This is a genomic window from Nocardioides proteolyticus (genome assembly GCF_051280635.3).
GTDB lineage: Bacteria > Actinomycetota > Actinomycetes > Propionibacteriales > Nocardioidaceae > Nocardioides.
Map to the genome: position 1 here is coordinate 1 of NZ_JBNBPO030000024.1, position 55,621 is coordinate 55,621.

The following is a 55,621-nucleotide window of genomic DNA, read 5'->3' on the forward strand; positions in this document are numbered from 1 at the left end:
GGCCGTGAGTGACCGGGTCGAAGGAGCCGGGGCACACCGCGCGCGTCATCGCGCCACCGTAGTGGTCGCGAACCACAGGGTGGTCTCCCCGTACTTCTTCTGGCGGCGCTTCACGGGCAGCGGCTCGTTCTCCGCGGGGGTGGGGGGGGCGGGCGCGCCCCCCCCCCCCCCGCTGGGTCTCGACGTATCCGATGCCCGTCACGGGCGTCGAACCTATCGGTGCCTCACTTCGCGGCGGCCAGGGCCTGCTCCAGGTCGGCGAGGATGTCCTCGACGTTCTCGATGCCCACCGAGAGCCGCACCATGTCCTCGGGCACCCCGGCGGCCTCCAGCTCCTCGGCAGTCAGCTGGGAGTGCGTGGTCGTGGCGTTGTGGATGGCGAGCGACTTGGCGTCACCGATGTTGGCGAGGTGGCTGAACAGCTCCAGGCTCTCGATGAACCGCTTGCCGCCGTCGCGCCCCGACTTCACGCCGAAGGACACCAGGCCGCCGTAGCCGCGGCCGGTGCCGATCCGGTCGGCCACCGCCTTGTAGGGGCTGTCCGGCAGCCCCGGGTAGCTGACCCAGGAGACCGCCTCGTGGTTGCTGAGGAACTCGGCCACCTTGAGCGCGTTCTCGCTGTGCCGCTCCATCCGCAGGTGCAGCGTCTCGAGCCCCTGCAGGAACAGCCAGGAGTTGAGCGGGGCGATGGCGGCCCCGGTGTTGCGCAGCAGCACCGTGCGCGCCCGGATGATGTAGGCGAGGTTGCCGACCGCCTCGGTCCAGACGACCCCGTGGTAGGCCCCGTCGGGCCGGGTCAGGCCGGGGAACCGCTCGGAGTGGGCGGCCCAGTCGAAGTTGCCGGAGTCGATGATGACGCCTCCGATGGAGGTGCCGTGCCCGCCGATGTACTTGGTGGCGGCGTGCACGACGACGTCGGCGCCGTGGTCGAAGGGCCGGACGAGCAGCGGGGTCGGGGCGGTGTTGTCGATGACCAGCGGCAGGCCCTGCTCGTGGGCGGCGTCGGCCCAGGCGCGGATGTCGATGACGTTGACCTTCGGGTTGCCGAGCGTCTCGCCGAAGACCAGCCGGGTCCTGTCGTCGACGTGCTGCGCGAGCTCCTCGGGCTTCTCCGGGTCCACGAAGCGGACCTCGATGCCGAACTGCGGGAGGGTGTGCGCGAACAGCGCGTAGGTGCCGCCGTACAGGGTCGAGAGGGCGACGATGTTGTCGCCGGCGTAGCAGAGGTTCAGCACGGCGTACGTCGTCGCGGCCGAGCCCGAGGCGGTGGCCAGCGCACCCACGCCGCCCTCCAGCTGCGCGATCCGCTCCTCGAAGACCGACTGCGTCGGGTTCATGATCCGCGTGTAGATGTTGCCCGGCTCGGCCAGCGAGAACAGGTTCGCGGCGTGCTCGGTGTCGTTGAAGACGTACGACGTCGTCTGGTAGATCGGCACCGCCCGCGCGTTGGTGGCGGGGTCGGCCTGCTCCTGGCCGGCGTGCACGGCGAGGGTCTCCGGTCGGTAGGTCATGGTGGCTCCTGTGGTGGCCTCGGGAGGGGTGCGGACTTTCTACACCGAGTCTCGACCCTCGGCGCCTGATGCTGCCGCCGTCCCGGCTGCCGGACGGGTAGCCTCCGGCGACGTGAGGAACACCCGGGGCCGCGTGGTGGTGGTCGAGTCCCTGGCCGAGCTCGACCGGCGCTGGGCCGCCGGCGCCCGCCGGATGGTCGGGTGGCGCCTCGTGGGGCTCGACCTGTCCGACCGGTCGGCGCCGCTGACGCGGTGCGACGCGAGCCGCACCACCTTCGTCGGCTGCACCTTCGCCCCGGGGGACGAGGAGCAGGTGCTCGCCCAGGGGGCGCTCGTGCTGCCCGGCGTCGACCACGCACCCATCGACAGCGCGCGCTCGGCGCTCTACGCACCCGACGAGCTCTACGACGCCGTCCCCTACCAGCGCAGCCTGGACGCCCGCGCCTACGCGTGGCTCCAGGCGTGTGCGGGCCACGACGACGCCCTCGCACAGGTGCTCCACGACGAGGGCGTGGACCGGGCGCTGGCGGCATGGGTCACCGGCCGCAGCCTCGTCGGCGTGATGGGCGGCCACGCGGCGCTGCGCGGCAGCGCCGAGTACGCCGCCGCCGCCCGCCTCGGCTCGCTCCTCGGTCGCCACCACACCGTGGCCACCGGAGGCGGCCCGGGAGCCATGGAGGCGGCCAACCTGGGCGCACGCCTGGCCCGGTGCGGGGACGCGGTGCTGGGCGAGGCGCTCGACCGCCTGGCCCGCGTCCCGTCGTTCCACCCGTCGGTGGATGGCTGGGTGCGGGCGGCGCGCGACGCCCTGGCGCTGTGCTCCGAGCCCACGGCGTCGCTGGGGGTGCCCACCTGGCACTACGGTCACGAGCCACCGAACCTCTTCGCGACCTCGGTCGCGAAGTACGTCCACAACGCGCTCCGGGAGGCGATCCTGCTGCAGATCTGCGACGCCGGCATCGTCTTCCTGCCCGGTGCGGGCGGCACCGTGCAGGAGATCTTCCAGGACGCCTGCGAGAACTACTACGCGGCCGAGGGCTCGGTGGCACCGATGGTGCTGGTCGGGCGGCAGCACTGGACCGAGCGGCTCCCTGCCTGGCCTCTCCTCCAGGCCCTCTCCCGCGGCCGGCCGATGGAGGGGCACGTGCACCTGGTGGACACCGTCGAGGAGGCGGCGGGCCTCTTCAACCCGTCGTGACCGTCCTGCTCAGCCGGCGAGGAGCCCGACCCGGGCCTCGATCACGGCGCGGTAGTGGTCGACCAGCTGACTGCTGATCGCCTGCCACGACCGCTCCTGCACCGACCGCAACGCCGTCGCACCCATCGCCCGGCGCAACGCCGCGTCGTCGACCAGACGGCCGACGTGCGCGGCGAGGGCCGCCGCGTCGCCGGGCCGGTAGAGCAGCCCCGTGGCGCCGTCGGCGACGACGTCGAGCGGACCGCCCGCCGCGGGCGCGACGACCGGCACCCCGGACGCCAGCGCCTCCTGCGCGGACTGGCAGTACGTCTCGTACCGGCCGGTGTGCACGAAGACGTCGAGCGAGGCGTGGGCGCGACCGAGGTCGGCTCCGTGGAGGAGACCGAGGAACGTGGCGCGTCCGCCGAGCAGGGCACGCAGCCGCTGCTCCTCCGGACCGCCGCCGACCAGCACCAGCCGGTAGCGGTCGTCGTCGGCGAGGTGCTCGAGAAGGTCCAGCTCCTTCTCCGCGGCCAGCCGGCCGACGTAGCCGACGAGCAGCCGGCCGTCCGCGGCGATCGACCGGCGCAGCGCCTCGTCGCGGTGGCGCGGGTTGAACGCGGCCAGGTCCACCCCGCGGCCCCAGCGGTGCACGGCCGGCACGCCGAGGTCGCGCAGCTGCTCGATGCTCGCGGTCGACGGGGCGAGGGTCCGGTCGACGTGGTGGTGGATCCGGCGGGTCAGCCGCGCGGCGGCGCGGACCCCGCCCGGGACGTCGTACCGCTCGGCGAAGCCGACCAGGTCGGTCTGGTAGATCGCCACGGTCGGGATGCCGAGCTCGGCGGCCGCGCGGGACGCCTGGTAGCCGAGCGTGGCCGGCGAGGCGATGTGGACCACGTCGGGACGGAACCGGAGCATGACCTGGCGCAGCCGGCGCCGGGTCTCCAGCCCGAGCCGGAAGTCCGGGTAGAACGGCAGGTTCGCGCCCCGGGCGCGGGTGAGGCGGAAGCCGGCGTAGACGTCCGGCCCCGTCGGGGCGACCAGCTCGGCCTGGTGCCCCTCGACGGCGAGGTGCTCGAGCACCCGGCGCACGGAGTTGGTGACCCCGTTGACCTGGGGCAGGAACGACTCGGTGACCACGAGCACCCGGAGCTTGTCCATGGCCGGGACGCTAGGAAGCCGCGCCCAACGCTCCCCCACGGCCGGATGGGTGTCCGGCGACCGCCTCGTGAACTGCAGAAGACACGTGACCCGACTCACTCCCCCGTCGTTGTCCGGCCGTGAACCCCCTCTCCCGCCGCGCCCTGATCCGCAAGACCGCCGCCGCCGGCGGCCTCGCCGCCGCCGCCACGGTGGCGCCCGGCGTGCTGAGCCCCCGTCCCGCGACCGCCGCTCCGGCGAACGTCGCCACGCTGCGCACCCGCTACGCCACCGGCACCCCCGGCGTGGGCGGCTACCGGCCGGTCATCCAGGTCGCGGGCGAGCCGCACCTGACCCGCACCGACCTCGGCGTGGTCGGTGAGGCCGGCCGTCACGCCCGGCGCAACGGCATGCTCGCCTTCGTCCAGCTCAGCGACGTCCACATCATCGACGCACAGTCGCCGCTCCGGCTGGAGTGGACCGACCGGCTCGACGACCCGTCGCCGCTGCCGGCGACCGGGATCTTCACCTCCTCCTACCGGGCGCAGGAGATGCTGACCGGCCAGGTCGCCGACTCGATGGTGCGGGCGATCAACCGGATCGCCAACGGGCCGGTCACCGGCAAGCCGCTCGCGGTGGCCGTCCAGACCGGCGACAACTCCGACAACTCCCAGCTCAACGAGGTCCGGTGGAACATCGGCGTCCTCAACGGCGGGACGGTGCGGGTCGACTCCGGCAGCCCGCTGCGCTGGGAGGGCGTCGCCGACAGCACGCCGCTGAACTACGACACCGCCTACTGGCACCCCCACGGCACCCCGGCCGGCAAGGCCGACGACCTGCCGCGCAAGGACTACGGCTTCCCGGTGGTCCCGGGCCTGCTCGACGCCGCCCGCCGCGCGTTCACCGCCGAGGGCCTCGACATGCCGTGGTACTCGGTCTTCGGCAACCACGACGGGCTCGTGCAGGGCAACTTCCCCGCCAACACGCTGCAGCTGAACCTGATCGCCACCGGCGCGCTGAAGATCACCTCGCCCCCGGCCGGGGTCAACCCGGGTGCCCTCCTCGACGACCTGCTGAACGACCCCGCCACCGTGCTCACCAACCTCCTCGGCGGCGGCCTCAGCGCCGGCGTGCGGACCGTGACGCCCGACCTCAACCGCCGCCTGCTCAGCCGCAAGCAGGTCGTGGAGCAGCACTTCCTGCTGGGCGGCGCGCCCCACGGACACGGCTTCACCACCGCCAACCGCCAGCAGGGGACGGCCTACTACCACTTCGACCGCGACGTCTTCCGCTTCGTGGTGATGGACACCGTCAACCCCAACGGCTACTACGACGGGTCGCTCGACCAGGCGCAGTTCGCGTGGCTCTCCGACCTGCTGGCGCGGTCGACCGACAAGATCGTGATGGTGTTCAGCCACCACCCCTCCGGCTCCATGTCCAACCCGCTGGTCGGCACCGGCGGCGACCTCCAGCCGCGGGTGGACGGCGCGGCCGTGCTCGACGAGCTGCTGGCCCACCAGCAGGTGGTGGCCTGGGTCAACGGCCACACCCACCGCAACACCATCACCCCCCGGCCGCGCACCGGTGGTGGCGGGCTCTGGGAGATCACCACGGCCTCGCACGTGGACTGGCCGCAGCAGGCCCGCATCCTGGAGATCACCGACAACCAGGACGGCACCCTGTCGATCTTCACCACCATGGTCGACCACGCCGGCCCGGCGTCGTACGGCGGCGACCTGAGCAACCCGGTCGCGCTCGCCGGCCTGGCGCGGGAGCTGTCGGCGAACGACTGGCACGACCACAGCAGCGGCACCGGCACGCCGGCCGACCGCAACGTGGAGCTGCTGGTCGCCAACCCGCTGGCGTAGCCAGGGCGCAGCCGGTCAGGGGGCGGCGGCGAGCTGTCCGCAGGCGCCGTCGATCTCCTGACCGCGGGTGTCGCGGACCGTCGTGGGCACGCCCTTGGCCTCGAGCCTGCGGACGAACTCGCGCTCGTCCTCGGGGTCCGAGGCGGTCCACTTCGAGCCCGGCGTGGGGTTGAGCGGGATCAGGTTCACGTGCACCCAGCCCCGCCCGCGCTCGCCGAGCACGTCGGCCAGGAGGTCCGCGCGCCACGCCTGGTCGTTGATCCCGCGCATCATGGCGTACTCGATCGAGACCCGGCGGCCGGTGCGCTCGAAGTAGTGGTGGGCGGCGTCGACGGTCTCGGCCACCGAGAACCGGGTGTTGATCGGCACCAGCTCGTTGCGCAGCTCGTCGTCCGGGGCGTGCAGGCTCAGCGCCAGCGTCACCGGGATGCCCTCGTCGGCGAGCTGGCGGATCCGCGGCACGAGACCCACCGTCGACACGGTGATGCCACGCGCGGACATGCCGTAGCCGTCCGGCGCGGGGTCGGTGAGCCGGCGTACGGCGCCGAGCACCGCCTTGTAGTTGGCGAGCGGCTCGCCCATGCCCATGAACACGATGTTGTTGACCCGACCGCCGCCGCCGGGCACCTCGCCGCGGTCGAGCGCACGAGCACCGGCGAGCACCTGCTCGACGATCTCCGCGGTGGACATGTTGCGCTGCAGGCCGGCCTGGCCGGTGGCGCAGAACGGGCAGGCCATCCCGCAGCCTGCCTGGCTGGAGACGCACATCGTCACCCGACCCGGGTAGCGCATCAGCACCGACTCGACGAGCGCGCCGTCGAAGAGCCTCCACAGCGTCTTGCGGGTCGCGCCCTTGTCGGCCTCCAGCGTCCGGAGCGGCGTCATCAGGTCGGGCAGCAGCGCCGCGACGAGGTCGGCGCGCTGCCCGGCCGGGAGGTCGGTCATCCGGTCCGGGTCGTCGACGAGCCGGGAGAAGTAGTGGGCCGAGACCTGGCGGGCGCGGAAGCCCGGAAGGCCCATCTCGACGAGCAGCTCCTTGCGCTCCTGCGGCGTGAGGTCGGCCAGGTGGCGGGGAGGCTTCTTGCGTCCCCGCGGCTCCGCGAGGACGAGGGGGAGCGGGCGGGGCCCGGTCTCCGGCTGCTCGGTCACCTGCCCGATTCTCCCACTCGCGGAGTCGCGGACCTAACTGTCGCGCTCGAGCAGGAACCAGATCACGGCTGTGGCCACGGCCAGCACGACGACGAGGGTGCCGACCATCCCCAGCAGCATGTACCGCGCGAACCGGCGGGTCCGGCGGGGCACCAGCAGGACCACCGGCACCGCCAGCAGCACCAGCACGAACGGGAAGAGCGTCTCGGCGCGCTCGTAGCCGGCGATCCACTTCAGCGTCGCGGCGTAGAGGCCCGGAACGACGATGATCGCCACCATCCCGGTGAAGAACCCGGCGAGCGGGAAGAAGACCGGGTGCTCCCGGTGGAACCAGTCCGGGCGGCGCGTGCGGGTGCTCGCCTCGTCCGGGTCCTCCACTGCCTGTGCCATGTCCGGGTGATCGTATCCGGCGAGGCTCACTGCTCCCCCATCAGCGCGCACCGGCGTCGATCAGCTCCCGGACGTGCGCGAGGGCGACGGCGACCTCCGTGAAGCCCGTGCTCAACGGCGACAGCCCGGCGCGGAGACCGCGCGGCGGGCGGAAGTCCGGGATCACGCCGCGCTCCCACAGCTGCTGGACCACCGACCGCATCGCGTCGTGCTCCAGGGTGACGTGGCCGCCGCGGACCGCCGGGTCGCGCGGCGACGCCACGGTGACGCCCCGGGGAGCCAGCGCCTCGTCGGCGACCCGTACGGCGAGGTCCGTGAGCCGCTGGGACTTCTCGCGGACCGCGGCCATGCCGGCCTCCTCGAGCAGGACCACCATGTCCTGGAGCGGGACCATGCCGAGGATCGGCGGCGTCCCGCTGATGAAGCGACGAATGCCGGTCGCCGGCTCGTAGGCCGGTCCCATCGCGAACGGGTCGGCGTGCCCCATCCACCCCGGGATGGGCTGGGTCAGCTGGTCCTGCAGCCGCGCCGCCACGTAGCCGAAGGCGGGCGCGCCCGGACCGCCGTTGAGGTACTTGTAGCCGCACCCGACGGCGAGGTCGACCCCGTCCCGGTCCAGGGCGAGCTCGACGGCACCCGCGGAGTGGCACAGGTCCCAGAGCACCAGGGCACCCTCCTCGTGTGCGGCGGCGGTGATGGCCGGCAGGTCGGCGATGAACGCCGACTTGTAGGCGATGTGGCTCAGCAGGACCAGCGCGGTGCGCTCGGTCACCGCGGCGCGGACCTGGTCGGGCAGCACACCCGTCGCCGGATCCGGCGAGATCCACCGCACCGAGAGGCCGGCCTCCGCCGCGACGGCGTCGACGACGAACCGGTCGGTCGGGAAGTTCTCGGTGTCCGCGACGATCTCGCTACGTCCCGGCCGAGCCGCGACGGCCGCCCGGACGAGCTTGTAGAGCATCACCGTCGTGGAGTCGGCGACCACCGTCTGGCCGGCGGCCGCGCCGAGCACCGCGCTGCCGAGGAGGTCGCCGAGCTCCGTCGGCCGGTCCATCCACTGCTCGTCCCAGGCGCGGATCAGCCGGTCGCCCCACTCGCCGTCGACGAACTCCGCCAGCCGGCTCCGGGTGGCCTGCAGCGGGCGGCCCAGGGAGTTGCCGTCGAGGTAGGCGATCACGCCGTCGGACCGGACGAACCGGTCGCGGTAGCGTCCCAGCGGGTCGGCGGCGTCGAGCCGTGCCGCCTCCTCCACCAGGTGGCGGGGCAGCAGCCGGAGCACGTCATCGGTGGGCACGGGTCTCCTCGCTGTCGGTGCGGTCGGTGCTGCGGGTGCGGTCGGCGCTGTCGGTGCGGTGGTGGCGCCGGGGCGCCGGCCGTCAGCCACCGATGCCGCTTCGCAGGGTGTAGAGCTCGGGGAAGAAGGTCAGGTCCAGCGCCCGCTTGAGGAAGTCGACGCCGGAGCTGCCGCCGGTGCCGGTCTTGAAGCCGATCGTGCGCTGCACGGTGCGCAGGTGCCGGAAGCGCCAGAACTGGAAGGCGTCCTCCAGGTCCACCAGGTCCTCGCAGGTGGCGTACGCCGGCCAGTGGGCGGCGGTGTCGTCGTAGATCCGCTCGAACACCGGCACCAGCTCCGGCACCTCCACCCACGGCGTGCGCACGTCGCGGTGCAGCACCGCCGACGGCACCGGGTGCCCCTGCCGCGACAGGTGGCGCAGGAACGCGTCGTACACGGTCGGCGTCTCGAGCAGCTCGGCCAGCTCGGCGTGCACCTCGGGTCTCGCCTCGAAGACCTCGAGCATGCCGGCGCTCTTGTTGCCGAGGATGAACTCCACGGCGCGGTACTGGTGCGACTGGAAGCCGGAGGAGGCGCCGAGGAACCCCCGGAACTCGGAGTACTCGGTCGGCGTCAGGGTGGCCAGCACCGACCACTGCTCGGCCAGCGTGCGGAAGATGTGCTTGACCCGGGCCAGCGCCTTGCGGGCCCGGCTGACGTTGTCGTCGTCGAGGTAGCGCCGGACGGCGCGGAGCTCGTGCAGCACGAGCTTGAACCACAGCTCAGTGGTCTGGTGCTGGACGATGAAGAGCAGCTCGTCGGGGTGCTCGGGTTCGCTCACCGGGTGCTGGGCCGACAGCAGCCGGTCCAGGTCGAGGTAGGCGCCGTAGTCCATCGCCGAGCGGAAGTCGGTCCGCACGCCTGGCTCGATGGGGCGCTCGCCGCGGTCTCCGGCCATGACGTTCCTCCGTGGGATCAGGTGAAGACGGCGTAGTGGAGGAGCAGCCACACCGGCGCGATGGTCGCCAGCAGGGAGTCGAGCCGGTCCAGCAGCCCGCCGTGCCCCGGGATGACCTGGCTCATGTCCTTGATGCCCAGGTCGCGCTTGATGACCGACTCGCAGAGGTCGCCGAGCGTGGCCATCACCACCGCGATCAGGCCGAGGCAGGCACCGATCCACCACTCACCGTGGAGGAGGTAGACCACCAGCGCCAGGCCGGCTCCCACGGTGGCGAGCACCGAGCCCGCGAAGCCCTCCCAGGACTTCTTGGGCGAGATCACCGGCGCCATCGGGTGCTTGCCGAAGAGCACACCCGCGGCGTACCCGCCGATGTCGGAGGCGATGGTGACGAGGATGAAGGTGATGATGCCCTTCACGCCGTCGTCGTCCAGCCCCCCGCCGCCGAGGCCGCCCTCCGCCAGCATCAGCGCCACGAACGAGCCGAGGAACGGCAGGTAGATCAGCGCGAAGACCGACGCCGTGGCGGTGCGGACGTAGCCGTCGACACCTCGCCGGAGCAGCCACAGCATCACGACGAGCGCGGTGACCGCGGTCGCCGTCACCAACGCCTCGGCGCCCCACACGTAGGCGACCACGACCATCACGACGCCACCCACCATGAGCGGCTGCTCGGGGAGGTCGATCCCCTTCGCGAGCAGTCCCCGGCGCAGCTCCCACACCGCGACGACCACGGCGACCGCGACGATCACCATGAACGCCGGCTTCCAGAAGACCAGCGAGGCCGCCACGGCGGCGAGCAGGACGACGGCGGACGCGACGGCGGCCTTCAGGTCCCGACCGGCGCGGCCGTGGTCCTTCTTCGCCGGCTGGCTCTGCGCAGCGTCGGTCGAGGGTGGGGTGTCGGTCATCGGTGGTCGCCCGGGGTCTCAGACCTCGAGCAGCTCCGATTCCTTGTGCTTCAGCATCTCGTCGATCGCGTCGGTGTGCTTCTTGGTCAGGCCGTCGAGGCGCTTCTCGGCCCCGGTCACGTCGTCCTTGCCGGCCTCGCCGTCCTTCTCCAGCTTCTCGAGGTTCTGCTTGGCCTTCTGGCGCACCTGGCGTACGGCGACCCGGCCGCCCTCGGCCTTCTCCTTGGCGAGCTTGATGAACTCCTTGCGGCGCTCCTCGGTGAGCTCGGGGAAGACGCAGCGCAGCTGCTTGCCGTCGCTCGCCGGGTTGACCCCCAGGTCGGAGTCACGGATGGCCTTCTCGACGTTGGGCAGCGCGCCCAGGTCGTAGGGCTGCACCAGGATGATCCGCGCCTCGGGCGCGGTGAAGGAGGCCAGCTGCTGCAGCGGGGTCGGCGTCCCGTAGTAGTCGACGAGGATCTTGCTGAACATGCTCGGGTGGGCACGCCCGGCGCGGATGGCGGCGAACTCCTCACGGGTCGCGTCGACCGACTTGCCCATCTTCTGGTCGGCCTCGTTGAGGATGTCGTTGATCACCGGGGGTCTCCTTCTGCGGTGGTGGGAGGGCTCGGCCGGTCAGCCGGCGCTCACCCGCGTGCCGATCTTCTCACCCTTCACGACGCGCAGGATGTTGCCCTCGGGCTCCATGCCGAAGACGATCATCGGGAGCTTGTTCTCCCCGCACAGCGCGAAGGCGGTCTGGTCCATGATCCGCAGGCCCTGCGCGATCGCGTCGTCGTAGGTGAGCTCGTCGTACTTGACGGCGTCGGGGTCGCGGTTCGGGTCGGCGCTGTAGACCCCGTCCACGCCGCTCTTCGCCACGAGGACGACGTCGCACTTGCTCTCGAGGGCGCGCTGCACGGCGACGGTGTCGGTGGAGAAGTAGGGCAGGCCCATGCCGGCGCCGAAGATCACGACACGGCCCTTCTCCATGTGCCGGATCGCGCGCCGCGGGATGTAGGGCTCGGCGACCTGCCCCATGGTGATGGCCGACTGCACCCGGGTCTCGACGCCCTGCTTCTCGAGGAAGTCCTGGAGCGCCAGGCAGTTCATCACGATGCCGAGCATGCCCATGTAGTCGGCACGGACGCGGTCCATGCCCCGCTGCTGGAGCTCGGCCCCGCGGAAGAAGTTGCCGCCGCCGGTGACCACGGCGATCTGGACGCCGGCGTCGACGACGGCCCTGATCTCGTGAGCGACCGCCTGGACGACGTCGGGGTCGACACCGACCTTCCCGCCACCGAAGACCTCACCCGAGAGCTTCAGGAGGACTCGCTTGTAGCCACCCACCAGGGTCCTTCCGTCGAATCGAACCGCCACGACCGAGGTTACCGAACCGGGTCCCACCCGCGACCGGGGCGGCGGCCGTGCCGGCCCCGGAGGTGGCGATCCTCACCACGGATCCTCACCAAAAGCGACAGCGTGAGCACGGGCAGCCCGTGCTCACGCTGTCGACCTGTGCTGGGTCAGGCGCCGACCTCGAAGCGGACGAACCGCTTGACGGTGGTGCCGGCCTCGTCGAGGACCGACTTCACCGACTTCTTGCTCTCGGTGACCGACTCCTGCTCGAGCAGGACGATCTCCTTGAAGAACCCGCCCAGGCGCCCCTCGACGATCTTCTCGATCGCCTGCTCGGGCTTGCCCTCCTCGCGGGTCTTCTTCTCGAGCACGTCCCGCTCGGCGGCGACCACGTCGGCGGGGACCTCGTCGCGGGTGAGGTACTGCGGCCGCAGGGCCGCGACCTGGCGAGCGGCGCCCTTCGCGGCGTCCTCGTCGCCGTCGTACTCCACCATCACGCCGATGGCGGGCGGCAGGTCCGCGGCCCGCTTGTGCAGGTAGACCGCGACCGGGCCGTCGAAGTACGCCACGCCGCCGAGCTCGATCTTCTCGCCGATCGTGATCGCGAGGCCCTCGACGACCTGACCGACGGTGCTGTCGCCGAGCGGCAGCGCCTTGGCGGCCTCCGCGTCGGTGGCCTTGCCCTCGTTGACCGCCTCGGCGATCTTCTGCGCGGTGGCGATGAACTCGTCGTTCTTCGCGACGAAGTCGGTCTCCGACTTCAGCTCCACCAGCGCGTTGCCGACGTTGGCGACGAGGCCGGCGGAGGTCTCGCGCTCGGCACCGCGGGCGGCGGCCTTGGCGGCACCCTTGACGCGGAGCAGCTCGACGGCCTTGTCGAAGTCGCCGTCGGTCTCGTCCAGCGCCTTCTTGCAGTCCATCATGCCCGCGCCGGTGAGCTCGCGGAGCTTCTTGACGTCAGCGGCAGTGAAAGCCATGGGTTCTCCCTGGGATCAGTCGTGCGGGCAGCGCGCCGCGGGTGCGGCGCGCTGCCCGGGGGTCGGACGGTGGCGGAGGCTCAGGCCTCGGCCGGGGCGTCGGCGGCCGGGGCCTCGGCCGACTCAGCAGCTTCGGCGGTCGGCTGCCCTGCCTCAGTTGCCTCGGCGGCCTCGGCGGCCTCGGCGGCCTCGGTGGCCTCGGTGGACGCGCCGGTGGCCTCGGACGCCGGGGCGTCGACGGCCGGCTCGCCACCGGTGGCCTCCACGGCGGCCTTCTCCGCGTCACCCTCGAGCAGCTCGCGCTCCCACTCGGCCAGCGGCTCCTCGGCGGCGGGGCTCGCGGACGAGCCGGCGCCGGAGCGGGCCATCAGGCCCTCGGCCGCGGCGTCCGCGACGACGCGGGTGAGCAGGCCGACCGCACGGATCGCGTCGTCGTTGCCCGGGATCGGGAAGTCGACGTCGTCGGGGTCGCAGTTGGAGTCGAGGATCGCGATGATCGGGATCCGCAGCTTGCGGGCCTCCTCGACCGCCAGGTGCTCCTTGTTGGTGTCGACGATCCAGACCGCGGACGGGGTCCGGGCCATGTCGCGGATGCCGCCGAGCGACTTGTTCAGCTTGTCGCGCTCGCGACGCATCTGCAGCAGCTCCTTCTTGGTGCGGCTGCTGCCCGCGACGTCGTCGAAGTCGATCTCGTCGAGCTCCTTGAGGCGGTTGATCCGCTGGTGCACGGTCGAGAAGTTGGTGAGCATGCCGCCCAGCCAGCGCTGGTTGACGTAGGGCATGCCGACGCGGGTCGCCTGCTCGGCGATCGCCTCCTGCGCCTGCTTCTTGGTGCCGACGAACATGATCGTCCCGCCCTTGGCCACCGTCTCCTTGACGAAGGCGTAGGCGCGGTCGATGTAGGCCAGCGACTGCTGCAGGTCGATGATGTAGATGCCGTTGCGGTCCGTGAGGATGAACCGCTTCATCTTCGGGTTCCAGCGACGGGTCTGGTGTCCGAAGTGGACGCCGCTCTCGAGGAGCTGGCGCATGGTCACGACAGCCATGATGGGTCTCCTGTTTGGTTTTCAGTTGGTCCTGTCGTCTGCGCGCGACCCGACCGTTCCCGGACTTGCTGGACACGGACTGAGGATCGGCGCCCACGGGCGATCGGGACCGGAGTGGACCCGTCGTGGTCTGCAGGCGAGCGAATTCCGGCCCAGGGCGGACCGGTAGGAGACAGCCTACGCCGTACGACGCCCGCCGGACCAATCGCGGACCGGGACGCCGGCAGCTCTCCACAGCGCCGCCCCGACGCACCGCTCCTCCCCAGGGTCGGCGCGGACCACGGCCGGCCGCCGGGGGCCACCGGCAGGCTGCTCGGATGACCCTCCCGACCCCGCTCCTGCTCCTGCTCCCGGTGACCCTCCTCGCGGCACTGCTGGCCTCCGGCCCGGCGCCCCCGGCGGCAGCGGGCGACGATCCGGTCGGCGTGTGGCCGCTGCGTCCCGAGCCGGACGTGGTGGTGCGCTTCGACCCGCCCGACTCCCCCTACGGCCCGGGGCACCGCGGCGTGGACCTCGCCGGCGCTCCGGGCCAGCGGGTGCACGCGGCACTGCCGGGACGCGTGGTCTATGCCGGGCGGCTCGCGGGCCGCGGGGTCGTGGTGGTGAGCCACGGCCCCACCCGCACGACCTACGAGCCGGTCACGGCGTCGGTCGCGGTCGGCGACGAGGTGCTCGGCGGCGCACCGATCGGGGCCCTGGAGCTGGCGGGCTCGCACTGCTTCCCCCGCGCGTGCCTGCACTGGGGCTGGCTCCGGGGCGAGACCTACCTCGATCCGCTGCGCCTCGTCGGCAGCGGCCCGGTGCGCCTGCTGCCCCTCTGGCGTGACCGGCCGGCGGGACGCCTGGTCCCGTGGCGGCCCCTCGGGGTGCGGGTGGGACTCCCCTGACGCGGTCAGGCGCGAGGATGCGCCTGGCGGTAGGCCCGTCGCAGCCGGTCGGTGGTGACATGGGTGTAGCGCTGCGTCGTCGCCAGGGAGGCGTGCCCGAGGAGCTCCTGGACCGACCGGAGGTCGGCACCGCCCTCGAGCAGGTGCGTCGCCGCGGTGTGGCGCAGGCCGTGCGGGCCGAGGTCCGGCGCTCCCGGCACGTCGGCGATCCGGCGGTGCACCAGCGTGCGCACCGCCCGCTGGTCGATCCGCCCACCGCGGGAGCCGAGGAAGAGCGCGGCACCAGAGCCCTCCCGGCGCAGCTGCGGCCGACCGCGGACCAGCCAGGCGTCGAGCGCCTCGGCCGCGGGCCGGCCGAAGGGGACGGTGCGCTCCTTGCGTCCCTTGCCGAGCACGCGGAGCAGGTTGCGGTCGCGGTCGACGTCGTCGACATCGAGCCCGCACAGCTCGCCGACGCGCACGCCGGTCGCGTAGAGCAGCTCGAGCATCGCCACGTCGCGCAGGCCCACGGCACTGCCGTCGTCGGCCAGGGCCGTGGCCGCGGCGATCAGGTCCCGGGCCTGGTCGACGCGCAGCACCTCGGGCAGCGTCCGGTGCGGCTTGGGCGAGCCCAGCGCCGAGCCGGCGTCGGTGGCCGCGCGACCGGTCCGGGCGAGCCACGCCGTGAACACCCGGGCGGACGTGGCCCGACGAGCGATCGTGGTGCGCGAGAGACCCAAGGTCTGCTGCTTGGCGAGCCAGCTGCGCAGCGTCCGCAGGTCGATCTCCGCCACGTCGGTGAGGCCGAGCCGGGAGACGTGGTCGAGCAGACCGCCGACGTCACCGACGTAGGCCTTCACCGTGTGCGGCGCCAGGTCGCGCTCGGCGGCGAGGTGGCGCTCGTAGTCCGCCAGGGTCCGGGCGAGCGGCTCTGGGAGCCCCGGGCAGGCAGGGTCCGGAGGAGGGACTGGTGCCTCACCTGCGGTCATGGCGCGATCCTAGGGACGGTCGTGCCGTCGTCGTCGGACCTCAGGCCAGAGCGAGGTCGGTGAGCCGCCACCCGGTGGGGAGCTGCTCGACCAGGCCCCGCTCGCACAGCCGCACCAGCGTCTTGTGCACCTCCACGACGCCGAGCCCCGCGACGACCGCGATCGAGTCGGTGGACGCTCCCACCGCGACCGGGACCGCGTCCAGCACCTGCTGCTGCCGGATGGTCAGCCGGTCGCGCGGTCGGTCGGGGCCGCGCGGCTCCTCGAGGAGGGCCTCCCCGGCGCCGCCCACCAGCTCGAGGACGTCGGCGCCGCCGGTCACGAGCGTGGCGGCACCGCTGCGCACGAGGTGGTGGACGCCTTCGGAGGCGACGCTGGTCACCGGCCCGGGCACCCCCATCACGACCCGGTGGAGGCGGTCGGCCCAGTTGCTCGTGCTCAGGGCGCCGCTCCGCACGGCGGCCTCCACGACCACCGTGCCGCGGGTGAGCGCCGCGATGAGCCGGTTGCGGGCGAGGAAGCGGACCCGGTGCGGCGCCTCGCCGGGCGGCGCCTCCGAGACGACGGCGTGGTGCTCGCCGAGATGTCGGATCAGGTCCCGGTGCGCAGCCGGGTAGACCCGGTCGGCGCCGCACGCGAGCACGGTCACGGTGCGCCCACGGGCGCTCAGGGCACCGCGATGGGCTGCGTAGTCGATGCCGAACGCCCCGCCGGAGACGACGACCCGTCCGGCGCCCGCGACGACGGCGGCGACCTCGGCGGCCACCCGGTCGCCGTACGTCGTCGAGGACCGGGAGCCGACGATCGCGACCGAGGCGGACAGCTCGTCGAGCCGCATCGGCCCCTTGACCCAGAGCCCGATCGGGACCCCGCCGCGTTCCTGGAGCGGGGGCGCGTGCGCGAGGTCGTCGAGCTGGGTGGGCCACTCGTCGTCGCCCGGCGCCACGAACCGGATCCCGAGGCGCGCGGCCCGCTGCAGCTCCCGCTCGGGATCCACCGTCGCCAGGCGGGCGGCGGCGGCGACCAGCTGGGCCCGGTGGTCGGGGTGCTCGCGCAGCGCGGCGAGGAAGCGCGCCGCGCCCAGCTCGTGGGTCAGTGCGGTGAAGACGTGGTCGCCCGGCTCGGCGACGAGGCTGAGGGTGACCCGCGCGAGACGCTCGTCGGCTTCGTCGGGTCCGCTGCCGGACACGGGGACCGTCTCGCTCATCCGGCGCGCTCTGCGTGGCCGGTGCGCTCGACCCGGTCACCGCGCACGGTCCGCAGGTCGAGCGGCTCGCCGTTGCGGAGCCGGAGCGCGACCTGCACGTCCTCGACCTCCGGCACGGCGTCCGGATCCCTGTCCGGCTCCACGTCCGATTCGGAGCCGCGGCCGGCGCGCACCGAGCGGAGGTCGGCGACCGTCCACGCCAGCCGGAGCACCCGCACCGCTCCGCGGGCGCTCAGCCGGCCCCGGTAGGTCTCGTCGTCGACCAGCGCCTGCGCCGCCGGGGTCACCGGCCAGCGGTCCTTGAGCCGGGGGCTGGGCACCTGGCTGTTCAGCCGCCACCCGCAGCCCCGGAATCGGCGTCGCTGCCGCTCGCGGGCCGCGCTCACCCGCCGGCGCACGGCGGCGGACGGCTCGGGGGCGGCGAACATGTCGTGCGCGGCGGGAGAGGCCGGGAGCACGTGGCGGGTGATGTCGATGCGGTCGGCGATCGGTCCCGACACCTTCAGCCGATAGTCGCGGCGCACGGGGTTGGAGCACCGGCACCGGTTGGCACCGGGATCGGTGCTGTACTCCCCGCAGGCGCAGGGGTTGCACGCGAGCACGAGCAGGCAGCCGGCCGGCAGGGTCACCGACTCGTCGCGCCGTGCCACGGTGATGTCGCCGCTCTCCAGCGGTTGGCGGAGCGCCTCGATCACGTCGGAGCGGAAGAGGGGGAACTCGTCGAGGAAGAGGACCCCGCAGTGGGCGCGGCTGATCTCGCCCGGCCGGACCTGGCCGTGTCCTCCGCCGATGACGCTGACCTTGCTGGCGTCGTGGTGGGGCGCGGCGAACGGGGGCCGGGTCACCATGCCGCCGCCGGGGTCGAGCACTCCCGCCAGGGAGTGGAGCGCGGTCAGCTCCAGCGACTCCTCCGCGGTGAGGTCGGGGAGGACGGTCGGGATCCGCTCGGCGAGGCTGGTCTTGCCGGCGCCCTTCGCACCGGACAGCAGCACGGCGTGCCCGCCCGCGGCGGCCACCTCCACGGCGTACTTCTCGTCCTCCATCCCGCGCAGGTCGGCGAGGTCGAGCTCGTCGAGACGCTCGTCGCCGCGCCAGGTGATCAGCCGGGCACCGGAAGCCGGCGCCACCGGAGGTGCGACCGGCACCTCCTCGCCCCGCAGCTCGGCCACGACCTGGGCGAGCGACCGCATGCCCAGCACGCTCACGCCGGGGACCATGGCCGCCTCGTCGGCCTGCGGCTCCGGGACGACCACCCGCCGGATGCCCCGCTCCGCGGCAGCGAGGGTCATCGGCAGGACCCCGACGGCCGGGCGCAGGCCGCCGGAGAGCGTGAGCTCGCCGACGAACGCCGTGCCGCCCAGCGCCGCCAGCGGCAGCTGGCCGTCGGCGCCGAGCACGCTCAGCGCGATGGCGAGGTCGAAGTGCGTGCCCGACTTCGGCAGGTCCGCCGGCGAGAGCAGGATGGTCGTGCGCTTGGTGACCGGCCACTCGAGGCCGCTGTTGACCACGGCCATCCGCACCCGCTCCTGACCCTCGCGGAGCGCCACGTCGGCACGTCCGACGACCGCCACGTTCGGCTGCCCCGGGGAGACGTCGGCCTGGACGTCGATCAGGTGGCCGAGCGCCCCGTTGAGCGCCACGGTGTGGGCGGTGGCGAACGGCATCAGGCCAACCCCCGGACGTGGTCGAGGACCGCGGGACCGCTCCGCGGCCGGAGCACCGCCACGAGGTCGACCCGGATACCCGCCGGCCGGACGCCCCGCTCGAGGGCCCACCGCTCCCCCAACCTCTTCAAGCGGGCCAGCTTGGCATCGGTGATCGCCTCGTGCGGACTGCCGGCCACCAGGCTGCTGCGGGTCTTCACCTCGCACACCACGAGGGTCGCGCCGTCGCGCAGCACGATGTCGACCTCGCCCTCGTCACACCGCCAGTTGCGCTCGAGCACCGCCATCCCGAGCCCGGCGAGGTGCCGCGCCGCCACCTCCTCGCCGTACGCCCCGATCGCCTGGCGCGCCGCTGCTGTCGTCCTCGTCATGCCGCCCAGCGTCCACGCTCCCCCTGACGTCGCGGCAGGACGTCGGCTCGGCGTTGTGGACGGCGACGGCCGTCCACAGGGTCCGCGCCGCCGGGCGGCGCGTCGGGTGACTCCTGTGACGCCTGGGATGGACGGCGGGGCGGGGAGCGGTCAGTCGACCAGCTTCGGCGCGTCGCACCTCGGGACTCGGTCGAGGTAGACGTCGGCGCCGCTCAGGTCGAGGCCGAGGGTCCTCAGCAGCGGGGTCAGCAGCGCGCTGTCGAGGCCCTGGACCAGCGGGTTGACGAGCCCGCTCACGAGGCCGTCCAGGATCGGTGACAGCACCACACCGAGGGGCAGGCCGATCAGCTTGACACCCGAGGTGCGGGTGGTCAGGTTCGGGAGCCCGCTGCTGTTGTTGTGCACGGTGACCGGACGGTCGTAGTCGGCGTCGGAGGTGATCTCGATGACGGCGTCGCCGCTGGAGTCGGACGCGCCGGTGATCCGGATCGGCCCGCCGACGACCGGGATCCCGAGTGCGTAGACGGTGACCTCGAGGGTGAGGTCGATGCTGAGCAGCCCGTCCGCCACCCGCACCGTCGCGCCTGCCGGGTCGCACCGGACGTCGGTGAGCTGACCGCTGGCGCTGGCCAGGCTCACCGAGCCGCTGAGCCGCACCCTCGTGCGGCCGACACCCAGGTTGAGGTCGAGCAGCGAGCTCGAGAGGGTGAGATCCACCTGAGACGACGTGGCCCGCGCGTCGGGGTGGTTCTTGCGGCCGCAGCCTCGCTTCGGCGGCTCGATGATCTCGAGCCCCACGGTCACGCCGGCGAGGGGTCCGAGGTTGACGTTGGCCTGCGGGATGCTGAGCCCCGCCTCACCGGTCGCCGCAGCGGCCGCCGCCGTGACCAGGTCGAGGAGGTTGAGGTCGGCGTCGAGGCCGTGTCCGGTGCCGGTGGCGATGCCGAGGATGTCGGAGACCCGGAGCTGCGCGGCCCCGACGCTCGCCGCGATCGACTCCAGCAGCGCGACGTTGGCGGTCGACTGCCCGTCCAGGGCGTCGGCGGCGGCGAGGTAGAAGTCGCCGAGCGACACCAGCCTCGACCCGGCGAGCACCTCCTCAGTCGTCAGCGCTCCGACCTCGGCGCCGAGCAGCTCGACCAGCTTCACCCGTGCGTTGGCCAGTCCGTTGTAGTCGACGGCGCTGAGCGTGATGTTGCTCCCGAGCGCGCCCAGCAGCGGTCCCAGGAGCGGTGAGGCGCCCGTGTCGAGACGTGCGGCATAGGAGCCGATCGCGAAGCACGCTCCGCCCACGGACTGCGCCACCGCGCTGCGGACGGCCTCGCCGCGCTCAACGCCGGTGAGGCCTCCGAAGACGAAGTCCACGCCGGAGTCGGCGACGACCCGTACCGCGTCGGGCACCCCGGCGTCGGGGACGGCGACGAAGGCGCCGTCGTCGTAGGTGCCGAGGTCGAAGCTCACGGTCGGTGGATCACCCGCGTTGTCGGTGTTGCGGGCGACGCTCTCGTCACGAGCCGCCGTCATCGGGCCCTGAAGGGCCCCGCGGGTGCGCCCGTCGAGCTGGCGGGCGAGGTCGAGCGCGACGAGGTCCGCGAGCGCCTGCATGTCGCGTCGTACGACGCGCTGCGAACCGAGGTCGACGGCGAAGGCGGCGGAGATCAGGAGCACGAAGGCGAGGAGGACGGCCATGAGGGCCGCGCTGACCCCGCGCTCGGTGCGCCTTCGGCCCCGCACTCAGCTCACCCGCGCCACGGCCGAGTAGCTCAACGTCTCCGGCAGGACGAGCCCGAACCCCGGGATGAGGGTCTCGTAGTCGATCACCACCTCGACGGTGGCGCACTCCGCACCCGAGGCGCACGCGCCGATGACGACCGAGCAGCCGTCGGCGCCGGTCACGCACTCCTCGCCGTGGGCGTCGAGGGCGTCGGCGACCGCGGCCTCCGCGGCCGCGATCTTCTCGGTGTTGCTTCCCGGGTGGACGGCAGCGGCACGTGCCCCCTCCGCCGCCGCCTGGCTGACCGACTGGCGCACGCTCAGCATGTCGCCGAAGTTGATGATGCCGAAGACCACGACCATCAGGAGCGGCAGGATGAGGGCGAACTCGACGGCGGCGGCTCCCCGCTCGCCCGGTCTCGCCGGACGCTCCCAGCGCACACGACGCCCCATCGCTGGCCTCCCCGCCATCGCTCCCCGTGACGCCTCCCCGGACGGCGTTGACCACACAGTAGTGCCGTGGTCGGTGCCGGGGAACCGATCCCGGGCCAAACTGCCCGGACGGCGTACCGTCCCTAGTTCATCCGGACTACGCATACCCGGGACCGGCCGTCGCCGCCCGCATCAGCCGACCAGGCGCGGGTCTCCGCAGCGGACACCGACCGCGTAGACGTCGGCGCCACCGATGCGGAGCCCGATCATCCGGGCAGCCGGACCGATGAACCTCTCGTTGATGTGGTTGATCAGCGGCGTGAGGGTCTTGTTGACGAAGCCGTTGTGGTCCGACCTCAGCTCGGCGACGATCAGCGAGGTCAGCGACCGCACCAGCCCGAGGTTGGCGACCACCTTGCCGCCGATCTTCACGTCGCTGATGGTCGGCACCACGGACGCGGGGTCCAGGTGCACGGACGACCCGACCTGGACCGGCGTGACGTCGTTCGGAGGGATGGAGAGCGTCACCAGGTCGCTCCCCGGCGCGTCGCCCGTGGCGACGGTGAGCCGCAGGTTCACCTCGATGTCGACCTTGCCGTTGCCGCCGAGCAGGCCACCGAGCAGCCCACTGAGGAGGCCGCCCAGCCCGAGGTCCTCCAGCGCGTCGACCTTGACGCTGCCGACGACCGACAGGTCCGCCGTCACCGAGTACGACGCCAGCTCGGTCCGCACGTCGACCGCGAAGGTCGACGGGTCGCCGGGTCCGCTGCCGCAGTGGACCTCCGGCGGCGCCACCAGCCGGCCCTCGCCGCCGCCCAGGTGCACGCCGATGTTGCCCGTGCCCTTGGCGGTCTGCACCGTGCCGAGGCCGGGCAGGTTGAGGCTGGGCAGGTTGATGAAGTCGACGGCGAGGTCGCCCGACAGCTGGGCGTTGTCGGCCACCGACCCCTCGGTGTTGGGCATGCCGCACGCCATCTTCGCCGCCGAGATCAGGTGGATGGCGCCGGTGAACTGGTTGCCCACTCCCGGCACCTGCGCCTGCAGGTTGGGGACCTCGAGGAAGTACTGCCCGTCCGAGAGCCGGGCGGAGCCGACGATGTCGAGCACGTTGAGGGCGACCTGCAGGGCGGCCCGGTCGGTGGGCGCGACGTTGAGGACGTTGGCGAGGGTGACCGGCGGGATGGTCGCCGCGACCGACGAGCTGGCCAGCCGGCGCAGCGCCGTGACGGCGAGCTCGTTGTTGCCGCCCGTCTCGCGGGCCAGGACGTCCGCGACGACGGTGAGCAGGTCGGCGTACCCGATGGGGCCCCGCAGGAGCGCCTCCGGACTGCCGATCCGCGGGTCGGCGGCGAGCTGTCCCAGCCGCACGTCGGCGTCGGCGAGGGCGCGATAGCTGACCAGGTCGAGCCTGACGCCGAGGAGGTCGTTGAGCGGACCGAGCACGGTGCTGTCGCCGGTCCGGACGGACGCCACGAAGGAGCCGAGCTTGAAGCAGGCGGTCGAGGAGCTCTCGGCCGCCGCGTCCCGCTGTGCGTCGCCGGACTCCTCGTCGGACCCGATCACCGAGGCGAAGGCGAAGTCGACGGCGGTGCGCGCGACGACGCTGACCGCCGTGGGCACGCCGGACGCCATGGCCTGGAACACGCCGTCGTCCATCACGCCCACCTCGTAGGAGAGGTCGGGGGCCTGGTCGCCGACGATGTCCTGGTTGCGGGCCAGGCTCTCAGCGGCCGCCGCGTCGAGCACCGCACCGAGCTGGGCGACGGTGCGGCCGTCCAGCTCGCGTGCCAGGTCGAGCGCGACCACGTCGGCGAGCGCCTGCATGTCGGCGCGCGCGACCTTCTGCATGCCGAGGTCGACGATGAAGGCGGTGGAGACCATCACGATGCCGAGCACCAGGGTCATCAGCAGGGCGACCGCGCCCCGCTCGTCGGCCCGGCGCCGACCCGAGCGGCGTCGCTGCGGCACGTGACCCACAGGCGACCTCCCGATGCCTTCGCACGTGGACAGCCCCCCGCTGCCCCTCTCGGGACAGTACGGCCGGCGGGCCGCCCCCCTGCGGGGTCGACCCCGAAATCGGGACCAACGTCCCAGGGGGTCGAGACGATCGGTCGACTAGCTCTTCGGGAGCTCCAGGTCGGAGGTGGCCAGCTCCTCCACGTTGACGTCCTTGAAGGTCAGCACCTTGACGTTCTTCGCGAAGCGCGCCGGGCGGTACATGTCCCAGACCCAGGCGTCGGCGATGGTGACCTCGAAGAAGACGTCCCCGCCCTCCGTGCGCGCCTTCACGTCGACGGAGTTGCAGAGGTAGAAGCGGCGGTCGGTCTCCACGACGTACTTGAAGATGCCGACGACGTCGCGGTACTCCCGGTAGAGGTTCAGCTCCTGCTCGGTCTCGTACTTCTCGAGCTCCTCGGCACTCACGCCTCCGACTCTAGCCCCGCGGTGTCCACCAGCGGCTCGAGTCCCGCCGCGCGCCGCACGTTGACGAAGCGCATCCGGTGGATCGGCGAGGGGCCGTGCTGGTCCAGCGCCGCGGCGTGCTCGGCGGTGATGTAGCCCTTGTGGGTCTTGAAGTCGTAGGCGGGCCACTGCTCGTCCAGCTCGGCCATGATCCGGTCGCGGGTGACCTTCGCAAGCACCGACGCGGCCGCGACGCAGGCGGCCACCCGGTCCCCCTTCCACACCGCCAGCCCCGGCGCACCCAGCCCGTCGACCGGGAAGCCGTCGGTCAGGACGTACGACGGCGGCACGGCGAGCTTGGCGACGGCCCTGCGCAGCGCCTCGACGTTGGCCACGTGCATGCCGAGCCGGTCGCACTCCTCGTGCGACACGACCACCACCGACCAGGCGACCGCACGACGGACCACCTGCTCGTAGCACCGCTCCCGCGCCGCCGCGGTGAGGAGCTTGGAGTCGGCCAGACCCGGGACGATCCCAGCGCGGCCGGGAGGCAGGATGGCGGCCCCGGCGACCAGGGGGCCCGCGCACGCACCGCGGCCCGCCTCGTCGACCCCGGCGACCGGCTCGAGACCGTGCCGCCTCAGGGCACGCTCGTAGCCGTAGATGCCGGCGTCACGCCGTACCGTCGCTCCCTTCGGCAGCGTCGACATCGGTACTCCCGCTCGGTCGTGTCCGGTTCAGTCCTGGCCGCCCGCTGCGGCCGGAGCGCGCTGGGCGAGCCGCTCCGCGCGCTCGACGAGGTCGGCGGGCGGGTCGGACGGCACGTCCGCGAAGGCCTCCGGGCGGCTGATCCAGCGCCACCGGTCGCGCGGCCAGATCAGGGTGAACACCTTGCCCACGACGAGGTCGGTGGCGACCCAGGGGCTCTCCGTGCAGGGGTCCTCCTCGGGACCGCACAGATGGGCCCGCGAGTCCGCCGAGTGACCCCGGTTGTCGCCGAGCACGAACAGCTTGCCCGGCGGGATCGGACCGACGGTCCACGAGCAGGGCCGTGCCAGCGCCGTGCCGCGCTCGGTGATCCAGTCGTCGACCGGCGCGTTGCACGCGCCCGGGTCGGGGCCGAGGTAGCCGGCCTCCTCGACGGCCTCGCCGTTGACCTCGAGGCGCCCCTCCTTGTCACAGCAGACCACGACGTCGCCCTCGGTGCCGATCACCCGCTTCACGAGGTGACCGCCGGTCGGGTAGAGCCCGACCTTCGAGAGCAGGTTGGCGAACCCGGTCGGGCCTGCGGTGTCGGTGGGCGTCAGCCACTGCCCGGGGTCCTCGAAGACGACCACGTCACCGCGCTGCGGCTGCTTGCCGAACCAGTAGGAGACCTTCTGCACCAGGATCCGGTCGTTCTTGACCAGGCCCGGCTCCATCGACTCCGACGGGATGTAGAAGGCCTGCACGAACACGGCCTTGATCAGCACGGCCAGCCCGAGCGCCACGGCCAGCAGCAGGATGGTCTCCTGCCAGACGGGGAGGTGCTTGCGGCCCCCGTCGTCGGAGCCACGGCCGCCGGTGTCCGACCCGGCGTGGTCAGGCCCGACCTCCGGCGGGTCCGACCCGGCGTCGGCTCCGCCGTCCTCGGGACGGCCGCCGCCGGAGCTCGGTGTGGTCACGGGGGTCGAGTCTAGGCAGACCGATGGGAACGACCGGTCCGGGGACCTCAGGCCTCCCGGCGCTCCTTGATCTTGGCAGCCTTGCCGCGCAGGTTGCGCAGGTAGTAGAGCTTCGAGCGACGCACGTCGCCGCGGGTGACGACCTCGATCTGCTCGAAGATCGGCGAGTGGAGCGGGAAGGTCCGCTCGACGCCGACGCCGAAGGACACCTTGCGCACCGTGAACGTCCGGCCGACGCCGGAGCCGTGCATGCGGATCACGACGCCCTGGAAGATCTGGACGCGGGAGCGGTTGCCCTCGACGACCTTCACGTGCACCTTGACGGTGTCGCCGGCGCGGAAGTCGGGCACGTCGTCGCGCTTGACGGCGTTGCCGAGCTCGGTCACGAGGGCGGGGGAAATCTTCGACATGGTTCTCCTCGCGAGTGCCACAGGTCAGCCGCGGTATAGGGGTGGAAACTGCGGGGGCGACACGGTCGACGGTTCCCCTGTGGCAGAAGCGTCCGTGTCACCGACCCAGAATCCTCCCACAGCCGTGGGAGGCGGAGAAATCGGCAGCCGGCTGGAAGAATGCCGCTATGGCGCACCCCGAGCTCCCCGTCGACTGGGTGCCGCACACCTTCGAACGGCGCCCGTGGGGACAGCGGGTGCCTCGCGGCCCGCGCGCGGAGCGCCGGCTGCGCGAGATCGAGGTGGCCCTGCCGCCCCGGATCCGCGACCTGGACCTGACGCTGCCCGACGACCTCGCGCGTCTGGTCACCGCCGCACTGGGCGAGCTGGGCGAGCTGGACCTCGTGCACGGCCGGACGCTCAGGGCGCTCAACCACCTCCACCTGCGGGTGGAGGCGATCGACTCCTCGCGGATCGAGGACATCGAGGCGGGGATCGCCGACTACGGACGCGCCCTGCTCGGGGTCGGCGCGAACGCCTCAGCGGTGTCGATGGCGTCGGCCACGTCCGCCCTCACCCGGCTGATCGGGGATACCGGGCTGACCCGGCGGGTGCGCGCCGAGGCGGTCCTGCAGGCGCACGAGGACCTGTTTCGCACCAACCCCGAGGAGGCGCACCGCGCCGGCACGTTCCGAACGACGCAGAACTGGGTGGGCGGAAGCGACTTCTCCCCGACCGGCGCGCTGCACGTGCCACCGCCGCCCGAGACGGTGCCGGCGTACCTCGACGACCTGTTCGCGTTCGCGAACCGCGACGACATCTCGCCGCTGGTCCAGGCAGCCGTCACGCACGCTCAGTTCGAGTCGATCCACCCGTTCATCGACGGCAACGGCCGGATCGGGCGGACCCTCATCCACGCGGTGCTGCGACGTCGCCGGGCCACCCGGCACCTGACGGTGCCCCTCGCGTCGGCCCTGGTGGCCGACCGGGCGAGCTACTTCGCCGCCCTCGACGACTACCGCGCCGGGCACGCCCGCACGATCGTCACGATGCTCGCCTCGGCCACCCGGGTGGCGACCGCCGAGGCGTGGCGCACCGCCCGCGACATCGACGCTGCGCGCGACCGGTGGGGTGCCGCCGTGGGCGGCACCAGGCCCGGCACGCCCCTGCACCGGGTGCTCGACCTGCTCACCGAGGAGCCCATCGTCAACCTGCCGCTCGTGGCGGGCCGGCTGCGGATCGAGGAGGAGGCGGCCGGCGAGGCCGTCCAGCGCCTGGTCGACGCCCAGGTCCTCTCCCAGGTCCGCGGGACGCGGCGCGCGCCGGTCTGGCTGGCCCAGGAGATCCTCGACGTCGTCCACGCGATGAGCAGCCGCGTCCAGGACAGCAGCATCCGGGTGCGCCAGGGCGTCGTCGCGGACGGCGCAGGCCCGCCCCGGTGAGCCGGGACGGGCCTGCTGGGTCGGCGGCGGTCAGTTGATCGCGTAGCCCTCGCCGTGGAAGACGAGGTCGATCCCGGCGATCTCGTCCTCCTCCTTGGCGCGGAACCCGATGGTCTTCTCGATCGCGAAGCCCACCACGTAGGCGACGACGAAGGAGTAGACCGCCACGGCCAGCGAGGAGACGATCTGGGTGACGAGCTGGTCCACGCCGCCGCCGTAGAACAGGCCCGTCTCCGGGAACGCGGCGATGAGACCGAGCGCCCAGCAGCCCACCAGGCCCGCGACGAGGTGGATGCCCACCACGTCGAGCGTGTCGTCGTAGCCCAGCTTGAACTTGAGGTCGATCGCGAAGGCGCAGATCGCACCCGCGACCAGGCCCAGCAGCATGGCGAAGACCGGCGTGACGTGGGCGCAGGCCGGGGTGATGGCGACGAGGCCGGCGACGACACCGGAGGCGGCGCCGACGGCGGTCGCCTTGCCCTCGCGGAAGTGCTCGACCGCGATCCAGCCGAGCATCGCCGCGGCGGGCGCGCCGACGGTGTTGAGGAAGATCAGGCCGGCCCCCGCCTCACCGGTGTTGAGGCCGGTGTTGAAGCCGAACCAGCCGAACCACAGGATGGCGGTGCCGATCAGGACCAGCGGCACGTTGTGCGGCTGCGCCTCCTCCTTGGAGAAGCCGACCTTCCGCTTGCCCAGCACGAGCGCGAGCGCCAGGGCCGCCGCGCCGGCGTTGATGTGGACCGCGGTGCCGCCGGCCCAGTCCAGCACGCCGCTCGCGGTGCCCTCGGGGAAGAGGTTGTAGATCCAGCCGTGGTCGGCGTTCCACACCCAGGCCTGCACGGGGAAGTACGACAGCGTGCCCCACACGCCGGCGAACAGCATCCAGGGCCAGAAGCGCGCGCGGTCGGCGATCGCCCCGGAGATCAGGGCGACGGTGATGATCGCGAACGACGCGCCGAAGGCGACGCCGGTCAGGGGCGAGCCCTCCGTCTCCCGTGCCAGGTCGGAGAGCCCGAAGTCGGAGAACGGGTTGCCGACCAGCTTGCCCAGGCCGTCACCGGTCAGGTTGCCCATGTTGAACCCGTACAGGATCCACAGGACGCTGATCAGGCCGAGCGAGCCGAAGCTCAGCATCATCATCGAGATGACGCTCTTGGACTTGACCAGGCCGCCGTAGAAGAAGGCCAGGCCCGGTGTCATGAACAGGACGAGGGCGGTGCACAGCAGCACCCACGCGGTCGAGTCGGTCATCGGTACCTCTCGGGTCTCGGGAACGAGCACGAGCCAGCAGCTCTGCGGGATCTCGCGTTGCGCCAGATCCTCGCGACGCCCCGTTTCGTCGGACTCCGACCGAGGTTTCGTGGTTGTTACAGGTTCGCCGACCCTGTGACGGGCCGGTGAACGGCGCTCACCGGCGGCGCTTGCTCAGCACCACGGCCCCCGGCGGCGCGGGCAGGTCGGTGCGCAGTCGGAAGCCCGCCTTCTTGTACATCCGCTGGTTGCGGGCGCTGGCGGTCCCCGTGAACAGCAGGTACGACGTCGCCTCGGGCGCGGCGACGGCCTGGATGTGGTCGAGCAGCGCCCGGCCCAGCCCGGCGCCCTGGATGTCGGGGGCGACCATGATCCGGCCGATGTCCCACACCTCGCCCTCCAGCCGGCCGCGGGCGGCCGCCACGAGCCGCCCGGCGCGGCGCACCACGTAGGTGTCCCACTCCTCCAGCCAGCGGCGGACGTCGTCGAGGCCCTCGTGCAGCGCCGGGATGTCGAGGCTGTCGTTGGCCAGTGCCTCCTGCACCCAGCAGGCACGCTGCAGCGTGAGGATCTCCCCCGCGTCCCCCGCCGTCGCGCGGACGATCGGCGTGCCGTCGGGCAGCACCGACGGCGACAGCAGGTCGGGACGGCGCTCGGCCGTGCGTCGTACCGCCTGCTCGCGGCGCCAGCGGACGATCGCGCCGTGGTCGCCGCTGAGCAGCACCTCGGGGACGTCCCGGCCGGACCAGGTGCGGGGCTTGGTGTAGACGGGGTACTCCAGCAACCCGCCCGCCTGCACCGCGTGGGACTCCTCGGTCAGCGACTCCGCGTTGCCCATGAACCCGGGCAGGAGCCGTACGACGGCCTCGGTCATCGCGAGCGCGGCGACCTCGCCGCCGTTGAGCACGTAGTCGCCGAGGCTGATCTCCCGCACGTCGGCGAGCTCGCGGGCGTGGTCGACGACCCGCTGGTCGATGCCCTCGTAGCGACCGCAGGCGAAGACGAGCCGCGGGCGGGTGGCGAGGTCCTCGGCGATGCGCTGGTCGAACGGCTCGCCGGACGGGGTGGTGAAGACGACGGTGGTGTCCGCGTCGAGCGCGAGGTCGGCGAACGCATCTCCCCACGGCTCGGGCTTCATGACCATGCCCGCGCCGCCGCCGTACGGCGTGTCGTCGACGGTGCGGTGCCGGTCGCGGGCCCAGTCGCGGAGGTCGTGCACCCGGAACTCCACCAGTCCGCTCGCCGCGGCCTTGCCCGGGAGCGAGAGGTCGAGCGGTGCGAAGAAGTCGGGGAAGATGGTGAGGTAGTCGAGCCTCACGACTCGTCCTCGTCGGCGAACGGCGAGACCAGGCCGGGCCGGTCCGCGACCACCACCCTTCCGCCGGCGACGTCCACCTCGGGGACGAGCGCGGCGACGAAGGGCACCAGGGCCTCTCGGTGGTCGGTGGTCCGGACCCGCAGGAGGTCCTGGGCCCCGTGGAAGAGCCCGACCACCTCGCCGAGGTGGCTGCCGTCGAGGTCGTGGACCTGTAGCCCGACGAGCTGGTGGTCGTAGAACTCCTCCGGGTCCTCGGGCACCTCGTCGGCCGGCACCTGCGCGGTGAGCACCACGCCGCGCGCGGCCTCGGCCGCCGAGCGGTCGGCGAGCTCCTCGAAGGTCACCAGCAGCACGCCCTGGTGCCACCGGGTCCGGCTCACCGTGAGCGCCCGGTGGCTGAAGGCCGACCCCTTCGGGGGCTCGACCGCAAGCACCGCGCCCACGGCATAGCGCCGCTCGGGCTCGTCGCTGCGGACGTCGACGGTGACCTCACCCCGGACGCCGTGCGGCTTGCCGATCCGCCCGACGACGACCTCGATGCTCTCCACGGGTCAGAGGTTAGGGCGCGGTCAGCGCGAACGACGAACGGGCGCCCTCCCGAAGGAGGACGCCCGCTCTGCGTCGGAGACGCGCTCGGCCCGAACAGCTCAGCGGCGGTCGGTGTCGACGAAGTCGATCCGGGTGCCGTTGTTGCCGGCCAGCGCGGCGATGACGGTGCGGAACGCGGTCGCGGTGCGCCCGGACCGGCCGATCACCTTGCCGAGGTCGTCGGGGTTGACCCGCACCTCGAGGATGGAGCCGCGGCGGAGCTGCTTGTCACGCACGACCACGTCGTCGGGGTGGTCGACCACTCCTCGCACCAGGTGCTCGAGCGCGTCGGCCAGCACCGTCAGCCCTCCTGCTTGTCGGCGTCGGGACGCTCGATGCTCTCGGGCTTCTCAGCAGCCTCGACGGCAGCGGCCTCGTCCTCGGCGCCCTCAGGGGTCTCGACGCCCGGGGTGCGGGCCTCGAGCTCCTCCAGCGGCGTCTGCTCGTCGGCCTTCTTCTCGGCCTTCTTCTTGGTGGTCACCGCGGCGCCCTTGGGCTCGTTGGCGGCCTCCTTGAGGGCCTCGTTGAAGATCTCGAGCTTGTCGCGCTTGGGCTCCTTGACCTTGAGGGTGCCCTCGGCGCCGTCGATGCCCTTGAACTTCTGCCAGTCGCCGGTGATCTCGAGGATCCGGGCCACGGCCTCGCTCGGCTGCGCGCCGACGCCCAGCCAGTACTGCGCCCGGTCGGAGACGACGTCGATGTACGACGGGTCCTCCTTCGGGTGGTACTTGCCGATCTCCTCGATGACCTTGCCGTCGCGCTTCTTGCGCGAGTCGACGACGACGATGCGGTACTGCGGCACCCGGACCTTGCCCAGGCGCTTCAAACGGATCTTGACGGCCACGTTTGTGGTGTCTCCTCAGACTTTGGTGGTGGGTGAGTCGTGGGCTGCCAGGTGGGGAACCGGGGCCACCGACTCGGGAGGCGCTGCGTCTTCCGGTTGAGAGGGTCCGGGCCACGCAGAACTCAGCGGCCAAGTCTGCCAGACGCCCCGGGACGGGGAGAAATCGCGCCACCGCACTCAGACCGGCGGCCGGCGGGCCGAACAGGTGTGCGAACCACTCGTGACATCCCAGGGGGGGACACACCGATGAACCGCATCCGCCGCACCGCCGCCGCGACCGTCGCCGCGACGGCGCTCGTGCTCGCGCCGACCACCGCCGGCATCGCCGACGCCGCGCCGAAGCACTCGAAGGCCGCCAAGGCCAGCAAGGCCAGCAAGGCCAGCAAGGCGAAGTCCCAGGTCAGGCAGGTGCTCCAGGACATCACGGTCAAGGACCGGGGGCTCGCCCGGATCGCGGTCTCCAGGACCGTGACCCGGCTCAGCGACGACTACGAGGCCGTGCTGGTCGACTCGATCTCGTTCGACCGCGACGACCTGGCCGTCCTGCGCGAGGAGGCGCTCGCCGCCGACAGCAGCTACGACGCCCGCGCGGTCCGTACCGAGATCCGGGCGTTCCGGGTCGAGATCTACACCCAGGCCGCCGGCATCGTCCGCGAGGGCGAGAAGCTCGCCGTCGAGGCCGCCGAGGACGCCGAGGCGCTCGCGCTGGTCGACCTCGCGATCGAGTCCGCGCTCGCGCTGAACAGCCACAGCCCGAAGTCGGACGTGGCGGCTGCCAAGCAGTACCTCGAGGACGCCGAGGCCGAGCTCCTCGACGTCGACGACCCGGTCGACCCGGAGGAGCCGCCGGTCGACTCCGAGGACCCCGTCGAGCCGACCGCCTGACAGGTCCTGACGTGCTGCGGGGTCAGGCCACGAGCCGGCCCCGCAGCACGACGTACGACGGCTCGGCGAGGACCGACAGGTCCTCGACGGGGTTGCGGGGGTAGACCACGAAGTCCGCCGGGTCTCCCTCACCCAGCCCGCCGTTCCAGCCCAGCCAGGCCCGGCCGCGCCACGACGCCGCGCCCAGGACGTAGTCGGCGGGCAGGCCCATCTGGGCCATGGCGAGGATCTCCTCGTGCAGCACGCCGTGCCGGGTCGTGCCGCCGCCGTCGCTGCCGACGTAGAGCTCGACGCCGGCCTCGTAGGCACTCATCAGCACGTCGCGTCGGCGCTGGTGCAGGCTCTCCATCGTCGCCGCGTAGGCGGGGAACTTGTCGCGCCCGGCGTCGGCGAAGCCGGGGAACTTGTCGGTCTGCAGGACGGTCGGCACCAGGGCGACCCGGTTGGCCGCCATCTGCTCGACCTGCGCCTCGGTGAGGCCGGTGCCGTGCTCGATGCAGTCGATCCCCGCGTCGAGCAGCGGCGCGAGCGACTCCTGCCCGAAGCAGTGCGCCGTCACCTTCGCCCCGGCGTCGTGGGCCGCGGCGATGGCGTCGGCGACCGCCCCTGGCGGGAACGAGGGGGCGAGGTCGCCCTCGTCCCGGGAGATCCAGTCGCCGACCAGCTTGACCCAGCCGTCACCGGCGGCGGCCTGCTCAGCGGCCGCGGCGGCCAGCCCGTCGGGCTCCACCTCCTCGGCGTAGTTGCGGAGATAGCGCCGCGTGCGCGCGATGTGCCGGCCGCAGCGGATCAGCCTCGGGAGGTCCGCGCGGTCCTGGACCCACCGGGTGTCGGCCGGGGAGCCGCAGTCGCGCAGCAGGAGCACGCCGTTGTCACGGTCGGCGAGGGCCTGGCGCTCCACCTCGTCGTCCGGCACCGCTCCGCCGTCCTCGAGCCCGAGGTGGTTGTGGGCGTCGACCAGACCGGGCACGATCCAGCCCTCTCCCGCGGTCTCCGACCCGGGCGGGCGGTCGTAGGTGACGCGCCCGTCCACCACGAAGACCTCGCGCGCCTCGCCGTCGGGGAGCACGGAACCGGCGAACCTGAGCGGGGTGATCATGCCGGGGACGTTACCGGCCCGGCGTCAGAGTCGATCGAGCAGCCAGGACGGGCTCAGGGTGGTCGCTCCGACACCCGCCACCCGAGCGTCCAGGGCCCGGTCCGCGGTCACCACGACGACACGGTCGCCCCGCTCCGCGGCGCGACGCGCCTCCGCCACGATGGTGGCGTCGCCGTCCTTGGGAGCGTGCACGGTGCGCACGTGGGCGTCGCGACCGGCCCGCACCCCGCCCTTGGCCTGTCCCTCGAGCACCAGCACGACGACGTCGTGCTCGATGTCGGCCACCAGGAGCTGCTCGTGCAGCCGCCGTGCGGCCCCGGCGCGGTCCTTCCACCAGCCGTCGGGCCGGGCGCCGACGACGTTGGCGCCGTCCACCACGAGGACCGAGGACACGCGTCAGCCGATCACTTCAAGAACTTCGAGAAGTCCTTGGGCAGCTCGAGGTTGGCCGCGGCGGCCTCGTAGTCGATGTCCTCGCCGATGCCGAACGGGTTCGGCCGGGCCTGGGCCGCCTTCTCCTTCTCGGCGGCGGCCTCCTGGGCTGCCTTCGCCGGGTTGCCGGAGCGGCGCGCGCCCTTGCCCTTGCCCTTCTTGGCCTTCTGCTTCGCGCTCGTGCGCTTGCCGCCACCCGGGCCCATGCCCGGCATCCCCGGCATGCCGGGCATCCCGGGCATCCCGCCGCCGCGCGCCATCTGCATCATCATCTTGCGGGCCTCGAAGAACCGGTCGACCAGGCCGTTGACGTCGGCCACCGTGCGCCCGGACCCCTTGGCGATCCGTGCGCGGCGGGACCCGTCGATGATCTTGGGGTTCGCCCGCTCGGCCGGCGTCATCGAGCGGATGATCGCCTCGACCCGGTCGATCTCGCGGTCGTCGAAGTTCTCCAGCTGCTCGCGGACCTGCCCCATGCCCGGCAGCATCTGCAGGATCTTCGACATCGACCCGAGCTTCTTCAGCTGCTGCATCTGGGCGAGGAAGTCGTCGAGGGTGAAGTCACCGCCGGTGAGCTTCTCGGCCGCCTTGAGCGCCTCCTCCTGGTCGAAGGCCTTCTCGGCCTGCTCGATCAGAGTGAGGACGTCGCCCATGTCGAGGATCCGGGAGGCCATCCGGTCGGGGTGGAAGACGTCGAAGTCGGTCATCTTCTCGCCGGACGAGGCGAACATGACCGGCTTGCCGGTGACCTGGCGGATGGACAGCGCCGCACCGCCCCTAGCGTCGCCGTCGAGCTTGGTGAGTACGACGCCGTCGTACCCGACGCCGTCGAGGAACGCCTGCGCCGTGGTGAGCGCGTCCTGGCCGATCATCGCGTCGACGACGAAGAGCACCTCGTCGGGCTGCACCGCGTCACGGATGCCGGCGGCCTGCTGCATCATCTCCGCGTCGACGCCCAGACGGCCCGCGGTGTCGACGATGACCACGTCGTGGAGCTTGCGCCTGGCCTCCTCGACCGAGGCCCGCGCCACCGACACCGGGTCGCCGACGCCGTTGCCCGGCTCGGGCGCGAAGACGGGGACGCCGACCTTCTCCCCGTTGACCTGGAGCTGCTGCACGGCGTTGGGGCGCTGCAGGTCGCAGGCGACCAGCATCGGCGTCTTGCCCTGCTCCTTGAGCCAGAGAGCCAGCTTGGCGGCCAGGGTCGTCTTGCCGGCGCCCTGGAGGCCGGCGAGCATGATGACGGTCGGACCGGACTTGGCGTAGCGGAGTCGACGGGTCTCGCCGCCGAGGATGGTGACCAGCTCGTCGTTGACGATCTTCACGACCTGCTGGGCGGGGTTCAGCGCCTGGCTGACCTCCTCGCTGCGGGCCCGCTCCTTGACGGCGGCGACGAACTCCTTGACGACCGGCAGCGCGACGTCCGCCTCGAGCAGCGCGATCCGGATCTCTCGGGCGGTGGCGTCGATGTCGGCGTCGGAGAGCCGCCCCTTGCCGCGGAGGTTCTTGAAGGTCGCGGTCAGGCGATCGGAGAGAGTGGCGAACAAGAGCGTTGCGTCCTTGCGGGATCGTCGTGCGGGGCAGGTCTCGGACACCCGATCGTAACCGGCAGTCCGGCCGCGACGTGTGTGGAGGGCGCTGCTGAGCAGGTCAGCCTGAGTGGTCGTCCCCGGTGAGCGCGGCGCGGACAGCATGCGCGGCCTGGGCCGCCCGGGTCTCCGACAACGCGCCCGCGGACGCCTCCTGCACGTAGAAGACGTCGACCGCCTGCGGCCCGAGCGTCGAGACGTGCGCGGACCGGACCGTGATGTCCAGCTCCGCCAGCGCTCGGCAGACGAGGAACACCACGCCGAGCCGGTCGCCGGCACGGACCTCGATGACCGTCGCCTGCGCGCTCGCCTCGGGGCGGAGCACGACCGTCGGGGCCAGCTCGCCGCGCGCGGGGGCCCGGGGCGCGAGCCGCACCGCGGGGTCCACCCGGCCGGCGGCGACGCCGTCGAACTGGTCGCGCAGTGCCCCGGCGACGACGTGGTGGTCGGCCACGTCCCACACCGAGACGCCGTACCGTCCCTGCGACCAGGCTCGCGCGGCGCGCACGGGCACCCGCCGGAGCGCGAAGGTCGCTGCCACGTCGGCGAGGAGGCCGACCCGGTCAGGGCACACGGCGGTCACCCGCGCGCCGTCGGCGGCGCGCTCGACGGTGAGCGCCAGCTCGCCGGCCGTCGCGGCCTCCGGGACGTCGACCTGGTCGGTGCCGACGGTCGGGAGGCCGGTCCCCTGCTCCAGCGCGGCCTCCGCCCGCCGGGCGAGGTCGCGGACCAGTCCGGCCCGCCACGACGTCCACGCCTTCGGTGAGGTGGCGCGGGCGTCGGCCTCGGTCAGCGCGGTCAGCAGCGTCAGCGCCTCCGCCGTCCCGATCCGCTCCGTCAGCGCCTCGATGGTCGCGGGGTCGTCGGGGTCACGGGTGGTGGCGACGTCGACCAGCAGGAGGTGCCAGCGCACCAGCAGCGCGACCAGATCGACCTCGTGCTCGCTGAACCCCATCCGGGTGCTGATCTCGCGGGCGATCGGCGCGCCGGCGACGCTGTGCTCGGTCAGCCCGCCCTTGCCGATGTCGTGGAGCAGCGCGGCCACGACGAGCACGTCGGGGCGCGACACCGAGCGGATCAGCGCCGACGCCTCCACGCAGGTCTCGACGAGGTGCCGGTCCACGGTGAAGCGGTGCACCGCCGACGCGTGCGGCAGCAGCCGGACCCGCTCCCACTCCGGCAGGATCCGCTCCAGCGCGCCGGTCTCCTCGAGCGTCTCCCACACCCCGAGGAGCCCCGGACCCGCGGCGAGGAGTCGGACCAGCTGCTGGCGGGCCTCCGCCGGCCAGGGCGACGGGAGCGGCGGACATTCGCGCACCAGGCGGGCCGCGGTGGCCGGCGCCAGCACGACGTCGCGCACGGCGGCCTCGGCCGCGGCGCGAAGCAGCAGGACCGGGTCCTCGCTGGGCCTCGCTCCCCGGTCGAGCACCACCTCGCCGTGGGCCAGGGCCACGCCGGGGGCGAGCGGCTCGAGCTCCGGCCGCCGCGGCTTCGCCGCCGGCGTACGACGCAGCGCGTCGTCGGTCCGCCGCCACGCGAGCCGGGAGAGGTGGGTGAGCCGGCGACCGAGCTCGCGGACGTGGCGCTGGGCGCGGTGCTCGTCGGGCAGGTCGAGCGCCGCTGCGATCGCGGCCCAGTGCTCCGGGCCGACCCGGTCGGTCGCCCGTCCGGTCGTCGCGTGCAGGACGTCGCGGACGTCGAGCAGCTGCGTGCGGCACCGGGCGAGGTCGGCCGCCGGCACGTCAACCAGCCACGTGGCGGTGAGGCTCTTGAGGATGGTCGCGTCACGCAGGCCGCCCTCGGCCTCCTTCAGGTCGGGGACCGACAGGTGGGCGAGCTCCCCGACCGCGCGGTGCCGGCTGCGGACGAGCTCGCGCAGCTCCGGCAGCCGCTCGCGCGCCTTCCGCCGCCACTCGGCGAGGACCGTGGTGCGCAGCCGCAGGGTCAGGCCGGGGTCGCCGGCGACGTGGCGCACGTCGAGCAGCCCGGAGGCGACCCGGACGTCGGCGTCGGCCGCGGCGAGCATCTCCGGCAGCGTGCGCACCGAGTGGTCGAGCTTCACGCCCGAGTCCCACAGCGGGTACCAGATCCGACTGCCCAGGTCGGCGAAGAGCGCGGGCTCCACGGACTCGTCGCCGACCAGGACCAGGTCGAGGTCGGAGCACGGCGCCAGGTCTCCCCTGCCGTAGCCGCCGACCGCGACCAGGGCGACCCCGGCGTCGGGGCCGCCGACGTCGTCGTACGCCCTCGCGCAGCGGGCGTCGGCCTGCTCGGTGCGGGCTGCGCGCTGGGCGGCGGTCATCGTCGGGCTACAGGGCCGCGGCGTCCTTGTCGCCCGTGCGGACCCGGATCACCGTCTCGACGGGGCTCACCCAGACCTTGCCGTCGCCGATCCGCCCGGTGTGGGCGGTCTTGGTGATGATGCCGACGACGTCCTCGGTGTCGGCGTCCTCGACCACGATCTCGATCCGGATCTTCGGCACCAGCGCGATGTCGTACTCGGCGCCGCGGTAGACCTCGGTGTGCCCCTTCTGCCGGCCGTAGCCGCTGACCTCGCTGACGGTCATGCCGGTCACCCCGAAGGCCTCGAGCGCCTCGCGGACGTCCTCCCACTTGTGCGGCTTGATGACGGCGGTGACGAGCTTCATGCCCTGCACCCTCGCCGGTGGAGGTTTCCGCGCTCCCCGGCAGTTGTTTCGGGCAGGTAACGGCTTCGCCGCCCCGGTTACGTGTGCGTCACGCGACCGGCGGGCTGCCTGGCTCGGCGGCTCAGTGGCTCGGCGGCTCAGGCGCCGCCGAGGAGCGCGTCGACGAAGGCGCCCGCGTCGAACGGCGCGAGGTCGTCGGGCCCCTCGCCGAGCCCGACCAGCTTGACCGGCACGCCGAGCTGGCGCTGGACGGCGACCACGATGCCGCCCTTGGCCGAGCCGTCGAGCTTGGTGAGCACGATCCCGGTGACGTCCACGACCTCCGAGAACACCTTGGCCTGGATGAGGCCGTTCTGGCCGGTCGTCGCGTCGAGCACCAAAAGCACCTCGGTGACCGGCGCCTGCTTCTCGATCACCCGCTTGACCTTGCCGAGCTCGTCCATCAGGCCCTGCTTGTTCTGGAGCCGCCCGGCCGTGTCGACCACGACGGTGTCGAGGTCGCGCTCGATGCCCTGCTTGACCGCCTCGAAGGCGACGCTGGCCGGGTCACCGCCCTCGGGCCCGCGGACCACCTCGACGCCGACCCGCTCGCCCCAGGTGGCCAGCTGCTCGGTGGCGGCGGCGCGGAAGGTGTCGGCGGCCGCCAGCAGCGCGGTGCGCTCCTCGGCGACGAGGATCCGGGCGAGCTTGCCGACGGTCGTGGTCTTGCCGGTGCCGTTGACCCCGACGACGAGTACGACGCCCGGCGCGTCGCCCTCGCCGCTGATCCGCAGCGCCCGGTCCATCGTCGGGTCCACCAGGTTGACCAGCTCCTCGCGGAGGACCGTGCGCGCGTCGGGCGCGGCGCCGCCCTCCACCCGCATCCGGGTGCGCAGCCGCTCCACGAGCTCCTGGGTGGGTCCCACGCCGATGTCGGCGGCGAGGAGCAGGTCCTCGATCGCCTCCCAGGTGTCCTCGTCGAGCTTGTCGCGGCTCAGCAGGCCGAGCAGGCCGCGGCCGAGAGTGCCGGACCCCGCGAGCCGCTGGCGCAGCCGGACCAGCCGTGAGGCCGGCTTCTCCGGCCGCTCGACGACGGGGGCCTCCGGCTCGGCCGGCGCGACGGGCGCCTCCTCGACCTCGAGCGGCGCGGTGGCGGTCTCCGCAGCCTCCGGCGTCGCCGGCGCGACGACGTCCGCGCGGGCGTCCTCGGGCAGCCGTCGGGGGCGGCGCGTCCGGCTGCCGACGAGCCCGATGACGACGAGCACAGCGACGGCCAGGAGGCCGATGACGAGGTAGAACCACTCCATGGCGTCCATCCAATCAGGCGGCCGGGCGCCTCCGCGGAGCGGTCGTCGTCTCGGGGAGACTGCCCGGCCGGGTGACGCTCAAGGGGTGCGCTGGAGGTCCCGCTCGTGCTCGTCGATCACCGGAGCGGAGCCGACGGCCCGCTGGAGGGCGTCGCCGAGCCAGGGCACGTAGGGCACCTGCATCCCGCGGTGGGGGTAGGCGACGTACACCACGACCAGGCCGGCGACGACCATGCTCGTCAGGACGGCCAGGACGACGAACAGCACGTTTCTCGACTCCTCCGAGTAGGGACCGATCTCGAGCGCCCATCCTGCCCTGCGGAACCCGTGGCCGGTGGCGCCACGCAGGGCCGGTCCGCCGAACGAGGCGGAGATCACACGGCGCGCCGCACCCGCGGCTACAGCAGCGGCTCGACCGCCTGCCGAATCAGCTCGGGCACGGGGGTGACGGGGCGTGCGGGGTCGGTGTTGTCGACGTAGACGTGGACGAACCGGCCCTCGGCGCACGCGGTGGCACCGTCGCCGTCGGGGTCGCCCTGGAAGAGGCCGATCCGGTAGATGATCGAAGACGTCCCGAGCCGCTCGACGGCGAGCCCGAGGTCGATCGGGCGGGGATAGCCGAGCTCGGCGAAGTAGCGGCACGACACCTCGGCGACGACGCCGATCTGCGGCAGCCGGCGGATGTCGGTGCCGGTGGCCTCGGCGAGGTGGGCGTTGACGGCGGTGTCGATCAGGTCGAAGTAGCGGGCGTTGTTGAGGTGCCCATAGACGTCGTCGTCGGACCAGCGCGTCGTCGCGGTGCGCCACACCCGGTAGGAGGAGCGCGCCGGGCGCTCAGCGGCCACTACGCCGACTCCTGCCGCAGCCGCTGGCTGATGACCGCCGACACCCCGTCGCCGCGCATGGTGACGCCGTACAGCGCGTCGCCGACCTCCATCGTGCGCTTCTGGTGGGTGATCACGAGCAGCTGGGAGTTCTCGCGCAGCTCCTCGTAGATCTCCAGCAGGCGGCCGAGGTTGGTGTCGTCGAGGGCGGCCTCCACCTCGTCGAGGATGTAGAACGGCGAGGGCCGGGCCTTGAAGAGCGCCACCAGGAAGGCCACCGCCACGAGCGAGCGCTCCCCGCCGGAGAGCAGGGACAGCCGCTTGACCTTCTTGCCCGGCGGCCGGGCCTCGACCTCGACCCCGGTGGCCAGCATGTCGGAGGGGTCGGTGAGCACGAGACGACCCTCGCCCCCGGGGAACAACCGGGCGAAGGTCTGGTCGAACGCCTTCGTCACGTCGGCGTAGGCCTCGGTGAACACCTGCTCCACCTTGGCGTCGACGTCCTTGACGATGTCGAGCAGGTCCTTGCGGGTGGCCCGGAGGTCCTCCAGCTGCTCGGAGAGGAACTGGTGACGCTCCTCCATCGCGGTGAACTCCTCCAAGGCGAGCGGGTTCACCTTGCCGAGCATCGTCAGCGCGCGCTCGGCCGAGCGCAGCCGCTTCACCTGCTCCTCGCGCACGTAGGGCACGGTGCGCTGCTCGGCCTCGCTCTGGTCCGCCGCCTGGTCGGATGCCTCCACCACGGCCTCTCGCGCACCGTCGTCCTCGGGAGGCGGCTGGTCCCACACCGGCACCGGCTGGTCCGGGCCGTAGTCGGCGACCAGCGCGTCCGCCTCGAGGCCGAGCTCCTCCAGGGCCCGGGTCTCGATCTGCTCGATGCGCATCCGCTGCTGGGCGCGCGCCATCTCGTCGCGGTGGACCGAGCTGACCAGCTCCTCGTGCTCCCGGCCGAGGTCGCGCAGCTGCTGGCGGACGGCGGTCAGCTGCTGCTCGCGGCCGCGGCGGGAGTCCTCGACGGCGCGACGCTGCTCGGTCGCCTGCTCGACCGAGGCCTCCAGGCGGGACAGGACGTAGCCGGCCGCAGCGGCGACGGCCTGGCCGGCACGGCCCTCGCGCAGCAGCCGCTCCCGCCGCTCGGCCGCGCGGGCGCGCGCCTGCCGCTCGGCCTCGGCGGCCTTGCGGATCTGCTCCACGCGCCCGTGCAGCGCACGGCCGCGCTCCTCGGAGGTGCGCAGCGCCAGCCGGGCCTCCATCTCGCCTTGGCGCGCCGCGCGGGTGGCCTCGACGAGCCGCTGCTGCTCGGTGGTGTCGGGCTCCTCCTCGCTGTCCTCCTCGGCGCTGGCCAGCCGCTGCTCGAGCTCGGCCAGTCCGACGAGCGCCTGCTCGCGGGCGGTCTCGGCCTGGCTGATCGCCTCGGCGAGGCGGTCGGCCTCCGCGCGGGCCGCGCGGGCCAGCGACCCGTGCTGGCCGAGCTCCTCGGCGACGGCCGCCAGGGTGGCGTCGGACTCGTGCAGCTTGGCGAGCGCGACGTCGACCCGCTGCCGGGCCTCCGCGCGCTCGTGCTCCAGCCGGGCCAGGTCGAACGAGAGCCGCTCGGACGCCGCGACCGCGTCGGTGAGCGCGGCGGCAGCCTCGTCGACGGCCGCCTGGATCTCGATCAGGCTCTGGGTGTGGCTGGAGCCGCCCGACGCGAAGTGCGCGCCGAGCAGGTCGCCGTCGCGGGTCACGGCCACGACGTCGGGCAGGTCGGCCACCAGGCGTCGCGCGGCGGCGAGGTCGTCGACCACGGCCACCTTGCGGAGCAGCCGGTTGAGCGCCGGGCGCACCTGCCCGGGGCAGTCCACCACGTCGACGGCGTACGACGCCCCGCCGGTCAGGGTCGGCCACTCGCTCGTGCGCTCGGGCTCTCCCCCGCCCAGCAGCAGTCCGGCGCGTCCGAGGTCGTCGCTCTTGAGGTGGTCGATCGCCGCCACGGCCGCGTCGGCGTCGGTGACCGCGACGGCGTCGGCCGCGGCCCCGAGCGCGGCGGCCACCGCCGCCTCGTGGCCCGAGCGCACCGAGACCAGGGCCGCGACGGAGCCGAGCAGGCCCGAGAGCCGGTCGCTAGCCGCCAGCAGCGCGCCGGCGCCGTCCTTGCGGGCGAGGCCGATCTCCAGGGCCTCCTTGCGGGCGGCGAGGCCGGCCTTGTCGCGGTCGGCCTGCTGGGCCTCCTCGCGCACCTTGACGAGCCGCTCCTCGATGTCCTCGAGCGCAGCCACGGCCGCCTCGTGCTCGGCGTCGAGGCCCTCCTCGCCGGCGTCGAGCCCGGCGACCCGGGTCTCCAGGGCGGTGAAGTCGCGCTGCGCGCGCTCGGCGCGGGCCAGCGCGTCGGTGCGGGCCGTCTCGAGCCGCCCGATCTCCTCCTCCGCGGCGGTCGCCCTGGACCTCAGCGTGTTGACCTGCCCGTGCAGCCGGGCCAGACCCTCACGGCGGTCGGCCGCTGCGCGCAGCAGCGCGGCGACCCGGCGCTCCTCGGTGGCGGCGGCCTCCTCGGCGTCGCGCCGGGCCTGGACCGCGGCCTCGAGCGCTGCCTGCTGCTCGGCCACCAGGGCGGCGATCTCCGCCTCCTGGGCGGCGAGCCGCTCGGCCTCTGCGTCGAGCTCGTCGGGGTCGCGGCCCTGCTCCACCTCCGCCTCGGAGACCCCGGCGGCGTTGCGCACGCGCTCCGCGGCGAGGCTCTGGGTGCCGCGGAACCGCTCCCGCAGCGCGTTGAGCGACGACAGCGTCTCCTGGGCGGCTGCGAGGGCCGGCAGGTCCTCGCGGAGAGCGGCCTCCAGGGCCGCCTCCTGCTCCCGGGCCTGCGCGATGGCCGCCTCCACGTGCTCCCTGCGGGCCACCAGCACGCTCTCGTCGGCGAGCTCCTGCTCGAGCGCCTGACGGGCGGTGGCCAGGTCGTCGGCGAGCAGCCGAGCCTTCGCGTCGCGGACGTCGGCCTGCACGGTGGCGGCGCGGCGCGCCACCTCGGCCTGGCGGCCCAGCGGCTTCAGCTGCCGCCGGATCTCGCTCAGCAGGTCGTTGAGCCGGGTGAGGTTGCCCTCGGTGGAGTCGAGCTTGCGGAGCGCCTTCTCCTTGCGCTTGCGGTGCTTGAGGACGCCCGCGGCCTCCTCGATGAAGCCGCGGCGGTCCTCCGGGGTGGCGTGCAGGATCGTGTCGAGCTGGCCCTGCCCGACGATGACGTGCATCTCCCGGCCGATGCCGGAGTCGCTGAGCAGCTCCTGGACGTCGAGCAGCCGGCACGGCGTGCCGTTGATGGCGTACTCCGAGCCGCCGGTGCGGAACATGGTCCGGCTGATGGTGACCTCGGAGTACTCGATCGGCAGCGCGCCGTCGGCGTTGTCGATGGTGAGCACCACCTCCGCGCGACCGAGCGGCGGCCGGCCGGACGTGCCGGCGAAGATGACGTCGTCCATCTTGCCGCCGCGCAGGCTCTTCGCGCTGGCCTCGCCCATCACCCACGCCAGGGCGTCGACCACGTTGGACTTGCCGGAGCCGTTGGGACCGACGATGCAGGTGATCCCCGGCTCGAGCTGCAGGGTCGTCGCGGAGGCGAAGGACTTGAACCCCTTGAGGGTCAGGCTCTTCAAGTACACGCAGGCTCCCTTGCTTCGCTCACACCGGTCGGGTGCCGGGGACGGACGGACGATCCTCTCAGTCGGCTGAGGAGGGTCCGTCGCGGGGGAAGCTCGGCGCCCTCACCCTACCTTCCGGCGGCGACGCCGGTACGACGTCTCCGGCGTGTCACCCGGTCCGGAAACGGCTCGGACCACCGTCGCCTGACGGCGAGGTGGTCCGGAGTTGGTGCACCTGGCGTCGGCCGCGGGCCGGCGTCGCGGAGTCCGCGGTCAGGCGGGCTGCATCTCCTGCGCGTCGTCGGCGAGGATCTCGGCAGCCCGGGCGGCCATCAGCTTGTCGTTCTCCTCCGAGAGGCGGAGGACGAGGGACTCCAGCTCGGCGACCCGGTTGCGCAGCCGTGCGTTCTCGACGGCGAGGCGGGGGTCGCGGAGGTCGCTGTTCAGGTGCCCGATCAGCGCCTTGGCCATGAAGTTGAGCCTTCCGGTTCAGAGGGGGTGTCGGCCCGGGACGGGCCGTCTACAAGAGTCCCACTTCGGCGCGCGTGGGTCAAACCACGCGGCGCCTGCGCGGCACCGGCTGGCACCGTGGACAGAAGTACGACGACCGGTTCATGAAGGCGACCCGCCGGATCGGCGTGCCGCACCGGTCGCAGGGCTCGTCGGCGCGGCCGTAGGCGTGCAGCGAGCGGTCGAAGTAGCCCGACTCGCCGTTGACGTTGACGTAGAGGGCGTCGAAGGAGGTGCCGCCCTGGGCCAGCGCCTCGAGCATCACCTCGCGGACGTGCCCGAGCAGCTCGACGGCCTGCTTGCGGGTCAACCGGTCCCCCGGACGGTCGCCGTGGAGTCCCGCCCGCCACAGCGCCTCGTCGGCGTAGATGTTGCCGACCCCGGAGATCAGCCCCTGGTCGAGCAGCAGCCTCTTCACACCGGAGGTACGGCGCCGCAGCCGGGTCACGAACGCGGCGTCGTCGAAGAGCGGGTCGAGCGGGTCGCGGGCGATGTGGGCGATCTCGGGCGGCAGCTCGGCGCCGCCGACCGAGACGGAGAGCCCGCCGAACATGCGCTGGTCGACGAAGCGGAGCTCGCGTGGCCGGTCGAGGCCGAACCGGACCCGCAGGTGTCGCTCGGGCGGCGCGTCGGCGGCCTGGACCAGCATCTGTCCGCTCATCCCGAGGTGGGCGAGGATCGCGTTCTGGTCGTCGAGCGGCAGCCAGAGGTACTTGCCGCGACGGCGCGCGGCGAGGATCCGCCGCCCGGTCAGCGCGGCGGTGAAGTCAGCTGCGCCGCCGGGGTGGCGGCGTACGGGGCGGTCGTGGAGGACGTCGACGGAGGCGATCGTGGCGCCGGCCACGTGGCGCTCGAGGCCGGCACGGACGACCTCGACCTCGGGCAGCTCGGGCATGGCGGTGTCCGGTCCAGGTCCCGCGTCAGGTCCGGCTCAGTCGCCCGAAGGCACGGCCTGGCCGTCGAGGCCGACGCCCAGGTCGGCGGCGATCTCGCCGTAGGCGGTCTCGGCGGCGCCCTGCTCGGCCTCCTTCTTGGAGCGGCCGGTGCCGTTGCCGTAGAGCTTCTCCCCCACCCGCACCTGGGCGGTGAAGGTCTTCATGTGGTCGGGGCCGTCGTCCTCGATGACGTACTCCGGGACGCCCAGCGAGCGCTCGGCGGCGAGCTCCTGCAGCGACGTCTTCCAGTCCAGGCCCGCGCCCATCGCGGACGCCGCCTCGATCAGCGGGTCGAAGAGCCGGTGCACGACCTCGGAGGAGACGGTGATGCCGCCACCGCTGAGGTGGACGGCGCCGATCACGGCCTCGACGGTGTCGGAGAGGATCGAGGCCTTGTCGCGGCCTCCGGTCGCCTCTTCGCCGCGGCCCAGCTTGATGTGCTGGCCGAGCCCGATCTCGCGGGCGACGCCGGCCAGCGCGCGGGCGTTGACCACGGCGGCCCGCAGCTTGGCGAGCCGGCCCTCGGAGAGGTCAGGGTGCTTGCGGTAGAGGGTCTCGGTCACCACCACGCCGAGCACCGCGTCGCCGAGGAACTCCAGCCGCTCGTTGGTCGGCAGTCCACCGTTCTCGTACGCGTAGGAGCGGTGCGTGAGGGCGCGGTCGAGCAGCTCGGGGTCCAGCTCCGGGTCCCCGAGCGCTCGCCGCAGCTCGTCGTAGGCGGTGATGCCGCTGGCCCTGTCAGGCGGTGCGGCGGTCAGAGCACCTGGCGGCGGTCCGAGCGCGCGCCGTACTGGCCGCAGGTGCCGCAGGCACGGTGCGGGAGGTGCTTGGCACCGCAGGCGGGGTTGGCGCAGGTCACCAGCTGCGGGGCGACGGCCTTCCACTGCGAGCGACGGTGCCGCGTGTTGCTGCGCGACATCTTCCGCTTCGGAACAGCCACTGTCTTCTCCTTGCTCGTACGGAAACCGCTGAGGGTCTAACGCTCTTCGTCCTGCTCGAGCTGCGCCAGCTTCGCCCAGCGGGGGTCGATCGCAGCCTCGTGCTGATGGCCGGGGTCGTCCTTCAGCCGTGCACCGCACTCGGCGCACAACCCCGGACAGTCGTCCTCGCACAGCGGCTGGAACGGCAGTGCGAGCACCACCGCGTCCCGCAGCAGCGGCTCCAGGTCGAGCAGGTCGTCCTGGAGCATGCTGACCTCGTCGTCCTCCTCGGCTCCCTCGGAGTCACGGATGTCGTCGTAGACGAACAGCTCCTGGAACGTCACCTCGACGTCGTCGCGGATCGGCTCCAGGCACCGCACGCACTCGCCCTCGAGCCCGGCCTTCGCCGTCCCGGTGACGAGCACGCCTTCCATGACCGCCTCCAGGCGCAGGTCGAGCTCGACCGGCGCGCCCTCGGGGACGGAGAGGACTTCGATGCCCAGATCTGCCGGAGCCGGCACTGTCAGCGGCACCTGACGCTGGGACCCCGGGCGGCGGCCGAGCTCGCGGGTGTCGAGCACGAGCGGCGCTCTCGGGTCCAGGTCGAACAGGTGATCACTTCCAGGTCCGGGCACAACAGATCGGATCAATCGTAGTGGCGGCGCCGACCGGCGGCAAAACGCGGTGCGTCAGCGGCCGAGCCGGGCGCTGAGCCGGTCCTGCACGGCCGGGGGCACGAACGCCGACACGTCACCACCGAGCGACGCGACCTCCTTGACCAGGCTCGACGAGACGTAGCCCAGCGAGGCCGTCGTCGGGATGAAGATCGTCTCCACACCGGTGAGGTGGGCGTTCATCTGCGCCATCGGCAGCTCGTACTCGTAGTCGTTGCCGCCGCGCAGGCCCTTCACGATCGCCGCTGCGCCGATCTCGCGGCAGAAGTCGACGATGAGCCCGGTGAAGCCCATCACCGTCACGTTGGGCAGGTCGGCGCAGGCCTCGCGCAGCATCTCCAGCCGCTCCTCGGGCTGGAACAGCCGCGACTTCGACGGGTTGGTGCCGGTCGCCACCACGAGCTCGTCGAAGAGACCCGCCGCCCGCCGGAAGATGTCGAGGTGGCCGTGAGTGACCGGGTCGAAGGAGCCGGGGCACACCGCGCGCGTCATGGCGCCACCGTAGTGGTCGCGAACCACAGGGTGGTCTCCCCGTACTTCTTCTGGCGGCGCTTCCCGGGCAGCGGCTCGATCTCCGCGGGCCATCTCGGCTCGGGGCTGCGCGAGGACCGCTCCACCACCACCAGCGCGTCCGCGGCGAGCCACCCGCCGGCGGCCAGGAGCGCGAGGTCGCCGGAGAGCGTCGCGTCGGGCAGGGGGTACGGCGGGTCCGCGAAGACCACGTCGTACGGCGCCGCGGGCGGCTCGGCGAGCACGACGGACACCGCGCGCGAGTGCACCACGGCCACGTCGCAGCCGATCTCGCGCGCGTTGGCGCGCACCAGGTCGGCGGTGCGCCGGTCGGACTCCACAAGGGTGACCGCCTCGGCTCCGCGCGACCACGCCTCGAGCCCGATGGCGCCCGAGCCGGCGTACAGGTCGAGGAACCGCAGCCCCTGCAGCGACCCCGCCCACGACTCGATGGCCGAGAACAGCGCCTCCCGCACCCGGTCGCTCGTGGGGCGGGTCGCGCCGCCCTTCGGCGTGGCCAGGCGGCGGCCCCCGGCCCGGCCGGCGATGATCCGGGTCATCAGCTCTTGTCCACGAAGTCGGCCTGCTGTGACCGCTCCAGGTCGGCGACGGCAGCGGCGAGGTCGGGGGTCTGGGCCAGCGCCGGGTCGGCGTCGAGCAGCGACTCGGCGGCCTGACGCGCAGCGACGATGGTGTCCTCGTCACGGAGCACGCGGAGGTTCTCGAGGCTCGAGCGCCGGCCGGCCTGCGAGGCGCCGAGCACGTCGCCCTCGCGCCGCTGCTCGAGGTCGACCCGGCTGAGCACGAACCCGTCGGTGGTCGAGGCCACCGCGTCCAGCCGCTCGCGCGCGGGCGTGCCCGGGACGGTCTGGGTGACGAGCAGGCACAGACCGGGGTGGCCGCCGCGGCCGACCCGGCCGCGCAGCTGGTGGAGCTGGGAGATGCCGAAGCGGTCGGCGTCGAGGATCACCATCGTGGTCGCGTTGCCGACGTCGACGCCGACCTCGATCACGGTCGTCGAGACCAGCACGTCGAGGTCGCCGGCGGCGAAGGCCCGCATGGTGGCGTCCTTCTCGTCGGCGGGGAGCCGGCCGTGGAGCCGGCCGAGCCGCAGGCCGGCGAGCGCGCCTGAGCCGAGGCGCTCGACCACCTCCTCCACCGCGGCAGCGGGCGGCAACGGCGCCGACGCGAGAATGTCGATGGCGGCCGGGCCGAGGTCCGGCCCGACGTCCCGGACGTCGATGCCGAGGTCGTCGGGGTCCCGGTCGGCCGGCAGGTCGACCAGCTCCACCTGCCCGGCTTCAGTCTCGTCGCCGGCGATCCGCGGACAGACGACGTAGACCTGGTGGCCCTTGCCGACCTCCTCGCGGACCCGCTCCCACACGCGGCCGAGCCAGGAGGGCTGTTCGGCGAGGGGCACGACGTTGGTCTGGATGGGCGCGCGGCCGGCCGGAAGCTCGGTGAGCGTCGACGTCTCGAGGTCGCCGAAGACGGTCATCGCGACCGTGCGCGGGATCGGCGTCGCGGTCATCACCAGCAGGTGGGGCGGGATCACCGCCTTGTCGGTGAGGGCCGCGCGCTGCTCGACCCCGAACCGGTGCTGCTCGTCGACCACCACCAGCCCCAGGTCGGCGAAGAAGACGTGCTCCTGGAGCAGGGCGTGGGTGCCGATCACGATGCCCGCCTCGCCGCTGGCGATGCGGGACATCGGCTCGGTGCGCTGGCCCTTGGTCATCGAGCCGGTGAGCAGCTCGACGCGCGTGCCGGCGCCCGACCCGAAGATGGTGCCGCCCATCGCGAGCTCACCGAGCATCGTCACGATCGAGCGGTAGTGCTGCTGGGCCAGCACCTCGGTGGGCGCCAGCAGCGCAGCCTGGCCACCCGAGTCGACCACCCGCAGCATCGCGCGCAGGGCGACCAGCGTCTTGCCGGAGCCGACCTCACCCTGGAGCAGGCGGTTCATCGGGTGCGGCTGGGCGAGGTCCTCCTCGATCTGCGCACCGATCTGCCGCTGGCCCGCCGTGAGCGCGAAGGGCAGCCGGTCGTCGAAGGCCTTGAGCAGGGCGCCGTCACCCCCGGTGCGGATGGTCGCACCGAGCTCGCGGATCGCACGGCGCCGCCTCCCGAGGACGAGCTGGGTGACCAGCGCCTCCTCGAAGCGGAACCGCTGGTGCGCACGGGCGACCTGCTCGCGCGACTCGGGCTGGTGCACCCACTCGTACGCCCGGTCGACGTCGAGGACGTCGTACTCCTCGCGCACGGCGGGCGGCAGCACCTCGGGGATCTCCTCCACCACCACGCGGGCGAACCGCACCGCGCGGGCGACGTCCCAGGACTGGACGCCCTTGGTGAGGGGGTAGATCGGGTAGAGCGCTCCGGGCTCGACGACGTCCTCGGTCAGCCCGCCCTCCGGACCCTCGCTGTCACCCATCCCGAAGATCGTCAGCTGCGGGTTGACCAGCTGCCACTGGTCACGGAACCGGTCGGCCTTGCCGAGAAACACCCCCCGGTTGCCGACGGCCAGCCGGGCGGCCTGCCACGAGGCCATCCTCTGGTTGCGCGCGAAGAACGTCATCTTGAGGGGCGGCCCGTCGGTGCGGAGCATCGCTTCCACGCGGAAGGCGGGACGGCCGGTGCGGCGGTCCTTGTAGGTGTGGGTGCGGCAGTCGGTGATCTCGCCGACCACCACGAGCATCTGACCCACGCGCAGGTCGGAGACCTTCGTCAGCGACCCCGTCTCGAGGTAGCGGCGCGGGAAGTGGCGCAGGAGGTCACCGACGGTGCGGATGCCCAGCCCGGAGACGAACTTGTTGCGCTTGGCCGGGCTGGTCGCGCCCAGGACGGTCGTCACGGACGAGTCGAGGGTGATCGCCACAGGCCACCTCCTCCGGACGGACGGGTCACTCGACGGACATCAGGAGCGGGTAGCGCTCCTGGCCACCGTCGTACACCACGACGTCGACATGGGGGTGGTGCCGCTCCACCCAGGCGCTCGCGCGACCGGCCAGCTCGTCCCCGTCCGCGCCGCGCACCAGGGTCACCAGCTCGCCACCGGCCGCGAGCAGCCGGTCGAGCACGATCTCGCAGACGGCACCCAGGTCGTCGCCGACCACCGCGAAGTCGCCGGCCACGACGCCCAGCGCGTCACCGGGCTCGCACGGCCCGGCGGTGGTCATCGCCTGGCGGGCCGCCACCGTGACGGCGCCGTGGCGCACGTGACGCGCGGTCGCGGTCATCTCGGTGACGTCGTGGTCGAAGGACCGCCCGGGCTCGTGCACCGCGAGCGCGGCCAGCCCCTGCACCTGGGTCTGGGTCGGGATCACCGCGACCCGCAGCCCGTGGGCGGCGTGGTCGACCTCGGCGGTGCTGGCCGCCGCCAGCGCCGCGCGCACCGAGTGCTCGTCGTTGGGCAGGACGACGACCTCCCGGCCGCCGCACCCGGTGATCGCCTCGAGCAGCTGGCCGGTGGACGGCCGGCGACCCGGGCCGCCGTCGACGACCACCGCTCCGGCCTGCGAGAAGAGCTCCGCCAGCCCGGGACCCGCGGCGACCGCGACCACGCGGCGACCCGCGAGGGTCCGCTGCTGGCTCGCGGCGGCCGCCTGCTCGGCGAAGTGGGTGACCCGGATCCGGTGCGGGCGGCCGATCTCCAGCCCCGCCTCGATGGCGGCCCCGACGTCGTCGGTGTGCACGTGCACGTTCCACAGCGCGTCGCCGCCGACGACCACCACCGAGTCGCCGAGCCCGCCGAGCCGGTCGCGCAGCGCCGGGACCGAGCGGTCGTCGGCGTCCAGGAGGTACATCACCTCGTAGGCGGGGCCGTCGGCGCACAGGTCGCCGGTCGTCGCCGCCTGCGGCACCGGGATCGCGTGGCTCCCCAGCGGCGCGGTCACCGGCATCGGCCGGCGGCCGGTCAGCACGGTCTCCGCGGCGTCGAGGACCACCGACAGGCCGCGGCCCCCGGCGTCGACCACGCCCGCCTGGGCCAGCACGTCGAGCTGCTCGGGCGTGCGGGCCAGCGCCTCCCGCGCGGCCGCCGCGGCGCCGGCCAGGACGTGGCTGCTGCGATTCGCGGGGTCCTTCGCCAGGTCGGCCGCCGCGTCCGCCGCGGCGCGGAGCACGGTGAGCATGGTGCCCTCCACCGGCTCCCCCACCGCCGCGTACGCCGCGTCCGCGGCCGAGCGGAGGGCGTCGGCGAAGACCTCGGCGTTGCGCTCGGTGGCCGACGACGACGCCAGCCGGCGGGCGACCGCGCCGAGCATCTCGCTGAGGATCACCCCCGAGTTGCCGCGGGCCCCGAGCAGCGCCCCGCGGGAGAGCGCGGCGAGCGGCCCCGCCAGGTCGTCGCCGGGCGCCTCGGCCAGCGACTCCCGGATCGCGTCGCGGGCGGCGACCACCGTCAGGTACATGTTGGTGCCGGTGTCGCCGTCCGGCACCGGGTAGACGTTGAGCGCGTCGACCTCCTCGCGCGCCCGGGCCAGGGCGTCGACGGCGATGTCGACGAACCGGAGCACGCCCTCGAGCGCGATGCCGCGCCCCGCGACCGCCGCCGGGCCCGGCGGCTGCTCCATCCCGTGCTCCATCCGGGTCACCCTATTGCGTCGGTGCGAGCGGCCGGCGATTTCGGTCCGGGACGCGCGCTCGGCTATTCTCTTCCGGTTGCCCGGAGCACCCTGTGCGCCGGTGCCCGACCAGACTTTGAAGCAACCGCAATCTCCTAGGAGTCACCCATGGCCGCCGTGTGCGACATCTGCGACAAGAAGCCGGCGTTCGGCAACAACCGGCCGTGGTCGCGCAAGATCACGAAGCGTCGCTTCAACCCCAACATCCAGCGCGTCCGCGCTGTCGTGAACGGCACCCCGAAGCGCCTCAACGTGTGCACCGGCTGCCTGAAGGCCGGCAAGGTCACCCGCTGACCCGCTGACCCGCTGAGCCGAGCGAAGGGCCGCCATCCTCCGGGATGGCGGCCTTCGACGTTTTGCTGCCTGGCCGGGCTCAGAAGTGCGACCAGCCGGCCGGGCCGTCCCAGGCCTGGCCGTCGACGGTGACCAGCGGCCCGTCGCCCGCGGGCCCGACGGTCCCGACGCGCGTCCACCCGTCCGGCAGCTCACCACCGGGCGGGAAGGTCGCGAGCAGGGCGTGGTCGTCGCCGCCGCCCAGGACGAACTGGAGCGGGTCCGCGCCGATCGCCGCGCCGACCGCGACCAGCGGCTCGGGCACCTCGAACGACGACGTGTCGACGTCGATGCTGACGCCCGAGGACTCCGCGAGGTGGCGGGCCTCGGCGACCAGGCCGTCCGAGACGTCGATCATCGAGGTGGCGCCCGCCTCCGCGGCCGCCGGCCCGGCGTCGTACGGCGGCTCCGGGCGGCGGTAGGCCTCGACGAGCACGCGGGGCGAGCGGAACCCGCGGCCGAGCACGGCCAGCCCGCCCGCGGCCCAGCCCTGACGGCCGCACAGCGCGAGGACGTCGCCCGGCTCGGCGCCCGAGCGCAGCACCGGCGCGACCGTGCACGCGCCGATCACGGTGACCGAGACGACCACCTGGTCGGCGCGGCTCAGGTCGCCGCCGACGAGGCCGGCGCCGACCGCGGCGCACTCCTCGGCGAAGCCGCGGGTGAAGTCCAGGGCCCACTGCGCCGGGAGGTCGCCGGGCGCGGCCAGGCCGACCGTCAGCCACTGCGCGCGCCCGCCCATCGCGTTGATGTCGGAGAGGTTCTGCGCGGCGGCCCGGTGGCCCACGTCGGCGGCCTCCGCCCAGTCGCGCCGGAAGTGCCGGCCCTCGACCATCACGTCGGTCGACACGACGACGTGCCCCTTGCGGACGCGGAGCACGGCGGCGTCGTCGCCGGGTCCCACCAGCACGTCCCGGCCGGGCGCCGTGCGGGCGACCAGGCCGCCGATCTCGCCGATCAGTCCGAACTCACCGAGATCGGACACCGTCGCGTCCGGGTCGATTGCGCCAGCCATGGCTCCATCCCACCAGAGCCACCGCTCGCCGGTTCTGCTGGCACGCCCGGTCGCGGTAGGTTGTGGCGATCGGTTTCACAGTCTCGACGGGAGCTCGACCCATGGTGGTGCAGGCCTACATCCTCATCCAGACCGACGTCGGAAAGGCTGCGGAGGTCGCCCGCGAGGTCGGCCAGATCAAGGGCGTCACGCTCGCCGAGGACGTCACCGGACCCTACGACGTGATCGTCCGCGCGGAGGCGCGCAACGTCGACGAGCTGGGCAAGCTCGTCGTCTCGAAGGTCCAGAACCTCGACGGCATCACCAGGACCCTCACCTGCCCCGTCGTCCACATCTGACGGTGCGAGGCGCCGGGCGCGCTCGGTCCGCCGCGCTGCTGGCTGTCCCGGTGCTCGCGGCCGCCGCGCTGCTCACCTCCTGCGGCGGACCCGTCGAGGTCGAGGTGCCCGAGCTCTCCGGCGACGAGCGGGCCGCCTGCGAGGACTTCGCGGCCGACCTGCCCGACACGCTCGCGGAGCAGGAGCGGGTCGAGATCGAGCCCGCCGACGCACCAGCGGCGGCCTACGGGGACCCGGCGATCGTCGTCCGCTGCGGCGTCGCCGAGCCGGCCGGGTTCGACCTCACCGCCTCCTGCGAGATCGCCAACGGCGTGGGGTGGTACCTGCCCGACGAGCAGTACGACGACCCCTCGCTCGACCAGACGCTGACCGCGGCGGGCTACCGGCCGCGCGTGGAGATCCGCGTGCCCGGCGAGCTCCGGCCCAACGCCGGCGCCGCGGCGATGGCCGCGCTCGCCGCGGCGGTCAAGGAGCACCTCACGCTCGTCGACGAGTGCGACTAGCGGGCAGCAGGAAGCGGCCGGGCTAGCGGAGGCCGGTGTCGCGCTGCAGGGCGAGCGTGAGCAGGCGGTCGACGAGCTCGCCGTACTCCAGGCCGGTCGCCGCCCACATCCGCGGGAACATCGACAGCGGCGTGAACCCCGGCATGGTGTTGAGCTCGTTGACCACGAGCGACCCGTCGGGCATGTAGAAGAAGTCGACCCGGGCGAGGCCCTCGCAGCCGGTCGCACGGAACGCAGCCGCCGCCACGTCCTGCATCCGCAGCACGACCTCCTCGTCGAGGTGCGCCGGAACGTCGAGCTGGGTCGCCTCCTCGGGGAGGTACTTGGCCTCGAAGTCGTAGAACTCGTGGTCACCGGTGATCCGGATCTCCGCCGGCACGCTGACGTCGAGGGTCCCGTCGACGTCCTCGAGCACGCCGCACTCGAGCTCGCGCGCGCCCTCCGCAGACACCTCGATCAGGACCTTCGGGTCGTGCACGAGGGCCCCGTCGATCGCGGCGGCGAGCTCGTCGTGCCCGTGCACCTTGGCGATGCCGATGCTCGACCCGCCCCGCGCCGGCTTGACGAACAGCGGATAGCCCAGCTGCTCGCAGCGCAGGTGCACGGCCGCCGCCTGGTCCGCCCACTCGCGCGCCGTCGTGGTCGTGCCGGGCATGACCGGCAGGCCCGCGGCCTGCAGGACGATCTTCATGTAGGCCTTGTCCATGCACACCGCCGACGCGAGCACGCCCGACCCGACGTAGCGCACGTCGGACATCTCGAGCAGGCCCTGGATGGTGCCGTCCTCGCCCCAGGGCCCGTGCAGCAGCGGGAAGACGACGTCGACGTCGCCCAGCTCGCGCGGCGGGGCGGACGCCTCGCTGACGAGGAGCCCGGCGCCGCCTGCCGTGCGCGTCAGCGTGACCGGGGCGCGGTCGGGGTCGACCGCCGGCAGCTCGCCCGCACCGGTGATCCGGTGGCGGGCGGGGTCGTCGGCCTCCAGCACCCAGCGGCCATCGGGGGCGATGCCGACCGGCACGACGTCGTACTTGTCGCGGTCGATGGCCTGCAGCACGCTGCCGGCGGTGACGCAGGAGATGGCGTGCTCGGTGGAGCGCCCGCCGAAGACGACTGCGACGCGGATCCGACGTCCGGTGGGAGAGCTCATCGCCGCCGACCCTACCGTTGGAGCATGCCCGGACCAGCCAGCGACCCGACCCACCGACCCGAGGCCGGAGCGAGCTCCGCGCTGCGTCCCGCGACGATCGCGGTGACCGCAGGGCGCCCGCCGCACGAGGCCGACCAGCCGCTGAACGCGCCGATCACCATGGCGTCGACGTACGTCGCGACGGGTGAGCTGGAGTACGGCCGCTACGGCAATCCCACGTGGTCGGCCTTCGAGGAGGCGCTCGGCGCGCTGGAGGGCGGCCGCGCCCTCGCGTTCTCCTCGGGCATGGCGGCCGTCACGACGCTGCTGGACCTCGTCGGCCACGGTGGCTCGGTGGTCGCGCCGCGGCACTCCTACAGCGGCACGATCATGGCGCTCGCGGACGCAGAGGCGCGCGGCCGGCTGCGGGCGACCCTGGTCGACATCGCCGACACCGATGCCGTCGTGCAGGCGATGCGCGACGACGAGGACTGCGCCCTGCTGTGGATCGAGTCGCCGACCAATCCCGCGCTCGAGGTCGCCGACATCGCGGCACTCGCCGCCGCGGCGCGCGAGCTCGGCATCCGCGTCGTGGTCGACAACACCTTCGCCACTCCCCTGCTGCAGCAGCCGCTCGCGCAGGGCGCCGACATCGTGGTGCACTCGGCCACCAAGTTCATCGCCGGCCACAGCGACGTGGTGATGGGCGCGCTGGTCGTGGCCCCGGACGCCGGGGACGAGGTCTTCGACGCGGTGAAGGCCCGTCGCGACCTGGCCGGTGCCGTTCCCGGACCGTTCGAGACCTGGCTCGCGCTGCGCGGACTGCGGACCCTGCACGTCCGGCTCGACCGCGCCGAGGCGAACGCCGGCGAGATCGCCCGCCGG

56 protein-coding genes and 1 pseudogene (1 of these 57 cut by a window edge) are annotated in these 55,621 nt (G+C 73.1%); 9 read left to right on the forward strand and 48 right to left on the reverse strand.

What is annotated here, in order from left to right; all coding sequences use genetic code 11:
- Positions 1 to 224: 224 nt before the first annotated feature.
- Positions 225 to 1,511 carry an O-acetylhomoserine aminocarboxypropyltransferase/cysteine synthase family protein gene (locus tag ACPOLA_RS14485; RefSeq protein WP_435771147.1) on the reverse strand — a complete coding sequence of 429 codons (1,287 nt, stop codon included), beginning with the start codon at positions 1,509 to 1,511 and terminating at the stop codon, positions 225 to 227.
- Between the two features lie 112 nt (positions 1,512 to 1,623).
- Here ACPOLA_RS14485 and ACPOLA_RS14490 point away from each other — a divergent pair, with 112 nt between their 5' ends.
- A complete protein-coding gene (locus ACPOLA_RS14490; protein ID WP_435771148.1) occupies positions 1,624 to 2,709 on the forward strand; it encodes an LOG family protein in 1,086 nt (361 codons plus the stop codon).
- A 9-nt stretch (positions 2,710 to 2,718) separates the two neighbouring features.
- On the opposite strand, the gene ACPOLA_RS14495 is transcribed toward ACPOLA_RS14490, so the two are convergent.
- The gene (locus ACPOLA_RS14495) at positions 2,719 to 3,849 is read right to left on the reverse strand and encodes a glycosyltransferase family 4 protein (RefSeq protein WP_435771149.1); all 1,131 of its coding nucleotides are present in this window, start codon (positions 3,847 to 3,849) and stop codon (positions 2,719 to 2,721) included.
- 119 nt (positions 3,850 to 3,968) lie between these two features.
- On the opposite strand from ACPOLA_RS14495, the gene ACPOLA_RS14500 reads away from it, so the two are divergent.
- On the forward strand, positions 3,969 to 5,696 hold the full coding sequence (locus ACPOLA_RS14500) for a TIGR03767 family metallophosphoesterase (RefSeq protein WP_435771150.1): 1,728 nt from the start codon (positions 3,969 to 3,971) through the stop codon (positions 5,694 to 5,696).
- 15 nt (positions 5,697 to 5,711) lie between these two features.
- On the opposite strand, the gene rlmN is transcribed toward ACPOLA_RS14500, so the two are convergent.
- The 9 genes from rlmN to rpsB all read right to left on the reverse strand — a co-directional run bounded on the left by rlmN (position 5,712) and on the right by rpsB (position 13,738).
- Positions 5,712 to 6,854 (reverse strand): dual-specificity RNA methyltransferase RlmN, encoded by a 1,143-nt coding sequence (gene rlmN / locus ACPOLA_RS14505; protein ID WP_435771211.1) that lies wholly within the window; start codon positions 6,852 to 6,854, stop codon positions 5,712 to 5,714.
- A 24-nt stretch (positions 6,855 to 6,878) separates the two neighbouring features.
- A complete protein-coding gene (locus ACPOLA_RS14510; RefSeq protein ID WP_435771151.1) occupies positions 6,879 to 7,235 on the reverse strand; it encodes a hypothetical protein in 357 nt (118 codons plus the stop codon).
- A gap of 40 nt (positions 7,236 to 7,275) precedes the next feature.
- A complete protein-coding gene (locus ACPOLA_RS14515) occupies positions 7,276 to 8,529 on the reverse strand; it encodes a kynureninase (protein WP_435771152.1) in 1,254 nt (417 codons plus the stop codon).
- An 82-nt stretch (positions 8,530 to 8,611) separates the two neighbouring features.
- Complete coding sequence (locus ACPOLA_RS14520; protein WP_435771153.1) at positions 8,612 to 9,466, reverse strand: tryptophan 2,3-dioxygenase; 855 nt, start codon at positions 9,464 to 9,466, stop codon at positions 8,612 to 8,614.
- Between the two features lie 17 nt (positions 9,467 to 9,483).
- Positions 9,484 to 10,377 (reverse strand): phosphatidate cytidylyltransferase, encoded by an 894-nt coding sequence (locus ACPOLA_RS14525; RefSeq protein ID WP_435771154.1) that lies wholly within the window; start codon positions 10,375 to 10,377, stop codon positions 9,484 to 9,486.
- Between the two features lie 18 nt (positions 10,378 to 10,395).
- Positions 10,396 to 10,950, reverse strand: coding sequence for a ribosome recycling factor (gene frr / locus ACPOLA_RS14530; RefSeq protein ID WP_435771212.1), 555 nt, complete (start codon positions 10,948 to 10,950; stop codon positions 10,396 to 10,398).
- A 42-nt stretch (positions 10,951 to 10,992) separates the two neighbouring features.
- Positions 10,993 to 11,706: a UMP kinase gene (pyrH, locus tag ACPOLA_RS14535; protein WP_435771213.1), complete on the reverse strand. Its 714-nt coding sequence runs from the start codon at positions 11,704 to 11,706 to the stop codon at positions 10,993 to 10,995.
- A gap of 176 nt (positions 11,707 to 11,882) precedes the next feature.
- The gene (gene tsf / locus ACPOLA_RS14540) at positions 11,883 to 12,692 is read right to left on the reverse strand and encodes a translation elongation factor Ts (RefSeq protein ID WP_435771155.1); all 810 of its coding nucleotides are present in this window, start codon (positions 12,690 to 12,692) and stop codon (positions 11,883 to 11,885) included.
- An 80-nt stretch (positions 12,693 to 12,772) separates the two neighbouring features.
- Positions 12,773 to 13,738 carry a 30S ribosomal protein S2 gene (gene rpsB, locus ACPOLA_RS14545; protein WP_435771156.1) on the reverse strand — a complete coding sequence of 322 codons (966 nt, stop codon included), beginning with the start codon at positions 13,736 to 13,738 and terminating at the stop codon, positions 12,773 to 12,775.
- 317 nt (positions 13,739 to 14,055) lie between these two features.
- On the opposite strand from rpsB, the gene ACPOLA_RS14550 reads away from it, so the two are divergent.
- Positions 14,056 to 14,625 (forward strand): murein hydrolase activator EnvC family protein, encoded by a 570-nt coding sequence (locus ACPOLA_RS14550; RefSeq protein ID WP_435771157.1) that lies wholly within the window; start codon positions 14,056 to 14,058, stop codon positions 14,623 to 14,625.
- A 5-nt stretch (positions 14,626 to 14,630) separates the two neighbouring features.
- Here ACPOLA_RS14550 and ACPOLA_RS14555 read toward each other — a convergent pair whose 3' ends face one another.
- The 11 genes from ACPOLA_RS14555 to rplS form a co-directional block, all read right to left on the reverse strand.
- Complete coding sequence (locus ACPOLA_RS14555) at positions 14,631 to 15,593, reverse strand: tyrosine recombinase XerC (RefSeq protein WP_435771158.1); 963 nt, start codon at positions 15,591 to 15,593, stop codon at positions 14,631 to 14,633.
- A gap of 40 nt (positions 15,594 to 15,633) precedes the next feature.
- Positions 15,634 to 16,800, reverse strand: a complete 1,167-nt coding sequence (gene dprA / locus ACPOLA_RS14560; protein WP_435771159.1) for a DNA-processing protein DprA — start codon at positions 16,798 to 16,800, stop codon at positions 15,634 to 15,636.
- Positions 16,797 to 18,464, reverse strand: coding sequence for a YifB family Mg chelatase-like AAA ATPase (locus tag ACPOLA_RS14565; protein WP_435771160.1), 1,668 nt, complete (start codon positions 18,462 to 18,464; stop codon positions 16,797 to 16,799). The genes dprA and ACPOLA_RS14565 overlap by 4 nt, the downstream gene beginning before the upstream one ends.
- Positions 18,464 to 18,835, reverse strand: a complete 372-nt coding sequence (locus ACPOLA_RS14570; RefSeq protein WP_435771161.1) for a YraN family protein — start codon at positions 18,833 to 18,835, stop codon at positions 18,464 to 18,466. The genes ACPOLA_RS14565 and ACPOLA_RS14570 overlap by 1 nt, the downstream gene beginning before the upstream one ends.
- 150 nt (positions 18,836 to 18,985) lie before the next feature.
- On the reverse strand, positions 18,986 to 20,524 hold the full coding sequence (locus tag ACPOLA_RS14575) for a Tad domain-containing protein (RefSeq protein WP_435771162.1): 1,539 nt from the start codon (positions 20,522 to 20,524) through the stop codon (positions 18,986 to 18,988).
- 45 nt (positions 20,525 to 20,569) lie between these two features.
- A complete protein-coding gene (locus tag ACPOLA_RS14580; protein WP_435771163.1) occupies positions 20,570 to 21,001 on the reverse strand; it encodes a TadE/TadG family type IV pilus assembly protein in 432 nt (143 codons plus the stop codon).
- 171 nt (positions 21,002 to 21,172) lie between these two features.
- Complete coding sequence (locus tag ACPOLA_RS14585) at positions 21,173 to 22,948, reverse strand: Tad domain-containing protein (protein ID WP_435771164.1); 1,776 nt, start codon at positions 22,946 to 22,948, stop codon at positions 21,173 to 21,175.
- Positions 22,949 to 23,095: 147 nt separating this feature from the next.
- Positions 23,096 to 23,404 (reverse strand): DUF2469 domain-containing protein, encoded by a 309-nt coding sequence (locus ACPOLA_RS14590; RefSeq protein WP_435771165.1) that lies wholly within the window; start codon positions 23,402 to 23,404, stop codon positions 23,096 to 23,098.
- Entirely contained in the window at positions 23,401 to 24,093 is a 693-nt protein-coding gene (locus ACPOLA_RS14595) for a ribonuclease HII (protein WP_435771166.1), read from the reverse strand. The genes ACPOLA_RS14590 and ACPOLA_RS14595 overlap by 4 nt, the downstream gene beginning before the upstream one ends.
- Positions 24,094 to 24,120: 27 nt before the next feature.
- Positions 24,121 to 25,047, reverse strand: a complete 927-nt coding sequence (gene lepB, locus ACPOLA_RS14600) for a signal peptidase I (RefSeq protein WP_435771167.1) — start codon at positions 25,045 to 25,047, stop codon at positions 24,121 to 24,123.
- Positions 25,048 to 25,094: 47 nt separating this feature from the next.
- Positions 25,095 to 25,457, reverse strand: coding sequence for a 50S ribosomal protein L19 (rplS, locus tag ACPOLA_RS14605; RefSeq protein ID WP_435771168.1), 363 nt, complete (start codon positions 25,455 to 25,457; stop codon positions 25,095 to 25,097).
- Positions 25,458 to 25,624: 167 nt separating this feature from the next.
- Between rplS and ACPOLA_RS14610 the strand changes: the two genes are divergently transcribed.
- Positions 25,625 to 26,878, forward strand: coding sequence for a Fic family protein (locus ACPOLA_RS14610; protein ID WP_435771169.1), 1,254 nt, complete (start codon positions 25,625 to 25,627; stop codon positions 26,876 to 26,878).
- 30 nt (positions 26,879 to 26,908) lie between these two features.
- Here ACPOLA_RS14610 and ACPOLA_RS14615 read toward each other — a convergent pair whose 3' ends face one another.
- The 6 genes and pseudogenes from ACPOLA_RS14615 to rpsP all read right to left on the reverse strand — a co-directional run bounded on the left by ACPOLA_RS14615 (position 26,909) and on the right by rpsP (position 30,879).
- Positions 26,909 to 28,129 carry an ammonium transporter gene (locus ACPOLA_RS14615; RefSeq protein WP_435771170.1) on the reverse strand — a complete coding sequence of 407 codons (1,221 nt, stop codon included), beginning with the start codon at positions 28,127 to 28,129 and terminating at the stop codon, positions 26,909 to 26,911.
- Positions 28,130 to 28,286: 157 nt separating this feature from the next.
- The gene (locus ACPOLA_RS14620; protein ID WP_435771214.1) at positions 28,287 to 28,754 is read right to left on the reverse strand and encodes a GNAT family N-acetyltransferase; all 468 of its coding nucleotides are present in this window, start codon (positions 28,752 to 28,754) and stop codon (positions 28,287 to 28,289) included.
- A gap of 12 nt (positions 28,755 to 28,766) precedes the next feature.
- Positions 28,767 to 29,447, reverse strand: a pseudogene (gene trmD / locus ACPOLA_RS14625) (tRNA (guanosine(37)-N1)-methyltransferase TrmD); the annotation flags it as partial.
- Positions 29,444 to 29,995 carry a ribosome maturation factor RimM gene (gene rimM, locus ACPOLA_RS14630; protein ID WP_435771171.1) on the reverse strand — a complete coding sequence of 184 codons (552 nt, stop codon included), beginning with the start codon at positions 29,993 to 29,995 and terminating at the stop codon, positions 29,444 to 29,446. The gene rimM and the pseudogene trmD, both read right to left, overlap by 4 nt.
- Positions 29,996 to 30,094: 99 nt before the next feature.
- A complete protein-coding gene (locus ACPOLA_RS14635; RefSeq protein ID WP_435771172.1) occupies positions 30,095 to 30,334 on the reverse strand; it encodes an RNA-binding protein in 240 nt (79 codons plus the stop codon).
- Positions 30,335 to 30,336: 2 nt separating this feature from the next.
- The gene (gene rpsP / locus ACPOLA_RS14640; protein WP_435771173.1) at positions 30,337 to 30,879 is read right to left on the reverse strand and encodes a 30S ribosomal protein S16; all 543 of its coding nucleotides are present in this window, start codon (positions 30,877 to 30,879) and stop codon (positions 30,337 to 30,339) included.
- 246 nt (positions 30,880 to 31,125) lie between these two features.
- Here rpsP and ACPOLA_RS14645 point away from each other — a divergent pair, with 246 nt between their 5' ends.
- Positions 31,126 to 31,764 carry a hypothetical protein gene (locus tag ACPOLA_RS14645; RefSeq protein WP_435771174.1) on the forward strand — a complete coding sequence of 213 codons (639 nt, stop codon included), beginning with the start codon at positions 31,126 to 31,128 and terminating at the stop codon, positions 31,762 to 31,764.
- 22 nt (positions 31,765 to 31,786) lie between these two features.
- Here ACPOLA_RS14645 and ACPOLA_RS14650 read toward each other — a convergent pair whose 3' ends face one another.
- The 18 genes from ACPOLA_RS14650 to ACPOLA_RS14735 all read right to left on the reverse strand — a co-directional run bounded on the left by ACPOLA_RS14650 (position 31,787) and on the right by ACPOLA_RS14735 (position 51,382).
- Positions 31,787 to 32,863 carry an amidohydrolase family protein gene (locus tag ACPOLA_RS14650; RefSeq protein ID WP_435771175.1) on the reverse strand — a complete coding sequence of 359 codons (1,077 nt, stop codon included), beginning with the start codon at positions 32,861 to 32,863 and terminating at the stop codon, positions 31,787 to 31,789.
- A 24-nt stretch (positions 32,864 to 32,887) separates the two neighbouring features.
- Positions 32,888 to 33,256: an NYN domain-containing protein gene (locus ACPOLA_RS14655; RefSeq protein ID WP_435771176.1), complete on the reverse strand. Its 369-nt coding sequence runs from the start codon at positions 33,254 to 33,256 to the stop codon at positions 32,888 to 32,890.
- Positions 33,257 to 33,267: 11 nt separating this feature from the next.
- On the reverse strand, positions 33,268 to 34,842 hold the full coding sequence (gene ffh / locus ACPOLA_RS14660; protein ID WP_435771177.1) for a signal recognition particle protein: 1,575 nt from the start codon (positions 34,840 to 34,842) through the stop codon (positions 33,268 to 33,270).
- 103 nt (positions 34,843 to 34,945) lie between these two features.
- The gene (locus ACPOLA_RS14665; protein WP_435771178.1) at positions 34,946 to 37,186 is read right to left on the reverse strand and encodes a [protein-PII] uridylyltransferase; all 2,241 of its coding nucleotides are present in this window, start codon (positions 37,184 to 37,186) and stop codon (positions 34,946 to 34,948) included.
- A 7-nt stretch (positions 37,187 to 37,193) separates the two neighbouring features.
- Complete coding sequence (locus tag ACPOLA_RS14670; RefSeq protein ID WP_435771179.1) at positions 37,194 to 37,532, reverse strand: P-II family nitrogen regulator; 339 nt, start codon at positions 37,530 to 37,532, stop codon at positions 37,194 to 37,196.
- 137 nt (positions 37,533 to 37,669) lie between these two features.
- Positions 37,670 to 38,827 (reverse strand): signal recognition particle-docking protein FtsY, encoded by a 1,158-nt coding sequence (gene ftsY, locus ACPOLA_RS14675; RefSeq protein ID WP_435771180.1) that lies wholly within the window; start codon positions 38,825 to 38,827, stop codon positions 37,670 to 37,672.
- A 69-nt stretch (positions 38,828 to 38,896) separates the two neighbouring features.
- On the reverse strand, positions 38,897 to 39,196 hold the full coding sequence (locus ACPOLA_RS14680; RefSeq protein WP_435771181.1) for a hypothetical protein: 300 nt from the start codon (positions 39,194 to 39,196) through the stop codon (positions 38,897 to 38,899).
- Positions 39,197 to 39,216: 20 nt separating this feature from the next.
- Positions 39,217 to 39,663, reverse strand: coding sequence for an acyl-CoA thioesterase (locus ACPOLA_RS14685; protein ID WP_435771182.1), 447 nt, complete (start codon positions 39,661 to 39,663; stop codon positions 39,217 to 39,219).
- Entirely contained in the window at positions 39,663 to 43,271 is a 3,609-nt protein-coding gene (smc, locus tag ACPOLA_RS14690; RefSeq protein ID WP_435771183.1) for a chromosome segregation protein SMC, read from the reverse strand. Before smc ends, ACPOLA_RS14685 begins: the two co-directional genes overlap by 1 nt.
- A 252-nt stretch (positions 43,272 to 43,523) precedes the next feature.
- Positions 43,524 to 43,721: a hypothetical protein gene (locus tag ACPOLA_RS14695; protein WP_435771184.1), complete on the reverse strand. Its 198-nt coding sequence runs from the start codon at positions 43,719 to 43,721 to the stop codon at positions 43,524 to 43,526.
- A 79-nt stretch (positions 43,722 to 43,800) separates the two neighbouring features.
- Entirely contained in the window at positions 43,801 to 44,655 is an 855-nt protein-coding gene (mutM, locus tag ACPOLA_RS14700) for a bifunctional DNA-formamidopyrimidine glycosylase/DNA-(apurinic or apyrimidinic site) lyase (RefSeq protein ID WP_435771185.1), read from the reverse strand.
- A gap of 36 nt (positions 44,656 to 44,691) precedes the next feature.
- On the reverse strand, positions 44,692 to 45,534 hold the full coding sequence (gene rnc / locus ACPOLA_RS14705; protein WP_435771215.1) for a ribonuclease III: 843 nt from the start codon (positions 45,532 to 45,534) through the stop codon (positions 44,692 to 44,694).
- A complete protein-coding gene (gene rpmF / locus ACPOLA_RS14710) occupies positions 45,450 to 45,635 on the reverse strand; it encodes a 50S ribosomal protein L32 (protein ID WP_136434353.1) in 186 nt (61 codons plus the stop codon). The genes rnc and rpmF overlap by 85 nt, the downstream gene beginning before the upstream one ends.
- 36 nt (positions 45,636 to 45,671) lie before the next feature.
- Positions 45,672 to 46,196: a YceD family protein gene (locus ACPOLA_RS14715; RefSeq protein ID WP_435771186.1), complete on the reverse strand. Its 525-nt coding sequence runs from the start codon at positions 46,194 to 46,196 to the stop codon at positions 45,672 to 45,674.
- 108 nt (positions 46,197 to 46,304) lie between these two features.
- Positions 46,305 to 46,781 (reverse strand): pantetheine-phosphate adenylyltransferase, encoded by a 477-nt coding sequence (coaD, locus tag ACPOLA_RS14720; protein ID WP_435771187.1) that lies wholly within the window; start codon positions 46,779 to 46,781, stop codon positions 46,305 to 46,307.
- On the reverse strand, positions 46,778 to 47,359 hold the full coding sequence (rsmD, locus tag ACPOLA_RS14725; protein WP_435771188.1) for a 16S rRNA (guanine(966)-N(2))-methyltransferase RsmD: 582 nt from the start codon (positions 47,357 to 47,359) through the stop codon (positions 46,778 to 46,780). The genes coaD and rsmD overlap by 4 nt, the downstream gene beginning before the upstream one ends.
- Positions 47,359 to 49,674 (reverse strand): ATP-dependent DNA helicase RecG, encoded by a 2,316-nt coding sequence (locus tag ACPOLA_RS14730; protein WP_435771189.1) that lies wholly within the window; start codon positions 49,672 to 49,674, stop codon positions 47,359 to 47,361. Before ACPOLA_RS14730 ends, rsmD begins: the two co-directional genes overlap by 1 nt.
- A 25-nt stretch (positions 49,675 to 49,699) precedes the next feature.
- Positions 49,700 to 51,382 (reverse strand): DAK2 domain-containing protein, encoded by a 1,683-nt coding sequence (locus ACPOLA_RS14735; protein WP_435771190.1) that lies wholly within the window; start codon positions 51,380 to 51,382, stop codon positions 49,700 to 49,702.
- A 147-nt stretch (positions 51,383 to 51,529) separates the two neighbouring features.
- Here ACPOLA_RS14735 and rpmB point away from each other — a divergent pair, with 147 nt between their 5' ends.
- Positions 51,530 to 51,715, forward strand: a complete 186-nt coding sequence (gene rpmB / locus ACPOLA_RS14740; protein ID WP_435771191.1) for a 50S ribosomal protein L28 — start codon at positions 51,530 to 51,532, stop codon at positions 51,713 to 51,715.
- A 79-nt stretch (positions 51,716 to 51,794) separates the two neighbouring features.
- On the opposite strand, the gene ACPOLA_RS14745 is transcribed toward rpmB, so the two are convergent.
- A complete protein-coding gene (locus ACPOLA_RS14745) occupies positions 51,795 to 52,769 on the reverse strand; it encodes a thiamine-phosphate kinase (protein WP_435771192.1) in 975 nt (324 codons plus the stop codon).
- Positions 52,770 to 52,870: 101 nt separating this feature from the next.
- On the opposite strand from ACPOLA_RS14745, the gene ACPOLA_RS14750 reads away from it, so the two are divergent.
- Together ACPOLA_RS14750 and ACPOLA_RS14755 are read left to right on the forward strand one after the other, a co-directional pair.
- Entirely contained in the window at positions 52,871 to 53,107 is a 237-nt protein-coding gene (locus ACPOLA_RS14750) for an Lrp/AsnC family transcriptional regulator (RefSeq protein WP_435771193.1), read from the forward strand.
- 2 nt (positions 53,108 to 53,109) lie between these two features.
- Complete coding sequence (locus ACPOLA_RS14755) at positions 53,110 to 53,610, forward strand: DUF3515 domain-containing protein (protein ID WP_435771194.1); 501 nt, start codon at positions 53,110 to 53,112, stop codon at positions 53,608 to 53,610.
- A 22-nt stretch (positions 53,611 to 53,632) separates the two neighbouring features.
- On the opposite strand, the gene ACPOLA_RS14760 is transcribed toward ACPOLA_RS14755, so the two are convergent.
- Complete coding sequence (locus tag ACPOLA_RS14760; RefSeq protein ID WP_435771195.1) at positions 53,633 to 54,757, reverse strand: D-alanine--D-alanine ligase family protein; 1,125 nt, start codon at positions 54,755 to 54,757, stop codon at positions 53,633 to 53,635.
- A 24-nt stretch (positions 54,758 to 54,781) separates the two neighbouring features.
- On the opposite strand from ACPOLA_RS14760, the gene ACPOLA_RS14765 reads away from it, so the two are divergent.
- A protein-coding gene (locus ACPOLA_RS14765; RefSeq protein ID WP_435771196.1) for a trans-sulfuration enzyme family protein crosses the window boundary here: on the forward strand, positions 54,782 to 55,621 show its 5' portion. 291 nt of this gene lie beyond the right edge of the window; only the first 840 of its 1,131 coding nucleotides appear in the window; the start codon lies at positions 54,782 to 54,784; the stop codon falls past the right edge of the window.

Bases quoted from the DNA above. Each gene is read 5' to 3' on its own strand.
- ACPOLA_RS14485 (WP_435771147.1), bottom strand. From the start codon at position 1,511: ATGACCTACCGACCGGAGACCCTCGCCGTGCACGCCGGCCAGGAGCAG.
- ACPOLA_RS14665 (WP_435771178.1), bottom strand. From the start codon at position 37,186: ATGACCGCCGCCCAGCGCGCAGCCCGCACCGAGCAGGCCGACGCCCGC.
- ACPOLA_RS14735 (WP_435771190.1), bottom strand. From the start codon at position 51,382: ATGGAGCACGGGATGGAGCAGCCGCCGGGCCCGGCGGCGGTCGCGGGG.
- ACPOLA_RS14510 (WP_435771151.1), bottom strand. From the start codon at position 7,235: ATGGCACAGGCAGTGGAGGACCCGGACGAGGCGAGCACCCGCACGCGC.
- ACPOLA_RS14565 (WP_435771160.1), bottom strand. From the start codon at position 18,464: ATGCCGTTCGCCACCGCCCACACCGTGGCGCTCAACGGGGCGCTCGGC.
- ACPOLA_RS14525 (WP_435771154.1), bottom strand. From the start codon at position 10,377: ATGACCGACACCCCACCCTCGACCGACGCTGCGCAGAGCCAGCCGGCG.
- ACPOLA_RS14760 (WP_435771195.1), bottom strand. From the start codon at position 54,757: ATGAGCTCTCCCACCGGACGTCGGATCCGCGTCGCAGTCGTCTTCGGC.
- ACPOLA_RS14570 (WP_435771161.1), bottom strand. From the start codon at position 18,835: ATGACGAGGACGACAGCAGCGGCGCGCCAGGCGATCGGGGCGTACGGC.
- ACPOLA_RS14670 (WP_435771179.1), bottom strand. From the start codon at position 37,532: ATGAAGCTCGTCACCGCCGTCATCAAGCCGCACAAGTGGGAGGACGTC.
- rpsB (WP_435771156.1), bottom strand. From the start codon at position 13,738: ATGGCTGTCGTGACCATGCGCCAGCTCCTCGAGAGCGGCGTCCACTTC.
- ACPOLA_RS14550 (WP_435771157.1), top strand. From the start codon at position 14,056: ATGACCCTCCCGACCCCGCTCCTGCTCCTGCTCCCGGTGACCCTCCTC.
- dprA (WP_435771159.1), bottom strand. From the start codon at position 16,800: ATGAGCGAGACGGTCCCCGTGTCCGGCAGCGGACCCGACGAAGCCGAC.
- ACPOLA_RS14495 (WP_435771149.1), bottom strand. From the start codon at position 3,849: ATGGACAAGCTCCGGGTGCTCGTGGTCACCGAGTCGTTCCTGCCCCAG.
- ACPOLA_RS14610 (WP_435771169.1), top strand. From the start codon at position 25,625: ATGGCGCACCCCGAGCTCCCCGTCGACTGGGTGCCGCACACCTTCGAA.
- coaD (WP_435771187.1), bottom strand. From the start codon at position 46,781: ATGACGCGCGCGGTGTGCCCCGGCTCCTTCGACCCGGTCACTCACGGC.
- ACPOLA_RS14650 (WP_435771175.1), bottom strand. From the start codon at position 32,863: ATGATCACCCCGCTCAGGTTCGCCGGTTCCGTGCTCCCCGACGGCGAG.
- ACPOLA_RS14555 (WP_435771158.1), bottom strand. From the start codon at position 15,593: ATGACCGCAGGTGAGGCACCAGTCCCTCCTCCGGACCCTGCCTGCCCG.
- ACPOLA_RS14695 (WP_435771184.1), bottom strand. From the start codon at position 43,721: ATGGCCAAGGCGCTGATCGGGCACCTGAACAGCGACCTCCGCGACCCC.
- ACPOLA_RS14745 (WP_435771192.1), bottom strand. From the start codon at position 52,769: ATGGCTGGCGCAATCGACCCGGACGCGACGGTGTCCGATCTCGGTGAG.
- ACPOLA_RS14645 (WP_435771174.1), top strand. From the start codon at position 31,126: ATGAACCGCATCCGCCGCACCGCCGCCGCGACCGTCGCCGCGACGGCG.
- tsf (WP_435771155.1), bottom strand. From the start codon at position 12,692: ATGGCTTTCACTGCCGCTGACGTCAAGAAGCTCCGCGAGCTCACCGGC.
- rsmD (WP_435771188.1), bottom strand. From the start codon at position 47,359: ATGACCCGGATCATCGCCGGCCGGGCCGGGGGCCGCCGCCTGGCCACG.
- ACPOLA_RS14575 (WP_435771162.1), bottom strand. From the start codon at position 20,524: ATGGCCGTCCTCCTCGCCTTCGTGCTCCTGATCTCCGCCGCCTTCGCC.
- rpmB (WP_435771191.1), top strand. From the start codon at position 51,530: ATGGCCGCCGTGTGCGACATCTGCGACAAGAAGCCGGCGTTCGGCAAC.
- mutM (WP_435771185.1), bottom strand. From the start codon at position 44,655: ATGCCCGAGCTGCCCGAGGTCGAGGTCGTCCGTGCCGGCCTCGAGCGC.
- ftsY (WP_435771180.1), bottom strand. From the start codon at position 38,827: ATGGACGCCATGGAGTGGTTCTACCTCGTCATCGGCCTCCTGGCCGTC.
- ACPOLA_RS14580 (WP_435771163.1), bottom strand. From the start codon at position 21,001: ATGGGGCGTCGTGTGCGCTGGGAGCGTCCGGCGAGACCGGGCGAGCGG.
- rplS (WP_435771168.1), bottom strand. From the start codon at position 25,457: ATGTCGAAGATTTCCCCCGCCCTCGTGACCGAGCTCGGCAACGCCGTC.
- ACPOLA_RS14595 (WP_435771166.1), bottom strand. From the start codon at position 24,093: ATGTCGACGCTGCCGAAGGGAGCGACGGTACGGCGTGACGCCGGCATC.
- ACPOLA_RS14520 (WP_435771153.1), bottom strand. From the start codon at position 9,466: ATGGCCGGAGACCGCGGCGAGCGCCCCATCGAGCCAGGCGTGCGGACC.
- ACPOLA_RS14615 (WP_435771170.1), bottom strand. From the start codon at position 28,129: ATGACCGACTCGACCGCGTGGGTGCTGCTGTGCACCGCCCTCGTCCTG.
- ACPOLA_RS14750 (WP_435771193.1), top strand. From the start codon at position 52,871: ATGGTGGTGCAGGCCTACATCCTCATCCAGACCGACGTCGGAAAGGCT.